Source organism: Flavobacterium panacis (assembly GCF_024649945.1).
GTDB lineage: Bacteria > Bacteroidota > Bacteroidia > Flavobacteriales > Flavobacteriaceae > Flavobacterium > Flavobacterium panacis.
Window position 1 is genome coordinate 346,028 of sequence record NZ_JANKMS010000004.1, and the last position, 57,671, is coordinate 403,698.

The following is a 57,671-nucleotide window of genomic DNA, read 5'->3' on the forward strand; positions in this document are numbered from 1 at the left end:
AAGATGTTCCTGCTCCAGACATGGGAACGGGACCAGACGAAATGGGCTGGCTAATGGATGAATTTTCATTGTTACACGGAAGACCAATTCATGCTGTTGTAACTGGAAAACATCTTCATTCTGGAGGATCTTTAGGTAGAGTAGAAGCAACAGGAAGAGGCGTGAGCATTATCAGTCTTTTAGCACTTCAAAAATTAAAAATCAGACCTGCCAGAGCTACGGCAGCCATTCAAGGATTTGGAAATGTTGGTTTACATTCTGCTTTGTTTTTATATGAAAAAGGCGTGAAAATTGTAGCCGTGAGCGATGTTTCAGAAGCATTTTACAATCCGAACGGAATTAATATTCCAGAGTTGATTTTATATTATAATTTGAATAACAAAACGATTAAAGGTTATCCAAATTCGGTTGCCATTAAACATGAAGATTTACTGCTTTTAGAAGTTGATGTTCTGATTCCGGCTGCGAAAGAAGATGTGATTACACAAAAAAATGCTGCTGATATTCAGGCAAGAATTATTGTGGAAGGCGCCAATGGTCCAGTTTCTTCAGATGCAGATCAGATTTTGCATGATAAAAATATATTAGTTGTTCCTGATATTTTAGCCAATGCTGGCGGTGTTACAGTTTCTTATTTCGAATGGCTTCAGAATTCGCTTTTGGAGTCCTGGAGAATTCACCAGATCAATAAACGTCTGGAAGATATTTTAGAAAAAGGTTTTGATACTGTTTTTAGAGTGGCAGTAAAACATAATGTAACACCTCGTATTGCTGCTTATATTATTGCTTTGAAAAAAGTAGCCGAAACTCAATCGGTAAAAGAAGTGGCTTTGGAAGCTCCTTTGTTTAAGCAGAATTAAATCAGGTTTACTCCGTAAAAGATCATTTTCGTTGATTATATTTTTAGTCTCCCTAAAAGTGTAATTGATGAAAGTGTCTTTTTCGTTTGCTGTTGTATATAATTTTTAAACCGTGAGATAAATTCTAACACATAGAAACATAGCTTTTGCAAGTCTATATAGGCGTTTCACTAATTTCAATGCACATAGCTATGTGTTAAAGCTTGTTTTTTTTGTAGTCTCAAGCAGAAGCAATAAAAATCTATGTTTTTATGTGTTAAAACTAAATTACCCGATAATTTTTAGAATAGAAAAATATCATACCAATGAAAAATATCAATTTTCTGGCTTTTGCCATGCCGGCCTTTTTTCTTTTTTTATTTTTAGAATATAAGCTTGCTCAACGCAGAAAAAGACCTGAAATTTTTAATTATGAAAGTTCTGTTTCCAATATTTCTATTGGAATTGCAGAGCGTTTAATCAATTTGTTTATCGCTGCGAGTTTTTACCAGTTGTATTATTTGATTTATGATGATTATAGGATATTTGATATTCCGAGTAATGCTTTTGTTTGGTTTGCGCTGATTCTCGCTACCGATTTTGTTTGGTATTGGTATCATCGATTAGGACATGAAGTCAATTTTTTCTGGGCGGCACATATTGTGCATCATCACAGTGAAGAATTTAATTTTACGGCTGCAGCCAGAATTACAACTTTTCAGGCGATTATCAGAACAGGATTTTGGTGTGTTTTGCCGTTTATTGGTTTTCATCCTTCAATGGTTATAACGATGCTGATTGTTCACGGCGCTTATTCTTTTTTTACACATACACAATTGATTGGAAAAATAAAATGGTTGGAATATGTTTTTGTAACGCCTTCTGTTCACGGAGTTCATCATGCTTCTGACGAGAAATATCTAGATAAAAATTACGGTGATATGTTTACGTTTTGGGATCGTCTTTTTGGAACTTTTCAAACCGAAGAAGAAAAACCTAAGTACGGTTTGACACATCCCTTAAAAAGCTGCAGTTTCTTGTGGCAACATTTTCATTATTACTTCGAAATCTATGAATTATGGAAACGCTCAAGCGGATTCAAAGCAAGATGGAATGCTGTTTTTGGAAGTCCAGCCGATATGGATCAGGATATTCGTCCTATTTTAGAAAAACGTTTTCTGCAAGATAAAGCCTTGCCAAATCAACGACTTCGATTTAAAAATTATCTTTATATACAATTAGGAATCTGCACTTTGATTTTAACCGTTTTTACTTATTATTTCGATTATTTAGAAAGTTATGATAAGATATTTGTGCTTTCGTTAGTCATTCTAACTTTAATCAATTGTGGTGCTTTACTAGAACAACGCAAATGGATTTATTACCTAGAATATGCTCGTTTAGCTATGATTTCGACTTATTTTTTATACGAAGAAGATTTGCTGGTATTTTTCTTTGTTCCGATTGCGATTATGATTTTTGTGGAGCAGTTGTTTTCATTGAGCAAGATTTATCAGAATACGATTTTGCAGTTGGAAAGTGTTGAATGATATAGCATGATTTATGACGGAAAAAATAGTCCCAGAGGGACGAAATATTTATAGAAAAGATATTTGTGCGAAACAAAAAAAAGCTCCAGCGGAGCGACATATTTATCAATGTTTTAAATATATATGTCGCTCCGCTGGAGCTTTTTTATCGGGTGTTGCTTTGTTTCTATAAATATTACGCTCCGCCGGAGCTTTTGTGGCATTGGTAAAAAAAACTTAGAATCTTAGCATCTCAGAATCTCAGCAACTTAGATAGTCTTAATCTCCATAATCTTCTGCTCGAAAGTATCTTTAAAATCCGATTTGCTTTTGATTCTGGTTTTGTATGTATAAATTGTGGCTACAGAAAGTTCCAGAAATTCTGCCATTTGATTACTGTCTTGAATTCCCAATCGATACAAAGCGAAAATGCGTAATTCAGTATTTAAAAGTTCACCTTTTTTTACAACACATTTATGATCATTTGGAAATAACTTATTGAAATCGGTTACAAAAGTTGGGAACAATTTCAGGAAAATTTCATCAAATTGGTGGAATAGATTTTCTCGTTCTTCTTTTACATTATAGCGTTTTAAACTCGCAATAACTTCATCTGTTTTTTTAGTGATGATTTTATGTAATGTACTTTTTTGAATGTGATCGATTTTATTGATGAAAGCCGAAGTTGCTTTTATAAAATACGTAATGTATTCTTCTTTAATAGCATTTGCTTCGCTTAAACTCACATTCATTTCCTGCAACTTCAGATACGAATCGGCCATTATTTTTCGGGCTTTGTTTTTTTCTTTTAATTGTTTGAAGATAATGCCGAGAAAAACAAAAATGATAACCGTTAAAATGGTCAGTAGAATAATGATTTTTTCTAATTTATCATTTTTGTCTTTTACATTATTCAATTGCGCTTTTTCAATAATAGGCAGAATGGATGAAATCTCAATTTTACGATGTCTTGCATTATAAAAAGTAGCATCATCCATTGCGATATTAATGTATTCGTTGGCTTTATCCAAATAACCCATTTTAAAAAGTTCATTGGCTAGATTTCTAAGTGCAACGGTTTCTTTTGTGGCATTTTTAACATCGGCGATAGCGGCAAGTGCCAGATACTGAATCGCTTTTTTGGTATAACCTCTTTCTGAATAAATATAACCGAGACTTGAAGTCGCAATTCCGTAATAATCAGGAGGTAGTTTATAGTTGTTAATCCAATAACTAAAAGCGAATTCTGCTCCGCGCCAATCTTGTTGTTTTAAACGTTTTAAGCTTTCTGCAGCCCAATATTCGTTGGTATTTGTTCCAATCAATTCTAAGGCTTTTTTCAAGAACTGATTCCCCTGCTGAACATAATGAACATTAAATCGCAGATCACGATTGTAATCGGCTAAATCATAGTAAGCACGAGCTTTTATATTGTAATATTCAAATTTGTTTTTGATGTCCAGCTTAGAATCGTCAATCACATTAAGAGTATCAATAGCTTCTTTAAAAAGTCCTGAAGAAAGCAGTACAAAACCTTCTTTGATTCGGCTTTTAGATAAGAATTTGGGATCTTTTAAAATTTTAGCTTTGATTTTGGACTGCTCCAGATAATAATAAGCAGAATCGTATTTGAAAGATTTGTATTCGTCAAAAAGCGACATATAACAATTATACAATCCCTCATTATCTTGATTAAGTGTAAACTTGGCTATATTTTTCTTTAAAGCTTCAATTTTTCGATATTTCTGTTTTAGATAGACTTCTTTTTTTAAAAGTGCCTGATCTAATTCTTCTAAGTAAGGATTTGTCTCTTTTGCAGTTAGAGAAAATCCTCCAATGAAGAAAAGTAGTATCAATATTCTTCGCATGATTTGGTTTTGGTTTAAGGTAAAGTTGGTTGATAGATAGAATAAGTGAATTCGTTTTTAAAATTATAAATAAGTTTTGAAATTAAGGGAAACCTAATTTTCAAAATCTTGTAAATTGTTTAATAACATCGCTTTAGAAGGTGGTTTTTGAAATAAAAGTAAGCTGTAAATGTTAAAAACGAATAAATTATTTGCAATTATACAATAAAAACAATTTAAATATATGTATAGTGAAAAAAATATACCAAATATTTTACATATTGTCATTTTTACCATTAAAAAACTATCTCTTTTAGTCTATACAACGTCTTGATTTTTCATTTTCACAATAAATCATAAGTTGTTGATTTTTAGTGAGTTATATTTTGAAATATCTGATTTATATCTTGATTTTTTACAGATGTTTTTTTTCGGACTTATTTAACTTCTAGCTTCGCTCTATCCTTTTGAAGGGGGTAACAAACTAACAAAAACCAAAAATTTATGAAATGTAAAAGTATTTATTGGTTAGCTTTTGTAATGTGTTTTTTCGCGCTTAGTTGCGATAACATAGAAGACGGAAGCTACGTAGATCCGATTACCATTTATGAGAAAGTAAATGGCAATTGGCAATTGGCAAATCTGAAAATGGTCGATGAAGTTGCGAAGGCAAATAAGATCGAACCAAATGAAGAAACGCTGAACTCTTATTTCAACTACGAAGATTTTAAAATCAACTTTAGTGTAGATGAAAACAACAAACCAACAACTTATGAAGTAACCGGAAATGTCCCTCCATTATTTGCTCCAAAGGGATATTGGGCTCTTAGTTCAGATTTTCAACAAACGAATGATGTTGCAACAAAAATCTACTTGTACAGCGATGCACAAAAAACGCAAAAAACAGATGAACTTCGAATAGTTTCGGTTCCGGGAAAAAACAAAGAAATGCAGTTTCAGCTGACTCGCTCTTCAGCTGGAGTCGCTTTTGTGTCTTATGTATTTAAATTAAATGCTATTAATTAAAAAGTAATATGAAAAAGTTTATATATACAATTTTACTTGCCTTATTGATGGCTCCTAATTTTATTCAGGCACAAGAAGCCGCTGGAGCTGTAGGCCCAATGTCATCATTCCCTGTAGTGTACAAATACGACGAAAAAGTGACTTGGTATTTCGATATGTCGGCATCTACATTTGCCGAAACAGAAGATCTTTATATGTGGATCTGGTCACCATCTGAACCAGATGCCGGAAATTTTGAAAACTCTTCTGATTTTGCTAAACTGAAATACGAAGGAAATAAAATCTGGAGTTTCACTTTAACTCCAACGGTTTATTTTTCTAAAACTCCTGCAGAAATTGCAGCAAGTGCTGGATTTTGGTTTCGTATAAAAAACAAAAATGGTTCTAAACAAAGTGATGTAGCCAATATGCCCTACACTGATTTTTCATCATTTTACACGGCAAATGAAGTAATTAGATCTTATCCGTCAAAACCTTTAATTGATAAGCCAGTTAGTATTTTATTTAATTCTAATTTAAAAGATGGTTTTGCAGGTGTCGAAAGCGTTCATTTTCATAGTGGATTAAACAATTGGGCTGTTTTACAAGAATATCAAGCTTGGCTTCCAGATGTTTCTGAAAAAACAAAATTGAAAGATCTAGGAAATGGTTTTTACAGAATGGATTTGATTCCACAGCAATATTACAATCCGCCGGCAGGTTTTGTGATGGAAAATATCACTTTCCTAATGGTCGCAAAAGACTGGACAACCAATTCTGGTGATCAAATTATTTATGCAGGAGAATTTATTCCGCCGCCCCCGCCAAGTTTCAGTTTCTTTCCATCACAAATCAGTCAAAAAGATTTTCTTGGAATGTCTAGAAAAAATAATGAAGTAGGTGTAAACAAATTACTTTACACGATTACGGCAGGAACAAAAACATTCTCAGGTGAGTTTACGGGAGGAACTACAGAAATTAAAGGTTTTGTCAACTTAGTTTCAGAACTAAACGGAATTTCAAATTTAAATGAAATTCATGTTTTGGTAAAAGACAACAAAGACAAAACGATTTCGGACACGATGATTCCGCTTAAAACTTTAGATAAATAATTCACTATTAAATTAAAACTAATGAATAGTAAAAATACAAAAAGCGTCCTGCATCAAATGTGGACTGCTAAAGGAGCGGTATTGATGGTATTTATGCTTTTTCTTTCTGCCAGTACATTCGCGCAGACGAAAAAACAAATCTCAGGAACCGTTTATGATAATACAGGAACGGTATTGCCAGGAGCTTCTATCATTGAAGTAGGAACTAAGAACGGAACTACAACAGATTTTGATGGAAAGTTCAGCCTTCAGGTAGCCGTAGGAAGTGCAATCGAAGTTTCGTTTATTGGAGCAACAACTCAGAAAATTCAAATTACTGGAAGTACTTCAAATTACGAAGTTCGTCTGCAAAATGATGGTTATGCATTGGCAGAAGTTCAAGTCGTTTCTGTAGGATATGGAAAAGTAAAAAAATCAGATTTAACTGGTGCAATTTCGACTGTTGGAGCAGATGATTTGGTTAAAGGAACTATTTCTTCGACAGAACAAGTTTTACAAGGAAAAGTAGCGGGATTGAATATTATTCGTCCTTCTGGAGATCCTGCCGCGGGTTCTACAATTCGTTTGCGTGGAGGAACTTCATTAACGGCAAGTAACAGTCCGCTTATTGTGGTTGATGGAATTGCAGGTGTTGATATCAATGTGGTTCAGCCTGCAGATATTAAATCGGTTGACGTTTTGAAAGATGCTTCTGCAACTGCAATCTACGGTTCTCGTGGAGCAAATGGAGTTATTATGATCACAACTAAATCAGGAACAAAAGGTGTTTCTGTGGTTTATAGTGGGCAAACCAGTTTTGGATATGTTAATGACAATTTAGATCTTTTATCTGCCAATCAGTGGAGAGGTTATGTACGCCAGACCGGAAACGCAGATGCTGTTGATTACGGTGGAAATACCAACTGGCAAAAAGCAATTGAGCAGACTGCAATTTCTCAATCTCATACTTTAAGTATCAATTCTGGTAAAGCAGACAGTGGCTTTAGAACTTCTATCGGATATTTAAATAATGAAGGTGTAATTAAAAAATCTGGTTTAGAAAGAATCAGCGGGAATATTAGTGGTTATCAGTTTTTAGGTGACAATAAAGATGTAAAATTTGATATGGGATTATTTGCCAATATTGACAAATGGCATCCAATTGATTACAGAATTTTTGAAAGAGCTTATAATTTAAATCCAACAATTCCGGTTTACAATCCAGATGGATCATTTTCTTCTGTAACAGGAAATATTTATCAAAATCCGGTTGAGATTTTAACCAATAGAACATTTGATAACGAAAGACATAGACTTTTAGGGTATTTCAAAACAGATGTAAAGTTCTTAAATGATTTTACAGCTACAGCTAATATTTCTTTAGAACACAATGCAGTAAAAGGAGGTATATACAAACCATCTTACGCGGTTATGGAAGGACAGACTGAAGGCGGTTTTGCTCAAAGAACTTATCAGGAATTTACCAATGCACAAGGCGAACTTTATGTGAATTATAGTAAGATTATCGACAAACATAATATTGGTGCCTTAGCAGGATATTCTTATCTGGAAAATATTTACCAAGGTTTTGGTGCACAAAGAGGTGGTTTTGTCACAGATGCTTTCAGTTATAACAATTTAGGAGCTGGTTACAATTACCGTTTGGGAGATGTGTACTCTTATAAAGGAAAATCAAATTTGGTTTCTTTCTATGCACGTGCTAATTACAGTTATGATGGTAAGTATTTATTGACTGCAACAGTAAGACGTGACGGTTCAAGTCGTTTTGGAGAAAATAATAAATGGGGAACTTTTCCATCTGCTTCTGCTGCCTGGAGAATTTCTAACGAAGAATTTATGGAATCTTCAAAAGGTTGGTTGGACAACTTAAAAGTAAGAGTAGGTTATGGAGTTACAGGAAATCAAGACGGAATTGGAGAATATAAATCGCTTTCTATTTTAGGAGTTGGAAAAGACAGTTATTACGACCCTGTTACTAAAACGTGGAGTTTGGCGTATTCACCAAAACAAAATCCAAATCCTGATTTGAAATGGGAATCTACAGAACAGCTTAACATTGGTTTTGATTTCGGACTTTTCAATAGAATTACGGGATCTTTTGAATATTATTCTAAAACAACAAAAGATTTATTGTACACGTACGAAGTGCCTCAGCCTCCATATTTAGTGGGAACAATGCTGGCAAATGTTGGAGAAATGTCGAATAAAGGAGTCGAGTTGACTTTAAATGCAGACATCGTTAAAGGAGATAAATTCAATTGGAATGCGAATTTGACATTGGGACATAACGTTCAGAAAATTGAAAAACTTTCAAATCCAACCTACAAAACAGATGTTATTTATAGCGGATCGTTACACGGTTTGGCAGGTATGTCTGGACAATATTCTCAAATTATTGCTGAAGGATATCCAGTGGGAACTTTCTGGGGATTCAAAAATGCAGGTTTAGATGCTGATGGAAAAATTCAGTACTACAACGCTGCAAATGAAGTAGTAGCAGAAAGTGCTTTGGTTGATGCAGACAAGAGAGATTTAGGAAACATTCAGCCAGACTTGACTTTAGGTATCGGAATGAATTTTACTTATGGAAATTTTGATCTTGGAATTTCAGGTTACGGAATGTTTGGACAAAAAGCTTTAAATGCAACGAATATGATGTTGAATGATCCGAACAGATTGCCAGCATTTAATGTTCCGGATGATTTCTTAAACAGCGGAATTACTTCTGCTCCAAAGTATTCAGATTATTGGATTGAAGATGCTTCTTTCTTCAGATTGCAAACTTTGTCATTGGGGTACACTTTGCCTTTGAAATACAAAAAATCTAAAGTGAGATTCTATGTTATGGGAGAAAATCTTTTTGTACTTACAAGTTACAAAGGTGTAGATCCAGAAATTGGTTTAAATGCTCAGGATGGAATTAATCAAACTGGAGTAATGGATTTAACTGGACTGGCTGCGCCTGGAATTGACCGATACAATAATTATCCTCGACCAACTACGATTTCTGTTGGACTAAATTTTACGCTGAATAATTAAGCGAATTGATAACCCTAAAATATTAAAAATGAAAATCAAAATAACAGCAGCAATACTTTTAAGTATGCTTTTTACGGTATCATGTACGGATTTGAACGAACAGTTGTATGATCAAGTAGAAGATGGGGAGTTCGGAAATACAACTAAGGAAATCGATGCGCTGGTGGGTGGAGCTTATTCTTCACTAAGAGGATTCTCGGATGCCATTTCAAATAACTTTCCAACCTGCGAATATGTTTTCTTTTTGAATGAAGTTGTTTCAGACGAAGCAACAATTCCAACAAGAGGAACCAACTGGTACGACGGCGGGCAATATCAAGATGCACAAAAACATACTTGGAAAGCAGATAACAGAATGATTCTTTCGGCTTGGCGTTACAATTATACTGGAATTGCTAAGATCAATGCGATTATTTATCAAATCAATAAATCGTCTTTATCTGAAAAAGCTAAAGAACCAATTTTTGCAGAGTTAAAAGCGCTTAGAGCTTATTACTATTACAATCTTTTAGATTTATTTGGAAATGTGCCAATCGTAACCAATTTCGAAGACACAGATCTTCCAACGAATTCGACTAGAAAAGAAGTTTATGATTTTGTTGAAAAAGAGCTGACAGATGCCATTCCGCATTTAAATTCAAATGTGGTGTATTCTAAATTAACGAAAAATGTTGCCTATTCTATTTTGGCAAGATTATATCTTAATTCAGAAGCCTTTATTGGAGTTGCACGCTGGCAGGATTGTTTAGATATGTGCCAGAAAGTAACGGGATATAGCTTAACACCAGATTTCTTTGCCAATTTCATAACAGAGAATCAAACTTCTCCTGAAATTATTTTTGCTATTCCTTATGATTCAAAAGCAGGAACAGTTGGGAATTATATGAATTCAATGTCAGCGCATTACAATCAAAAGTTAGCTATTTCTGCGATTCCGAACAATTATCCTTGGAGTGCAAACGGAATGTGTGGGCAGCCAGGATTATATTCAACTTTTGCAGATACAGACAAAAGAAAAAAATGTATGCTTCAAGGAGATCAAATCAATCTAGCGACAGGCTCTGTAATTATGATGGATAATGGAGAACCGCTTACATACACAGAGAATTTGACTAGTTTGACAGATGCAAAAGAAAACGAAGGTGTTCGGTTGGCAAAATATGAAATGAAAGCAGGAGAACAATGGGAACGTGATCATGATTTTGTATTGATTCGTTATGCAGAAATCTTAATGATGCAGGCAGAGTGTTACGTTCGTTTAGGTTCACCAGATTTAGCTCGACCATTTTTACAACAAGTAACAGCACGTGCAGGAGAAGAAATGCCGACAACAATTGACCTTGCTTTTATAGACAAAGAATTGTTGAAAGAATTCACCTTTGAAGGAAGAAGAAGAACAGACAACATCCGTTTTGGAACCTTCTTCTTATCATGGTGGGAAAAAGGACCAACTGAAAAATACAGAGCAATTTTCCCAATTCCAAGTACTGTTTTAACAACAAATAAAAACTTGAAACAAAATCCTGGGTATCCAAATTAGGTTACTAAAATGTCAGTCTTCCATGTTGGTTAGTCGTGGAAGGCTGACCTATTTTTTAAGAATTTACTAAAGTTCTTTTAGCTACAGATTAAAACGATTTTGTTTCACGCAGATTCAGCAGATTATTGCAGATTTAAGCAGATTTTATTAAAGAAAATAATATTTAATCTTTATAGATCTGCTCAAATCTTTTTTAAATCTGCGTGAAAAAAAAATTTTTAATTCTTTAATCAGTGAGAAAAAAAATACATCAATATGAAAAGATATATCACATCATTGGTTTTTGGTTTAATGAATATTGTGATGGTTGCCGGATGCAGCAGCGATGACAAAGGTTCAGATAAGCCAACAGAACCAGAAAAAACAGCACCTGTTGCGATTGAGAAAACCAACAGCACCAAAATTTATATGCACTACATGCCGTGGTTTGAAACCAATGAAAGTAGTTCCGATAAAAAATGGGGATATCATTGGACAATGGCAAACAAGAATCCGAACAATGTAGGAGCAAATGGCCGTCGAGAAATTGCATCTTATTATTATCCGCTGATTGGGCCTTATCATTCAGGCGATAAAAATGTGATTGAAAATCATTTATTACTGATGAAATATGCAGGAATCGATGGAATTCTGATTGACTGGTACGGAACTTACGATGTTAACGATTATAGAATGGTCAAAGAAAATACAGACCAGCTAATCGAAATGCTGGAAAAAGTAGGTTTAGAATACGCCATTGTTTACGAAGACCGATTTTTAACCAACGTTGTCAATGCAGGAAAAGCAATTTCGGTAACCAGCGCAGCAAAAACAGATTTAGCTTATGTAGAAAAGAATTATTTTACTGATGCTAATTATATCAAAATTAATGGCAAACCGCTTTTGATGAATTTTGGTCCAATCGTTTTACAGACTCCTGCAGAATGGACGAATGTTTTGGGTTCTTTGACTACAAAACCAACTTTTTTGACACTTTGGGATCATTCTGTAAAAGCGGGAGAAAATGCTTCTGGAGAATATGCTTGGGTGTACAAAGACAATAGCTTTTTAACTAATTTCTATACCAATACCAAACCAAAATTAGGTGTTGCAATGGGAAGTGCTTATCCAGGTTTTAAAGATTTTTATGTCGAAGGTGGTGGCGGTGCAGCAATTGGCTGGACAATCGAACATAATAATGGAGCTACTCTAGATAAAACATTGGCTTTAGCCAAAAATGCCAATGTCAACTATCTCCAGTTAATAACTTGGAATGATTTCGGAGAAGGAACCATGTTTGAACCAACAGTTGAATTTGGCTATTCTTATATCGAAAAAATAAAAGCTTTTTCAGGAGTAAAAAATACCGAAAGTGTATTTCCTGATATCAGCAAATTGTATGATTTACGCGTACAGAAAAAAGGAAATGTCGAAGCCCAGAAAAAACTCGATCAAGCGTTTAATTATTTGGTTTCATTGCAAACAACAAAAGCAAAACAGATAATAAGCGAAATTAAATAGAGCCGTAATTAATACAATTTAAATAATGAAAAACAGAAAATATAGATACTGCCTAATAGCTTTTGCATCAATGCTTGTTATGGCTTGCAGTACTAAAACAACGTATAAAATCAGTTCTCCTGAAAAAATCTCTGAATTAACTTTTGAATTAACTCCTTCAGGACAACCTCAATATAGTTTTTCTTCTAACGGAAAATCGGTTATTGAGCCTTCTCTTATGGGATTTGAATTTCAAGGATTAGCCAAAATGACTGATGGTTTTGAAGTGGTTTCGACAGAAGAAAAATCGGCAGATGAAACTTGGGAACAACCTTGGGGCGAATTCAAAAAAATAAGAGATCATCATAACGAACTGATTGTTCACTTAAAAGAAGCAAAAGGTGAGGAACGTTTAGTCGATATTATCTTCAGAGTTTTTGATGACGGAGTTGGATTTCGTTATGAATTTCCGAAACAGCCTCATTTAGGGAAAGTTAAAATCTCTAATGAAGTAACGCAATTTACTTTTAAAGACAATAACGAAGTTTGGTGGATTCCAGTGCATCGTGAAAATAGTTATTACGAAAGTGAATACCGCAAAACCTTAATGAGTAAAACGGATACCATTAACACGCCTGCGACTTTTGAAACGAAAGACAAATTGTATGTAGCGATTCACGAAGCTAATTTAACCGATTTTGCCTCAATGACGCTTTTAAAAACTACAGACAAACAATATAAAAGTGATTTAGTGCCTTGGGCTGATGGCGTAAAAGTATATGCAGAAACTCCTTTTAAAACACCTTGGAGAACTATTGTAGTGGGTAAAACTCCAGGAGATATAGCAACTTCAACTATTATGCTAAATCTAAACGAGCCATCAAAAATTGAAGATTTATCTTGGATTACACCTTCAAAATACATCGGAATTTGGTGGGGAATGCATTTAGAAAAATATACTTGGGGACAAGGACCAAAACATGGTGCCACAACCAAAAACACTAAAGAATACATTGATTTTGCTGCCAAAAATAATTTTGACGGAGTTTTGGTCGAAGGCTGGAATGAAGGTTGGGATGGCGACTGGACAGCAGATGGTTCTGCCTTTAGTTTCGTAAAAGCGTATCCAGATTTCAATTTGGAAGAAATCACGAAATACGCTGCCGTGAAAAATGTTCGTTTAATTGGACATCATGAAACAGCTGGAGCAACTAAAAACTATGAAGGTCAATTGGAAGATGCCTTTAAACTGTATCAGAAAATGGGTGTGAATTCGGTAAAAACGGGTTATGTCAACAAATATTTAGATAAAAAAGAATGGCACGACAGCCAATACGGAGCGCGTCATTACAGAAAAGTGATCGAAACAGCGGCGAAATATCATATTATGATTGACAATCACGAACCAATGAAAGGAACGGGATTACAAAGAACTTATCCAAATTTCATGTCACAGGAAGGCGGACGCGGACAAGAATACAATGCATGGTCTGTTGATGGAGGAAATACGCCAGAGCATTTAACAACACTTCCTTTTACCAGAATGCTTTCTGGTCCATTTGATTATACGCCAGGTAATTTCAATTTTGATTACAAAACGCCTTCTGGAGCTAAAGTTCAGACGACTTTGGCGAATCAATTGGCGTTGTATGTAATTATTTTCAGTCCGCTGCAAATGGCTTCAGATTTACCTGAAAATTATGAAGGAAAACCAGAATTCCAATTCATAAAAGATGTGCCTTGTACTTGGTCAGACACAAAAGTTTTGGATTCTAAAATTGGAGAATACACTACAATTGCGCGTAAAGATTGGGAGGAGAAAAATTGGTATTTAGGTTCGATCACAAACAGAAATGCAAGAGATTTAAAAGTAGAACTTTCATTCTTAGATAAAAATAAAGAATACGAAGCCGAAATCTATGCAGACGGTCCTGGAGCAAATTATAAAACAAACCCATATCCAGTTACAATCTCTAAACAAAAAGTAAACAGTAAAACGGTTTTAGATATGAAATTGGCAGCTGGTGGAGGAACAGCAATAAAATTTTCTCCAATCGAGAAATGATTTTTTTAAGCTTCTAAGTTTCTAAGGAACTAAGATGCTAAGTTTATTTGAGTTAAATAGTTTAAGTTTGGTAATAAACCCGATGGCGATAAGTTATCGGGTTTATTTTTTTGTTTTTTGTGATGATTTTTTTTTAAACGCAAAGCACGCAAGGTTTTTTACTAAGTTTAACGCTGATAAACGCAAAGTTCGCAAAGCTTTATCTACATTTAGCTTTGCGAACTTTGCGGTCAAATATTTAAGTTCCAATTAAAACCTTTGTTCCTTTGTCCCTTAGAACCTTTGTCTCTTTGGTTAATGCTTATAAAGCTTCACATGATTTCCAAAGCTATACGTTGCAGTTAGCGTTGGACCATTATATCCCCATTTAAAGAAACCATTGAGTCTCTCTTTTTCCATATCCACTCTGATGTTTAAACCTGTATATCCAGCTGTTAAACTGAAATTTTCGTAAACATTATATAAAACAGATAAGTTGTAACTCAACAACCTTCCGTCAAAATCATTTATTTTAATAGCAAAATAGTTGAAGTTAGCATACAAACCAACTTTTCTTCCTAATACAAATTCACCCCAAATTCCAATGTCTGGGAGTGGAGCTGTAAAATCAAAATTATCTCTGTATTCTTCATTAATTGTTGCGCCTTCCAATCTCATTCCCACATCACTAAACAAAACATGCGCTCCGATAAGAGCTCCAATTTCGTATCTCGGTTTAGATACAAAGGCATAACCGTAAGTAATTCTTCCAATATGACTATCCATAAAAGCAGAAACTGTAGCATTTACAGGATAAACATGGTCGCGAAATTCGATTTCTTTCTGTAATGTTTTAGTAGAATTTCTACTTAGATAATAGTATTCTGCTCCAAGTCGCGATCTTCTGGAAATTCTCCATTCGAAAGCGCCAAAAAAGGAAACGGTACTTTTACTAAATCCAAGATCTTTTTCAAAATCAATCAAATTTCCAAAATTACCATTATTACTACCAACTTGGACTTCAGTATTATTAACGGGGAAAAAAGCACCTGCAGTAACTTTAAATCTTCTAGCGTGCCACGGAAGATCATCAGCATAATTATCCTGAAAATTTTCACTTTCAGATTTAACAGTCGTTAAATTTTCAATTGAAGTGTTCTCTGCAAATGACTGTGCATTTACCGAAATCCAAAAGACCGTCATTACCAAAAAAAACAATAATTTTTTCATGTGATTTGATTTTAGATTTTTGTTTGGGTAATATTTTAACAATAAAGTTAGTAAAAATAATCTCTCATTTTTATTTTTAATCTTGAACTTTTTATTTTAAGTGTTTAGTTATCAGTAAAATATGAATTTGTTTTAAAATTAGTTGACATGTCATCCTTTTTTGTAATTTTGCATCATGGAAAAAGTAAATACAGATAAAGAGAATTTTTCAAATTTTTGGAAAGAGGAAATATCAGATAGTTTTTTCTTTCAGATTCATCGCATCAAACGGGCAATTTTTAGAAGAACAAATGCGTTAATGACAGAAGCTGGAATCACATTACAACTGGAGCAGTTACCATTGCTTATGATCTTGAATCAAAAAAGTCTTTCGCAGCGAGAACTGTCAGATAAAACAATGCGTGATAAATCTTCTATTTTAAGGAGTATCAGCGCGCTTGAAAAAAAGAATTTGGTTGAGGTAGTAAAGGATAAAACTGATAAAAGAAAGAATATTGTAAGCCTTACTGATGAAGGAATGAATTTAGCTAAAAATATTCGTTCTCTAATGAAAAGGGCAGAAGAAGAGGTAATGTCTGTTTTTACTCCAAAAGAAAGAATTGAGGCTTTGAATGCTGTGAGATCTTATGCAGATAAACTAGAAACACTTTAATTTTTTTTAAACTTTAAAAGTTGATATGTCAACTTATTTTAAATAATTATTTTAATTAGAAAATGAAAAAAAACGAATTATTAGAAGGGCCAATTCTTTCTTCATTGTTAAAACTGGCAGTTCCTATTATGATTGCCAATCTTTTGCAGGCCGCTTATCAGCTTGTTGATGCCTTTTGGGTAGGACGACTTGGTGGAGATGCCGTTGCTGCAGTTTCGGTGAGTACGCCTGTAATATTCTTAACCATTGCGTTGGGAACTGGATTAGCTATTGCCGGATCTATTTTAATTGCACAATATTTTGGTGCTGGAAACCAGAAAATGGTCAATCATGTGGCGGCGCAAACTCTGTCAATGGTAATTATTGTTTCTGTGGTTTTATCTATTATTGGTTATATTTTAAGTCCGTATTTCTTATATCTTTTAAAAGTTACACCTACAGTTTATGCCGATGCCTTAGGGTTTATGAGAGTGGCATTTATAGGTTTGGTTTTTAGTTTCGGATTTATGATTTTCCAATCTATTATGCGTGGTGTTGGGCGTGTAACTTTACCAGTTTATATTGTTTTAGGGACTGTAATTCTAAACTTTGCCTTAGATCCGTTGTTTATTTATGGATGGAAATTTATTCCGGCAATGGGAGTAAAAGGAGCGGCTTTGGCAACTCTATCTACACAGCTTCTGGCAATTATTATCGGTTTTGCAATTTTGTTTAGAGGAAAACACGGAATCCATCTTCGTATTCAAGATTTTAAACCCGATTATCAGCATATTAAAAGAGCTTTCCAAATCGGATTTCCTTCTTCAATAGAACAATCTATGCGTGCTTTGGGAATGATGGCTATTACATTTCTGATTGTTCGTTTTGGTACTTTGACTGTGGCTTCTTATGGCGCAGGTTCCAATTTGATTCAGCTGATTTTAATTCCGGCTTTAGGACTTTCCATGGCAATTGCTACGCTTGTCGGACAAAATATTGGAGCAGGAAATATTGATCGTGCTGCCGAGATTTCAAAACTAGGGGCTTATCTTGGTTTCGGATTATTAACAGGTTTAGGAATAATCGCTTTTATTTTTGCACCTTATTTAATTGCATTTTTCGTTCCCAGAGATCCAGCGGTTATTGTTGGAGGAACAGAACTTTTAAGAATTACGTGTCTTTCTTGGGGTTTTTTAGGTTTGCAGCTATGTTTAACAGGCGTTTTTAGAGCTGTTGGAAATACTAAACTCCCTATGATTCTGACTTTAGTTTCACAATGGGTAATTCAGTTTCCGCTGGCTTTTATTTTATCGCACAATACATCGCTTGGAAAAATAGGTATATGGTGGGCATTCCCAATCTCTTCGGTTGTAACGGCTTTAATTACTGTGGTTCTTTACGTGAAAGGAGACTGGAAAAAAGAAAGATTAACTGGTAAAACCAATAAACTAATAGACAAAGTAGAAAGTGAAATCGTAAAAGAAGGATTTGATTTGACGAAATAGAGATACTAAGATACTGAGGTTCTAAGATGCTGAGGTTCTAAGATACTAAGGTTTTTATAGACGCACTAGGTGCGTCTTTTTTTGCAAAAAACTAAAAAAAATGTAGCTAAAAACTTAGAACCTTAGTATCTTAGAACCTTAGCAACTTTAAAAACAAATCTATGACCCAGAATCTGAAACGTTACTTCATAAAATCATTTATTGTCTTAGTTCTAATACATTTAGCTTATTTTTTATACGGATATTTTACTTTTGAAGGAATAGGCAAAATTGATATATACACAGAGTTTTACCGTTTTAAATTCTATGATGACGTTTCGATTTCTCACTTTTTTGTCAGCGGATTCTTTTTGTTGTTCTTTCTGATTTTTTTGATTAAAAATCATTCTAAAGAAAATTATAAGACTGGAAATTTACTAAAAATAGCTGGATGTCTTTTAATTGTTTCCTTTTTGACTTTTTCGTTTTTCATTAGCTACAGCTTTGGAATGAATGCAAAACTGAAAACTGAACTTTCTGAAAACGATCTTAATAAAGATAAAAAACTGCTAAATGTTCTCAATCCGTTTTTGTATGGATTCACTTCTTACAGTTCTGAGAAATTGTTCAATTATGAGAATATTTTATATCCAAAACCGTATCCAGTAATCAAGCAGGAAGATACTATTTCGGGTGGCGAATATCCGATTACAGAAACCAGTTACTACAGCATTGATACCATTAAAACCTTGACCAATACATTTGAGAAAACGACAAATAAAGCCGATAGCATTTTAAATCTTCTTGGTTTTGATAAAGAAGAATTGTACAAAAGAATTATTTCTAAAAAAGTAGTAAATGACAGTACAGAAATTATTTTTAAAAGCATTCCTGTACATCCAGAACATGATCAGGACATTTGTATCTTTTTGCAAAACAAATCTTTGTTTAAACCAATCAAGGGAGATTCTGTTTACAAACAACAATATCAGTCAGCTGTAGATCGCTATAAATTATTATATCAATCCAAAAAAGATTCTTTGACTTATGAATTTTTGAAGCTGGATACTCTTTTTCGAAAATACAAGATTGAAACGAGTTTAATTCCAAAAGAGCTAACACAAGATATTTATCGTTTTAGAGATAATCAAGACGAACCTTTGAGTGGAATCCGAAATACTTTTGATAGAAAAGCTTTGGCAGAAAAGTTTTCGATTTTAGAGCGACTTTTTTACGAACCTAATTATCTTCATCCCAATATCATTGCAATATATTTTGCTGTAATTATTTCAATTTGGATTGTATTATTTCTTTTCTACTTGATTTTTAACAAAAGGAAATAACAATCACCACTAACAAATTTTACAATTGCATTGATTCTGTATTGTATCCATTGCAATTACAATTGATTTTGCCATTGCCATTATCATTGATTTTTGAAATTGATTTTTGAAATTGATTTTTGCCATTGCCATTGTTATAGCCATTGATTTTTGCTAAACGCGGTGATAATCCGCTTTCCAGTGTACAATGGCTTTTTTGATTGCATCTCCGCTTAAGCTGTTTTTCAAAGCATCTTCGACAAGGGGAATCAACTCGTTGTCAGGAGCAAATCGCAAAGCAAATATTTGATCGTCTGTGAGTTTGTATTCAAAATCTTCAAATCTTTTGCCTGTCAGCGTAAAATAACGATAACGCATTTCTAAACGTACAATTCTGTTCTGCAACGTTAAAGCATAATGCTGGCGAAGCATAAAAGCTAAGGCAAACAGAAAAACAAAGACGACACCTATAAATGTCCAAATCAAATGATCTTCTGTTGTAATGGCAAAATAGATACTGCCAATTAAAAATAAAATTAAAACAGGATAATATATAAAATGGTGCGGTTTATAAAACCGTATATGATTGTAATAGGTCTGAATCTTCATGTTTTTTCTTTTAAAGATAGTCTAAAAAACAAAGCTGCTCTATAAAATTATAGAGCAGCTTTTTCCCAAAAATAAACTAACATAACCAATGTTCTCTTTATAAACTAAACTTTTTACAGTTTGCTAAGTAATTTTAATAAGAAGAAAGCCTTTCCATCTCGTCAATCAAATCTTCAATATGGCTTATTTTTCTTTGATGTAAAATTAGCTCAAGAGTGGTTGCGTTTTGTTATACTTTAAACGGAAAAAGTTACATGATTCCAATATTTGCAAATTAATTCTATAAAAAGAGACCTTTTATAATAGTGTTTCAATAACCTTCCATTCTTGTAATTTATCCTGAAAAGTCTTGCCAGCATTGGCGGGACTGGTTGATGGAAGTGTGAATTTTTGGTATTCTTTGTTTAAGTGAACATATTTCTTAAAAAAGGCGGCAGCTTTTTGTCCATTAAAAATAATGGTATTTATCTCTGGATGATTTTTGAGGAAATTTTCAAAATCATTTGCAATTTCGTTTTTAATAGCACTGTCTAAACTTCCAATTCGATCGCAAAATTGTAAGACATCCCAAAGTGCTATATTGTTTTGAAGTAATAAATTTTTACGGGTTTCGTAATCGTATGAAAATTCTTCGTTTAGAATTAAAAACATAAACTTCCAGAAGTTGTTCTGAGCATGACCATAATATTGATTGAGTTCTAAAGATTTTATTCCTGGCATTGTTCCTAAGATTAGAACTTTGGATTTTTTTGAACTAATTGGAGCAAACGAAAAACTTTTCATATCTAATGACCGAATTTTTTAATCTATGTTAAAATAAGCATTAATAAGGAATTATAAAACAAAACAGTAAAATTATATAACATTTTTGGACTGTGATTGGACGAACTTTGACTTTCAGATTTTTAGAAATAAATCGCTTAAAATCTGTTTCAAAAAAAGTAGAATTTAAATCCAGTTGCTATGAAAATTGTTACTATAAATACAGAGAAAACTCAAAATATATTTGAAGAACTTCATACTAATTTTGGCGGAAAAGTGACTTTTGACTTAGACGAATATACGCTGGAAGTAGAAAATAGTTTTGCGGAAGGTTCGATTATCGGAGCTTCTTTTAATGATAATATTTCTTATGTGCAGTTTGATATGACATTTTCTGCAGATGTACGTTTAGATATTTTAAATGTAAAATCGTCACCTATTTATTTTGCTTATTGCTCAAAAGGTAATTTGTCGCATAGTTTCGGATTAGATGGAGAAGAGCGAAAATTAAAAACTTTTCAAACAGCAATTGTAACTTCTAAAGAGAATCAAGATAATGTTTTGTTTTTTGAAAAAGGAAAGAAAACCAAACTGACTTTAATTATCGTTGGGACACAAGTTGAAACAGACACACATTCTTTGAATCAAAAAGTAAAGGATACTTTCTTTGAAAATAATCTGGTTCAGGATTTCTTTTATATAGGTTCTTATAATTTGCAAATTGCCGAAAAAATAGAACAACTAAATTCGATTACACAAACCGGAATTGTTCGAAATTTACTGAAAGAAGGCATCATGAGAATTATTCTTGCCATGGAAATTCAACAACATTCAGATGATTTACACGCTTTTGCAAACGAATCAACTGGATTGACTTTAAGAGAAATGGAAGAAATTAAAGAACTTTCAGAATTTATCAAAAGCAGCCCAGAAGAAGCTTTTTCTATAAAATCATTAAGTAAAAAATCAGGTTTATCGCCTAACAAACTTCAGGAAGGATTTAAAATGATTCACAATCGTACTGTCAACGATTATATTACTCATATGAGAGTACTGAAAGCAGAAATCTTAATTAGAACTTCTGATTTAAATATTTCTGAAATAGTGTATTGCATTGGTTTTACCAGTAGAAGTTATTTCTCTAAAATCTTCAAACAAAAATTCAACTGCAGTCCAAAAGAATATAAGTTTAATTTGAATGCGTTGGCGATTACGGCGTAAATGCCTCAAGATGCTAAGGTTCTAAGTTGCTAAGTTTTTTTGAGCAAATATAGCTTTATGACTATGAATCTTACGATCTAAATAGCTTAGAAAATAAAAAAATAAAGTCGTTAGCTCTAAAGCATAATATATAAAATAGGTTCTAAGATTCTAGGTTTTCCCTTAGAATCTTAGAACCTTAGTTTCTTAGTAGCTTAAAGTTATCTTCCAAATCGGTAATATTCTAAATCTATATTCTTTTTATTGTGAAGAGAATCCAATATTGAATTCATTCCGAGGACACTGAAGGTGATTCCGTTGCCACCAAATCCCAGTATATAATGTTCATTTTTTCTTGAGTTTGGTTTTCCGAAATAGGGAAGACCGTCTTTAGTTTCTCCGAAAGTTCCGGCCCAGGAATAATCAATTTTAAAATCTAAATCGGGGAATCGTTTAAAAAACTGTTTTAAGAGATATTGTTCTTTTTTAGGAAGTAATTTATCTCGTTTTGCAGTGTCTTTAAAATTTTCATCTCCGCCACCCATAATGATTCGATTGTCTCCAGTAGTTCTGATATAATGATAAGGCGAAGCGGTATCCCAAAATATTGTATGCTTGAAATTTTCAGGAAGATCCGTCTGACTTTCAGAAGCAATAACATAAGTACTTTTTAAATCAACTACCTTTTCATTTAGTGTTTCGGTACTTTCATAACCTGTACAATGTATGATGTGGCTGGAGGTGATAGTATGTTTAGAATCGGTAGTAGCAATAATTTTTCCTTTTTGATGTTTGATGGAAGAAATATTGGTACGGTCATAAATCTGCATTCCTTTTTGATGGCAATAATACAAAAGATCACTTGCCAGTTTAAACGGATCCATAACAGCAGCTGTTTTAGATTCTATGCCTGCAATTGCGTTTAAACCCATTTTCTGAAGCTCAAAGCGACTCAGCCAGCTAATTTCAAATCCATGTTGTTTACGTGCTTTGTATTCGTTTTTTAAAAAGGGAACATCTTTTTTCAAGGTTGTAAAATAGACGCTTTTTTTAAATTCAAATTCGCAGTCACAGCCAATTTCATCAATAATAGTACGTAAGTCAAAAATGGCTTTTTTGCCGTTTTGATAACTGTCGACAGCACATTTGGCACCCCGAAGTTTGATGAGCTGATGTAACGGAACATCAATTTCATATTGTAATAATGCAGTACTTCCGGAAGTACTTCCTCCACAGACATCGCGCCGGTCTACCAGAACAATTCTTTTTCCTTCATTGACCAATTTATAAGCTGTTAACGCCCCAGTTATTCCTCCGCCGATAATTAGAATATCAGTATTGATATCCGTATCGATGGAGGGATAACTTTGCTTGATAGCATTTTTTAATGGCCAATAAGTTTCGGTTGAACTTAGTTTCATTTTTTGGTATTGTTTTTAGATGTGATTTTGGTGCTAGTTTTGGTGTTTTTTTTAGGTGTTGATTTTTTGTTTTTTTCTTGTTTTCGATTATGCAATTCATGTGCTTCGGCAATCGAATGTGAAGTTCTGATACTCTGATCTTTTTTTGCCAATTCGCTTAATCGATGATAGTATTTTTGAATGATCACCATTTCTTCTTCGGTCATGCTTTCTATATCAACCAGACTATTGCTTGATGATTCGTTTGATGCAACGAGTTCGTTTAATTTCAACTGAATAGCAAGCGAATCTTTATTTTGCGCTTTCTGAATTAAAAAAACCATTAAAAAAGTAATGATTGTAGTTCCAGTATTGATAACTAGTTGCCAAGTTTCGGAATAATCGAAAATAGGTCCAGAAACTGCCCAAGCCACAACAATAATAAAGGCACCGATAAAAGCAGTTGTGCTTCCAGCAGCTTTAGAAACTTTGGTAGCGAATTTTTCGAATGCACTGCTATTATTTTGTGACTTTGCTTTCATTACGATTTTGCTTTAGTTTTACTCACTTTTTCTTTTCGAATCACTTTATTGTTTTTTTCATCGTAAACAGCTGGATCAATTTCTTGTCCAGTTTTGCTGAAAATTTTGATTTTTGGAGCTTCATGAGTTCCCGTAATAACAATTGGAAATCCTATAATTCCGAATAGGGGAAGACCTAGACGCATTCTAAGATCCAAAAGTCCGTCAAAGCTTGTAGTTCCTTTAATTGTAGGTTTAAAACCTGCTACAGAAAAGGTAAATGGCTCAATATTGATAAGATTATTATTTATTGTCGATTTGACTTCAATCCCTTTCATATCAGGATTATTCAAACCATTTTGTCCTGTTTTAGAACTTATTCCGTCAAATAATTTTAGGCCTTTAATTTTTACATCGCGTAGATTAAGTGTCCCGCCGCCATTTAAAGATGCATAAATCGGACTCATATTTCCGTCTAAATCACCTTTGATTTTATAATCGACAGAAATTATTCCGTGTGCTTTTTCGGCTGCAGTAACCATATCATGAAACATCGGAATTTCTTTGTAAGCCCTTTGTACATCAAAATCTTTTGCCGTAAAATGTGCGTCAAAATGTGCACTTGTTGGCGATTCATCTTTATAAGAAGCATTAATTCCTAAAATACAATCAATAATATTAAAGGTAGTGTTTTCTAAATAAAATCCACCTTTTGTTATACCAGTTTTTCCATTCAGTTTATTGAAAACCAATCCGTTGTATTCTATTTTATCTGCATTTGCATTTAAACTGACATTCAAATTCTTAGGAATCATAACCACACCGCTCATTTTCGGGTGATCTTCTTTGGCATATTCTACTTCTATTTTTCGATCTTTATTTTCGCCTTTTTCAAGGGCCATAAATTCGTCAACATTAATGAGTTTTGATTTTAAGTTGAAATTACCGCTTAAGGTTCCATTCGATTCTAAGAAATAATTGATGGTATTTAAAAGATAACCGTTAATGTCAAAATCAGATTTTCCGTAAGAAGCATTAAATTTCTCAAACCACATTTTCTCATTCTGAAAACGGAAATTTCCTTGTTTGATGAAAAAAGCTTTCGGAAACAATTCAGAAGTTGCTTTAATATTTTTAAGAAGTAAAGTTCCTTTATTGTCCAATTTATCATATTGTCCAGTTGTGGCATAACTTTGTTTTCCTTTTAAAGAAAGATCCGCTTTTGCATAACCTGTTAAATCCAATCCTTTTTGAGAGAAAACCTGATAGATTCTGCCCACATTCAATTCCCCTTTAATTTTAGCATTATAAGCCAAATCACTAAAGTCAGAAAGTGCTGCATTTACATAAACTGGATTTCCTTCAAACGTAAAAGAAGCAGGAGCAACAGCAACAATCAAATCCTGATACGTTCCCGCTTTATTTAACATATTGGCAACAAAAGTGATGTTGGTAATTGGGTTAGGATAATATTTTGTTTTCAACCATCCATTTCGCAATGAAATACCGCCAATTGTTTTTGGAAACAATTTTTTTGAAGTACTAAATTTTCCTCTTGCTTGAATATCCGTTTTTAAAATCCCTTTTACATCAAAATCGGTCAATCCCAAAGCGGCATCGACAACAGCCAAATCTAATGCGCCTTTTACACTTGCATTAATATCCATTTCGCTTAAACCTTTACTATGAAGGTAAGCGGTGAAATAATCTTTTTCGCCTACTTTAAATTTTAAAGTTTTCAGATTTACCAATAATTGTTCGGTATCTAAAGACGGAAGAATAGCATTCAAATCCATCTGAAAATCTTTTAAAGGAACTGGAGCATCTTTATAATTTACAGAACCTTCATTGATTTTTAGATTGAAAGCTAAATTTGGTTTTTGTTTTTTCGGAACATTATAATCGCCTTTAAAAGTCAATAATAAATCGCTTCTTCCAGAAATTTCTGTTTTTTCCAGCCAAGTCAAATATTCGGGTGGCATTACAGACAATAAATCTTTTACCGTTGTATTTTCTGAAGCGGCTTTAATATCAATTTTATATCCATCGCGCAAAATTGTAAATAAACCAGTAAATTTTAATGGCAATTTATTGATACGCAATTCATTTTTTTGAAGAATAAAAGAAAGAGAATTCGTATTGATTCTGGTAATTAAATCAGCACGTACTTCTTTTTTTCGCACATAACCGGTGCGATCGTAAAAGAAATCAAGTTCATTGATTCTAGCATCGGTGGCAAGGTCAAAAATATCTTCGCTTAAATCGCCTTTTCCAACATAATTAAAACCTTTTGCATCTACCAAAATTTTAGCAGAACGATCGTTATATTTTACATGGCAGTTTTTTAAATCAATTCTTTCCAATTTAATTGCCGTTCCTTCTTCGGGCGCATTTGGATCTTTTTTTTCGTCTTTTCTGTCTTCTGGCGCAACATAAATATTATAATTGGCTTGACCTTTTTCGTTAACCATTACATTAATTAAAGCATCAGAGACATAGAGTTTGTTGATTTTTACTTCATTATCAAAAATCAGACGTTTTAAATTGATTCCAAAGGCAACTTCATCGGCTTTTAATAAAGTATCATTGCTAAAAGATTTTGAACCCGTTAACGACAAATTATCTAGGGAAACTGTTAGAGAAGGGAAATGTGTAAAAAAAGAAAGATTAGATTTCGTAAAATCTAATTTGGTATCGAGACGTTCGTTTGCAATTTTTTTTACTTCCGAGGCAATTTTACCAGGAAACAACAGCGGAATAATAAATAGCAAAAACAAGATTACCGCAATCGTAATTCCGGTAATTTTTAAGACTTTTAAGGCGGTATGTTTGAATGTAGTCGGCATATATATAAGTTTTTGCTTTTCAGCGAATGTTAAAAATAGGAGTTAAAACTTACAATTTTAATTTTAAAAGTTGTAATGTAGAACTATCAGTTATGACTGATAAAAAATTACTTTTTCTTCTCAGCTTCAGCTTTTTTAGCCTCTTCCTGTTTCTGTTTTTCTTCTTTCTCTTTCTGTTCTTTTTCAGCTTTTTCGGCTTTTTCCTTTTCTTTAGCCGCTTTTTCTTCTTCTTGCTTCTCCTTTTTCTCTTCCTGTTTTTCTTTTCTTTCCTCTACTTTTTTAGCTTTTTCTTTCTCTTTTTTCTTGAAATAACCTCGGAAAAGGAAATTACTTTTTGCAGCTTCCATGTTATCGCTAAAACCTTTTGTACCCGTTTCTAAGTTAGAAAGGGTGTTTGAAACGCTGTTGGCCATTTTATCATCTTTAACTAATCGAGCTAATGCACCATTTCCGTTATTCATGCTATGACTAAAAATGGCGATTTCATCAGAGATAACACCGATATTGTCTACGCTCTTTTTAACGCTTTTCATAATGTCATGCATTTCAATTCCGTCAACAGAAGCGATTGTTCCATTATCTTCAATGATTTTTGTTGATTTCTGACCTGGAGAAATAGTCAATACTTTGTCGCCCATTAAACCATCTGAACCGATACTGGCTGTTGCGTCAGTTTTAATGAATTTTCGAACGTCTTCTTTCATTACTAAAATTACTCGTACAGTCGAATCATTTTTTAGTTGAATTTGTTCTACGGTTCCAACATTAATTCCAGAGAAACGAACATTGTTCCCAACTTCCAAACCGCTTACTGTTTTAAATTGAGAAGTAATATGAAAGGTTGAACCGAAAAGGTTTTTTTGTTTTCCAATAAAATATACGGCCATAACAAAAAGGACTAAGCCAATTGTTACAAACATTCCTAATTTCCAAGTATATCCTGATTGCTTTTCCATGATTTCTAATATTTATTTTGCTTTTGGTTTATTCAAAAAATGAGCGCACCCATTCGTCTTCGTCTTTTTCTAATTCTTCGTAAGTTCCTTCGGCATGAATGACTCCGTCTTTTAAAACAATAATTCGATCTGCAGTTAGTTTGGCACATGCCATATCGTGCGTGATAATGATCGAAGATGTTTTTTGTTTTTCTTTAATGTCTAGAATTAATTCACTTATTTCTCTTGACGTTATCGTATCTAAACCTGTTGTAGGTTCGTCGTATAAAATAATTTCAGGTTTTAAGATTAAAGTTCTAGCTAAACCAATTCTCTTTCTCATTCCGCCCGAAAGTTCTGATGGCATTTTGTCGATAGCATCGGCTAAACCAACATTTTCAAGTGCTTCCATGACCTCATTTTCAACTTCATCTGCACTTAAATCACGTTTGTGTTTGCTTAACGTAAAAGCGAGATTTTCTCTAACCGACATCGAATCGTACAATGCACCACTTTGGAATAAAAATCCGATTCGGACTCTAATGGCATTCAACTCGCTTTTGGAGATATTCAGTACATTTTCATCAAAAACTTTAATTTCTCCTTTGTCAGGTTCAATCAATCCCACAATACATTTAATTGTAACCGATTTTCCTGATCCTGAACGTCCCAAAACCACGAGATTTTCATCTTTATGTAAAATCAGATTTACGCCTTTCAGGATTTTATTGTCTTTTCCAAAAGTTTTATGCAGATCTTTAATCTCAATAATTGGATTTTGATCTTTTTCTTTTGTTTTAGGTTCTATATGTAATTTTTCTTTGGCCATTTTTAAAAGAATAAATCGGTTATTTGAACAGCTACCATATCAATAATAAAAATGCTTAATGACGCCGTTACAACAGCAGAATTTGCTGCTTGCCCAACACTTTCTGTTCCGTTTGAGGCATTAAAGCCTTTAAAGCATCCAATCATTCCAATAAAAAATCCGAAGAAAAATGTTTTAATAGTGGCTGGAAACAGATCTAGAAATTCTAATGATTGGATAATCTGAGTTAGATATCTGTAGAAATTAACATCACCATGAATATTAATTCCGACATAACCGCCGACTATTCCAATTGCATCGGCAAAAAATACTAAAATTGGAACCATTAGTGTACAAGCCAAAACTCTAGTCACCACCAAATAATTATAGGGATTAACAGCCGAAACTTCCATGGCATCAATTTGTTCGGTTACTTTCATTGATCCTAATTCGGCACCAATTCCAGATGAAATTTTTCCGGCGCAAATTAGCGCTGTAATTACGGGAGCAATTTCTCTTATCAGCGAAAGCGCCACCATTCCAGGAAGCCAGCTTTCGGCTCCAAATTTTACCAAAGTTGGTCTTGACTGAAGTGTCAGTACCAAACCCATAATAAATCCTGTAATGGCTACCAACGGAAGAGATTTATATCCGATAACATAACATTGTTTCAAAAATTCCTTGGTCTCATAAGGCGGTACAAAAACCTCCTTAAAAAACCTTTTGGCGAACAATGTAGTTTCTCCAATTTCGGTAAATGTATTTTTTAGGTTGAGAATCAAAATATTTATGTTTTAGTGTGTTGCAAAATTGAAAATCAATTCTTTAACAGTTTTTTAGACTTGGTGAATTATAGATTAAATTTAGTGTAATACTTGTTAAAATATTTTACACAAATTTTTTAGAGCTTTATATAATTTTCATCAAAACATAATAAGTGGAGTAATTTGACGTTGCGGATTATGTGAAACAAAAAATCCCTTTCATTAAGAAAGGGATTTTCCAGGTTTTAAAAGTGAAGTATTTGGCTAGCTAAGCCCGTTATATTATGAGTTGATCGCTATTCCTGATCGGCTTTTCATTAAGGGAATCACTTTAGATTGAGAAATGGCTAATTTTTCCATTAATAATCTTGCCGTTAAATAACAAACTGTAGATTCTGCCCCTTGATTTAAATTTACGTTGTATTTTTCTAATCCATCATAACCGCCGCCGCTTACTGGATTGTACATAATCTGATTTAAATGATTTTTTCCTAAAAACCAGTTAAAAGCAGCTTTCATTTTCTTTTTGTAATGCGGTGTTTTAAATTCATTATAAAATGCATTTAAAGTCATTATCGTGTACGTAACATCTATTGGTTGTTCGCCATATTCATGTGGTTCCGAACCTTTGTAGTGCCAGCTTTGATTAGAGATTGCTTTGAAATTTCCATTTACAAATGTTTTAGAAATCAAGAAATCTAATGAGTCTAACGCTACTTTTTGGTAAACCGGTTTGTTGGTTATAAGATAGGCGTACAACATCGATTCTGGAAGAATTCCATTTCCGTATGTTAGATAATTTTCAAACCATTGCCAGTCTTCTGTTGCTGTATCTTCATAATTCGCCAATAGTTTGGCATTTAGTTTATTGATAATGGCCGCAACATATAAATTCGGAATGGTAGAATGATACAGATATAAACCTTTAGTTGCAAATCCAATCGAACGTGGTGACTGAATGGTTTCGGTCCATTTTAACGAATGCAACAAACATTTAGCTGCTTTTTTATAAATAGCTTCAGGAAGAATATCTGAAATCGAAACCACTGTTCCTAATGCCCAAATGGCTCTTGCATTTGAATCTTCTAAATTCACTTCGGCATTTTGTTCTACATGCTCGCGATTTTCCTGATCTACATAATTGATAAAATTTCCTTTTGGTTGTTGACAACGCTGGATAAAATCTAAATAGATTAAAATATAGCCTAAATCTTCTTTGTCCTGAGTCAGTTTATAATGCATACAAAAAGCAATTAAGGCTCTAGCGTTATCATCTAATGTATATCCTGACTCTAAATCTGGAATAGAAATTTTACTAAACTGAATAATACCAAGATCTGTCGTTAGTTTTTTGATATGTTTTAACTGAATATCAGGATAACTAAATTTGATCTCCGACGGATTATCAATTAGTTTTTTATAGGTGTTCATTTGTGTAATTCCAACATTTTCCCATGAAGAGGCTCTCATTTTAGTAAATGAACTAATACCCATTTCATGTCTTAAGTTTTCATCTTCGATTAACTTAATAGCTGCTTCTGCAAATTGATCTGGTTCGCCAATATCACACAAAATCCCAGCATCTTTAGTTAGTACTTCTTTAGTATGTGGAATTTTAGAAGCCACAATCGGACAAGCACAGCTCATTGCATAAGAAAAAGTGCCGCTTACAGCCTGATTCGGATCTTTGGACGTAAACATATAAATATCTGTTGCTTTTAAATATTCTAAAAGCTCATCTGTATCTAAATATTGATTTACGAATCGAACATTATTTTGAAGGTTTAATTCTTCAACAATTCCTTCCAGTTTGTCACGGTAAGGATCTTTTCCATCTTTAATTAAATTTGGATGTGTTTTACCAATAATTAAATACAAAGCATTCGGAGCTTTTTCTACAATTTTTGGAAGTGCTTGTAATCCTGTTTCTATATTTTTTCCTTCGCCTAAAAGTCCGAAAGTAGATAATACCAATCTGTCCTGAATATTTAATTTTTCCTTTGCAGTTTCAGGGGTTTCATAAACAACAATATGGGTTCCGTGAGGTACACAAGTAATTATTTCTTCATTGATCTCGTAATCATTTATTAATATTTCCTTGGATTTATTAGTCATTACAAAAACCGAATTGCTGTAACTCAACAAGAGTTTTACAAATGTCCTCAATTCATCATTCGGATTCGGAATTACACTATGAAAAGTAAAAGTTACAGGTTTCTGAATCACGTTTAAGAAGTCTAAAAGATGATCTCCGTAATTTCCTGAAAACAAACCAAATTCATGTTGAATATGCACTAGTTTTACTGTCTCATCGGCATTAATTTCTTCAGCTACTTTAGCATACTCTTCTCTATTTTTAGTGTTTAGGGTAAACGTCTGTGTTGGTTCTTCTTTAGGTTCATTAACCAATTCACATATTTCACACTGGATAGATTTACCATAAACATCCATTATTCCTTTAATGGTGTCTTGTGTATAAGTTGCTATCCCACATTGTGTTGGTGGAAAAGTAGAAAGAAAAACTATTTTTGATTTATTTGATATTGTTTTCATGAGGATTCATTTTTAATTCGGTTAATAACTCGTTAAGGTTCAAAGAAGCCACCGCAATCTTATCATCGGCAGCACCGTAATAAATATATAATTGGTCTTCAAAAATGGCAGTTCCTGTTGGAAAAACTACATAATTTACATAACCATGACGTTCATAATGTTCTGAAGGTGTGATTATAGGTTTAGGCAATCTTGCAATTACTTTTGACGGATTTTCTAAATCCAATAAAACTGCGGCAGCATGATAAACCAACCCTTTTTCTCTTCTTTCAGCAGCATGATAAATTAAAAGCCAACCGTCTGCTGTTTCAATTGGCGGTGCTCCAGGACCAATATGACTTGTTTCGTGTTCATATTTGGGTTCAAGCACAATATAATCAGGAAGATTTTTTAAATAATTCTTCCAAAATTCTTCAGTTAGTTCTGATTTCTTCTCAAACGAAAAAATCTGAATGGATGGAAAAAGACGATGCAGAGCAACAAATTTCCCATTTATTTTCTTTGGAAAAAGAACTACGTTTTTGTCCCAAACAAATAAGTTTTCTTTTATGGTTTCGGTCAGCGGATAATTTCTTTCTGTATTAAAAGCCAAAATCTTTGCAACACTTGGATTCTGTAAATGGTTTTTAATTACATTTTTGAAATCATGAAGAATAAACTTCGGCGTAATAATTCCTTTTTTCTTAAAACTCATCAGATCTTTAGAAACAGCCAATGCACCACAAGCGTTGATTCCGTCATAAGTTACATAAGTCATGTAATATCGATCCTCGATTTTAGTAATTCTTGGATCTTCAACTCCGTGAATTTCATAGATATATTCGGGAGTAAAAATCGGCTGTGTATTTCTCTCTACTAAAGTGGTCGGTCCTTCAAAACGACAATAGCCAATAGTAGAAAAATTTCCTTTTTTAGCCGCTCGATAAAACATATGAACTTTATTTCCTTCCTGATATATTGCTGGATTCAAAACGCCTAATTCTTCAAAAGCTCTGTCGGTTTTTTCTAAAATTACACCGTGCTTTTTTGCCTCTTTCATTTTCTTTCTAAGTTTTACTCAAAATTACCCTGAGATAGAAGCGACGATTAATCCAATCCATTAAAAAATTAACTCAAAAGCCTAAACATGGTAATTCTGTAAGACAAAAAAATAATAGTGAAAACGCTAGATATGATGCTGTTTTTTAATGTATTGAGTTAATTTAAAAAACGTTTTGAGTTAATGAGATTTGTAAGAATAAAAGAACTTTGAGTAACAAACAAAAAAGGGCTTATAATAAGTCGTATTTACGAACTTAAAAATTAAATATTATGTTACGCTGGACAGTTATTTTTATAATCCTGGCTATTGTTGCCGGAATTTTTGGTTTTGGAGGTATTGCCGCCGGAGCTGCAAGCATTGCTAAAATCTTATTCTTTATCTTTTTAGTGTTATTTATTATTTCACTGATTTCAGGAAGAAGAAAAGTTTAGATGGAGGGACAAAGGGGCAAAGTGACAGAGTGACAAAGTTTTCTCTCTGGACGTTTGTTTTTGTAGCTCCCTTAAAGGAATATGGAGAGGTTCGAAGTAAAAAAGTTTATAAGCATTTAGACTTTGTTACTTTGAACCTTTGTTACTTCTAGAAATTATAAAATTCAAAGTTTTAAGCCTTTGTCACTCTGTCCCTTTGTTACTTTGAACCTTTTTTCAAAACCACTTCGCATAATATTTCCTAGTTATAAAAGCAATTGGAATTCCAACGCAGCAAATCACAATTAGGATAGAAAGTAAAAGCGGAAAATCAAGATTTTTTTCTGGTAAAACAGGAAAAACAATAGGAAGTACAATAAGATTCATTACAACCCAAATGAAAAATCCATAAGTGATTCCCGATAAAAAGGTATTTATTTTAAAGAACGGAAAATAAGGAAAGATTTTAAAGTAAAACCAAGCGAAAATAAAGGCGATTAAAAAATGTAAACCTAGTCCCAGAAACGTCATTTCCAGTCCGTTGGTGTAAGCTTCTTTTTTGAAAATTCCGCTTGCTATAGAGCGTAAAATGTTTTCGGCAGTAGTTTTATGAAGAATCACAGAATAAATTAAAATTGCAGCCGTAATGTCTAATGTTCCTGCGACTAAACCAGACGAAACAATGGTTTTAACTTTTGATCTCATAAAAAAGATTTTGCATTAATTGATTTTATTTTTTCCTGATATTTTCAAAAATCGATTTTAACTGTTGAGTATGTCTTTGTGTATGCACAATTGCAAAATGAAGCCATTCATAAATAGTAAGGTTTTCTAAACCAGGTATTTTGGCATCAAGACAAGTCGGTGTTAAATCGTAGGTTTCGGCGGCTTCAAATAAATCATTTTGTATTTTCTTTACAGAAGCAGTCAAAGTACTTTTTTCATAATCAATTGCAGCAGGTTTTATATTTTCTGGAGATTGGTATTTGGTAGTATAATCTAAAAATATTGCGTCGAGTTGTTTAACGTATTCGTCGGGTTTGCGTGTAGTTTTTTCTGTATTTCCTGCAAAAAGCATTGGAATTCCAGAACAGGCGAGTATGATATGCTGCACAGTTTGTCCTCCTGTCCAGCTTCCTTCAAATGGAATTATATTGATTTCTTCTTTAGAAAAATCAGAAATAATATCATTCAGTTTACCATAAGTTTCTAAAATAGTATTTTGTACAGCACTTTTCATCTTTTTTTATTTTAGAGATTAGATACAACAATAGAGGTAAAGCGGAGATTTTTGGCAAAAAATCCACAGTACATTTTTGTGAAATTAAATTTATAGAATTAGGGGAATGATAGTATTTCAAATATACGATAAAAAATAATAAAATGCTAAATATCAGTAATTTGAAAGTTGTTAATTTTTAAGGTAGTACTTCGCAGGAATAACCATGAAAATTTAAAACATCAATAATTTTTGTATTCGAAATGGATGGTGCATGAATACGAAGAATTTTATCGCAATCTTCTAAATCGAAGTTGATCGAGCTGTTTGGAAAATGTTCAAGAAGGGTTTCAATGATCATTTTACATTGCCATTCTTCCTGAACATTTGTTTTAAAAACTTCAATCATAAAGTTTTGTTTTTAGAGCGCTATATTTTTATAACGCTGTATTTTGTGATAGGTTACATACGAAATAATTAAAACTGCAAGAACAATCAAAGGAAAGAAACCTTGAAAATCCATTCCGTCTACTGCAAAATGACTTATCGAAGCAAAGATAAAATCGAAAGCAAATCCAGCATAAGCCCATTCTTTAATGCGTCCAGGCACTTGTGGAATAATTAAAGCTAAAACTCCAAGGATTTTAAAGACAACCAAAGCGTTTCCAAAATACTCAGGATAGCCAAGATGTCTGATTCCTTCTTTAGCCAATTCAGACTGAGAAGTTAAAGCTGGCATAACGCCTTCAAATAAAAAAATAAGGATTGTAGTAGTCCAGAAAAGGATTTTTGTTGTTTTCATTGGGTATTTGTTTTAAAAGGTTATTAGTTAATGTATTACAAATCTAATAATGTTTTCCTTTTAATGAAATACGCATTTACGACTATTTTAGGGGCATTTTGGACAATTGTTAGTTGTTAGTTGTTAGTTGTTAGTTGTTAGTTGTTAGTTGTGATGGACTTACCTTCCTGTTTGTCATCCCGAGGGACGAGGGATCTTCGCAAGTGACTCTACAAAGATTGACAGTAACAGTTTGTCATTTCGACTGAAAGGAGAAATCACACTAGAAATTCCACACAGTATTTCGTCAATCTTTGTCGAATCCCGCGTGCGATTTCTCCTTTCAGTCGAAATGACAAAAATGCTGAAAAATTGGAATTTATGAAATAAAGTAATTCGTAATCAAAAACAAATCCTCAAAACCCAATCTACTATAAATACCTTTCCCTAAAGGAGAAGCTTGTAAATGCGCATAATCACAATCGGCATCAATGGCTTCGTTAATGGCGAATTTCATGATTTCTTCAGCAAAACCTTTTTTACGCATTTCGGGAATTACGCCAACGCCATGAATTCCCATAATATTTTCGGTTTGAAAAAGAGTAAGTGTTCCTATTGGTTTATCCTCTAAATGAACCAGATAAAATTTGACATTTTCATAATTATGAACCAATGTTTCTTTACTAATTACATAACTAAATGACAACGGATAAATATCGGACCAAGTTTTAGCATCTTCTTCATTTAAAACTCTTCTAAAAGTAAGATTGCTTTCAGTTGGAAATTTTTCGCCTAGTTTTAAAGCCATGGCTGCGAGTTGAACTCGGATTTGAAATCCGTTTTTCTCGAAAATTTCTTTTGAATTACTTCCGAAAATATCCCAATACGGAATAATTAGACCTGGATTTTGGTCTATGATTTCAAGAATCTGAGGCAGATTTTCTTCTGAAATATCTTCACGAAACCATAATCGGTTTGGCCAACCTGAGTTTTTTATTTGGCTGAATTGAAAAGGATCATTTTTATGGTAAGAAAGGAGAGGAGTAGCAACCGTTTTCCAAAGCGCTGTAAGGTTATCGATATTGTCTTTGATGAGGTTTATATTTTTCATTTTCTGAAACTCAAATTAAAATGTGCAACAAAGATAAAACTAGCTTTCCTGAAAAACCTTTACATATGTTGATTTACAAATCTTTTTCGAGACTTTTTCTGATTCGGCTTAACTGTGTTGGCGTAATACCTAAATGCGATGCAATGTGTAATAACGGAACACGATCCGCAATATCTGGATGTTTCTCCAAAAGGGTGACATATCTTTCAGTTGCATTTTGCATCACAAGTGCGACTTCTCTTTGTTCTTTTTCTATAATCCAATGTCTTTCTAGATGAGCAATATAAAAGTTTTTAAGATCGTCATTTTCGTTAATCGCCTCAATATATTTTTTATAATTGATGTTGATTACAATGGAATCTTCCAAAGCTTCAATAGTAAAATTGGAAGGCGTTTGAAGCATCAATGAAACTTTAGAACCTGCAAGATAATTGTCAAGAAAAAGGTTTTTATTGTAGAAATTTCCTTGTTCGTCTGTTATATAAGCTCGTAAAACTCCTTTTGCTATAAAGTGAAGGTTTTTTGCAATTTCTCCGTTTTGTAAAAGTGTTTCTCCTTTTTTAATTGATTGAAAACTGGTAATGTTTTCAATCAGTTTCCATGAATTTTCAGAGATAGGATAATAACTTTCAATGGTTTGTTTTAAGTTGTTGAGATATGTTTCTTTATTGAAAGTCATTTGTTTTGAAGTTTTGCCATGAAGGCGCTAAGGCTCTAAGTTTTTATAGCCACGAATTTCACTAATTTTCACGAATTATTTTATAGTTGTTGAGAATAAAAAAAATTAGCGAAAATTAGTGAAATTCGTGGCAACTATAAAAAAATAAATATTGCGTCTTAGCGCCTTTGCAGCAAACAACAATTACGCATTAATCAGCATAATGATAAATGCTTCTTTTAACTGTATTATTTATTTTTTCAAGAGTCACTTCGGTTACACCACCTTCATAGTTCATTGAAATAGCAACTTTGTTTTTAGTGATTTCATAATCAATAGAGATTAATCCATTTTTATTTACTTGAACAGATTTTTTTTCTGTTGGAAGAGCAGTTAAAAAATACTCTGATTCTTCTACTTGTTTGTTTTTAATAATGTTGAGATAAGCTCGATTAAGATCTATATTAGTCAAAATACATTCTCTACCATCTCCCATTTCTACTACGATATCTTTGCAATCTTCTGTTGTTTCTGGATTCTCTTTTTTTGTTTCTTCTTTGATTGCGGCAACAGTATCAGTAACAGCTGGAGTTTTTATGGATTCTAATTCTTTCTCTGAATTGTTTTGTTTGCAATTTGTAAATAGTAAAGCCAAAAGCGCGAAACATGCTATTTTCTTCATTAGTTTAAATTTGTTTGATTAATTAAGTTTTGCCATGACAGCACTAAATTTTTCTTTGCCACGAATTTCACGAATTTTCGCGAATTATTTTTATTGTTGGTGCGAATAAAAAGAAATTTGTGAAAATTCGTGAAATTCGTGGCAAAAAAATAATCTTAGTTGTCTTAGCGCCTTCGTGGCAGATTAAAAAAAACGCCATGAAACCTAAGTCTCACAGCGTTTTCATCTCAAAAAATAAATAATTAACGGGTACGGGTATTATTTCCAGCCGCCACCAAGCGCACGATACAAATCGGTGTTGGCTGTAAGTTGTTGTCTTTTAAGATCTGCTAATTCTAATTCGCTTTGTAAAAGATTTGCCTGCGCAGTTAAAACTTCAAGATATTCTGCTAATCCGTTTTGGAATAACAAATTTGAATTTTTAATTGCCTGTTGTAATGTCTTTACTTTTTCTTTTAAGAAAGTTTCTTGCTGTTGTAGTTTCTCCACTTTTACTAAAGCATCTGAAACTTCGCTTACGGCAACCAAAACAGATTGTCTAAAAGCTAAAACCGCTTTTTCTCTTTCTGCAACAGCGATATTATATTGTGTTCTTACTCTTTTGTTGTTCAGAATAGGTTGAGTTAAACCACCTGCAACAGTTCCGAATAGAGAAGCTGGAATATTGAACCAGCTGCTCGTTTCGAAAGAGTTCAAACCGCCTTGAGCCGTAATTCTAAGAGCTGGGTATAAATCCGCTTTTGTGATACCGACATTGGCGTTTGCTGCTTTAAGCGCTAATTCAGCACTTTTTACATCTGGTCTTCTGCTTACTAATGAAGACGGAATTCCAATTGCATTATTGTTTTTTACTTCTAAAGCACTTAAACGAATTGATCTTTCTTTCGCACCAGGAAAAGATCCCGTTAAAACACTCAATGCATTTTCTTGAATCGCAATATTTTGTTCTAATAACGGAATCAATTGTGCCGAGTTTAATTTCTGTGCTTCAGATTGTTGTATTGCTAAATTAGTTACCTGACCAGCATCGTATTTTAATTTGATGATATTCGTTGTACTATCATTTAAACGTAGATTTTGTCTGGCAATATCCAATTGAGCGTCAAGCATCAAAAGATTGTAATAGCCTCTAGAAACATTGGCTACAATTGTAGTTTGCAATGCTTTTTTCACTTCTTCAGATTGAAGATATCCTGCGTAAGCCCCTTTCTTTTGGTTTCTAATCTTTCCCCAAATATCAGCTTCCCAAGAAAGTGAAGCTCCGGCAGAATAATCGTCAATATGTTTTTGTCCTAATGCTTGACCCAAGTTCATTCCAGTAAAACTATTGTCTGAAGGATTGCTGGTGCTTGCATTTACAACTAAGTTCACTTGAGGAACATTTCCCCATTTGGACTGCGTAAATCTGTATTGTGCGATTTCGATGTTTTTCTCTGCAATAAGCAAATCATTGTTTCTCGCTACAGCGCTGTCTATTAGTTTGATAATATCTTTTTCAGTATAGAAGTTTTTCCACTCCACATCGGCAATACTTGTTGTATCACTCGAAACCGATGCATTCCTGAAATTCTCAGGAAATGCATCTTTTGGAGTTTCAATATCCTTAGAGACTGAACAGGATATTAGAGTCGTGATCAGAATGGCGAAGGTCACGATTTTGGTTATATAATTTTTCATTGTCTTTTTATTAGATTTCTGTACCCTTTGGTTTTGGGTAGAATTTTTTTAAACACATAGAAACATAGTTTTTGTAAACTTTAAAAGAGGCGTTTCACTAATTTAAATGCACATAGTTTAGCTATGCGTGGAAACTAGTTTCTTTTATTCTCTTTTTTATGAGATAAAAATCTATGTCTCTATGTGTTTAAATTTATTTTTTATATCTCTGTACAAATATCTTTTTTGGTTTCAAGATCTTTCGAGATTCTGTATGATATATATCCGATGCCAACTATTATGGCAACAAGGATTGTAGTTATATAGTTTTCCATTTTTATTTTTCTTCGTTGTGAATAACAGCGATTGGTTTGCCGCTGAATTTTTCTTGTAAATATTGGAACACGATGAACAATACAGGAATAATAAATAATCCTAAAATTACTCCTGAGATCATTCCTCCCGCAGCTCCAATACTGATGGAGTGATTTCCTTGAGCCGATGGTCCTTTGGCGCTCATCATTGGCACTAAACCAACAATAAAGGCTAGTGAGGTCATGATAATTGGTCTTAGACGAAGTTTCGCAGCATCTATAGAAGCTTTTACTAACGCCATACCTGATTTTCGTTTTTGTACCGCAAACTCCACAATCAAAATGGCATTTTTAGCGAGTAGTCCAATCAGCATGACAAGGGCAACTTGTACATAAATGTTGTTTTCGATTCCTGTTAAACCAATTGCCACAAATACTCCAAAAATACCTGCAGGGATTGATAAAATAACCGCTAGAGGAAGGATATAACTCTCATACTGTGCAGCAAGTAGGAAATAAATGAATATCAAACACAGTAAGAAAATTGTAGCCGACTGCCCTCCAGAAGAAATCTCTTCACGCGTTTGGCCCGAGAATTCAAACCCGTAACCTGCAGGCAATTGTTGTTTGGCAACTTCTTCAATCGCTTTAATGGCATCTCCAGAACTAAATCCAGGTTTCGGAATGGCATTAATAGAAATTGAGTTAAACAAATTATATCGAGAAGCGGTTTCAGAACCATAAATACGAGTTAGTTTTACTAAAGTATTTATCGGCACCATTTCGCCTGTTTTATTTTTTACGAATACACGGTCAATTGCTGTTGGATCTGCTCTGTCGGCAATATCAGCCTGAACAACCACACGGTAATATTTACCAAATCGGTTGAAGTCTGAAGCCTGTGCACTACCAAAGTAAGCCTGCATAGTTTGTAAAATGTCTTTTACATTAACACCTAACTGATTCGCTTTTTCATCGTTAATGTCCAATTGTAATTGAGGATAATCAGCTTTGAAAGAGGTAAAGGCAACCGCAATTTCAGGACGTTTCATTAATTCGCCAATGAAATTTTGAGAAATACCACTGAATTTATCCAGTTTTCCTCCCGTTTTATCCTGAAGAACTAAATCCAAAGCTTCAACGTTACTAAATCCAGGAACAGTTGGGAAACTGAAGACGAAGAAACTTCCGCCTGAAATAGAGCCTAGTTTACCACGAACCTGATTCATGATTTCGTCGATGTTTTTAACTTCTCCACGTTCTTCGTTTGGTTTAAGCAATACGAAAACAACTGCAGAAGATGGACTCGTAGAATTCGTCAATAAGTTGAATCCTGAAATTGCTGTTACAAATCGTGAAGCATCTAAACCTCTTAATGTATTTTCAGCCTCAGTCATTACTTTTTGAGTTCCGTCAAGCGAAGTTCCCGATGGTGTGTTAACCGCAATCGCAATAAATCCTTGATCTTCTGTTGGGATAAATCCTGCTGGAGTTGTTTTTACTAATAAAACAGTTGCCAAAGTAATTAATGCCAATCCGCCTAAACTGAACCATTTTTTTCTGATTAAGAATTTCAATCCGCCAACATAACGGTTTGTCAGCGATTCAAAACTGCTGTTAAAAGCAGAGAAGAATTTTTCTTTAAATCCTTTTTTCTCATAAGGTGCATTTGCATCATGAGCACCATGATTGTCTTTCAAAAATAAGGCAGCAAGCGCAGGACTTAAAGTCAAGGCATTAACAGCCGAAATTACAATTGCAATTGCCATCGTAAAGGCAAACTGACGATAGAAAACTCCCGTAGAACCTTCCATAAAACCAACCGGCAGGAATACAGCAGCCATTACCAGCGTAATCGAGATAATAGCACCCGTTATTTCGTGCATTGCTTCATGCGTGGCGATTTTTGGAGACAGATGTTTGTGCTCCATTTTCGCATGCACGGCCTCGACGACTACAATCGCGTCATCTACCACAATACCAATCGCCAGAATTAATGCGAAAAGCGTTAGAAGGTTGATCGAGAATCCGAATAACTGCATGAAGAAGAACGTTCCTAAAATTGCTACAGGTACAGCAATAGCCGGAATTAAAGTTGATCTAAAATCTTGCAGGAAGATAAATACCACAACGAAAACCAAAATAAAAGCTTCCAATAAGGTATGTTCAACCTGTTCGATTGATTGGTCTAAAGATACTTTCGTACTATAGAATATATTGTGTTTAATGCCTGTTGGAAAATCTTTAGAAGCTTTTTCCATCATTTTATTGATCGCAATCTGAATATCATTTGAGTTCGATCCAGCTAACTGAATAACCCCAATTACAATTCCTTTTTTACCATTTAAACGAGTTAAACTGTTGTAAGAGTAAGCACCTAATTCAACTCTCGCAACATCTTTTAAGCGAAGAACAGAACCATCTGCATTAGAGCGAATTGCAATGTTTTGATAATCTTCTGGTTTAGTAAGTTTTCCTTTGTATTTGATTACGTATTCGAAAACCTCTTTACTTCTTTCCCCAAATTTACCTGGCGCAGCTTCCAAACTTTTGTCTTGAATTGCTGCCATTACTTCATTTGGCGTTACTTTGTAAGTTGACATTTGTGTTGGATTCAACCAAACACGCATAGAGTAATCTTTTACACCACCAAAAATACTGGCAGAACCAACTCCGGGAATACGTTTTAATTCCGGAATAATATTAATCTGAGCATAGTTGGCCACAAAAGTCTGATCGTATTTAGCTTCATCCTCCGTGTACATACCAATCGCCATGATGAAACTGTTTTGCTGTTTCGCCGTGATAATACCTTGTTGTACAACCTCGGCAGGCAATTGACTTGTCGCTTGAGCCACTCTGTTTTGTACGTTTACCGCAGCTTGATCGGCATCTGTTCCTAGTTTAAAGAACACCGTAATCGCCAAACTACCATCGTTACTCGCAGTAGAACTCATGTAAGTCATGTTTTCTACACCATTTATTGACTCTTCCAGAGAAGGTGCCACAGAACGTAAAACCGTTTCTGCATTCGCTCCAGGATATACCGCTGTTACCAAAACCGATGGAGGCGCAATATCAGGAAACTGTTGTAAAGGCAGTTTAGTTAAACCAAGCACACCTAGAATCACCAATAAAATGGAGATAACAGTTGCCAGTACTGGTCTTTGTATAAATATCTTGAACATTATTTCTTTTGATTATTTTTTGTTAGTTACTTCGGCAACTTTAGTTGATTTTTCAGGCTGAATCGCTTGTCCGTCCTGCAATTTGTCAATACCGCTTAACACGATTTGATCACCAGATTTTACACCGTCTTTAATTAAATAATTCGTACCGCTTTTCCCTACAACGGTAATTGGCATTTTAGTTACTTTGTTGTCTTTTCCAACTGTGAAAACAAATACTTTGTCCTGCATTTCAACTGTAGCAGCCTGCGGAACCAAAATTGCGTCATCGTGATTTAATCCTAAACGAATTCTTCCAGTGTTTCCAGAACGTAAAATTCCGTTTGCATTTGGGAAAGTTGCTCTAATCGTGATCGCTCCGGTTGTTTTATCAAACTGACCGTCAACCATATCGATTTTTCCTGTTTTTGGGTAAGCATTGTTATCAGCCAAAATCAAAGTCACAGGAGGTAATTTTTTGATTTTATCGCCTAATGAACTTCCAGCATATTGCTCTTTAAAGTTGATGAAATCAGTTTCACCTAAAGAGAAATATGCAAATACTTCGTGAACATCAGACAGCGTAGTAAGAGCTTCAACATCAGTTGCAGAAACTAAACTTCCTTGTTTTTTAGGTAATCTTCCAATGTAACCGCTTACTGGAGCCGTAACATTGGTATATCCTAAATTAATTTTAGCAGAACCCACCATTGCTTTTGCTTGTTCAATATTTGCAGCAGCAATTTTTTGTGAAGCTTTAGCTGTTTTCAACTGATAATCAGAAACTACTTTGTTTTGAACAAGCGGAGTCAATTTATCAACTTCTAAGTTAGCGTTGATCAAAGCCGCTTCAGCTGCATGAAGACTTGCCAAAGCATTGTTTAACTGCTCACGGAACGGACGCTCATTGATTTTAAATAACGTTTGTCCTTTATTTACATAAGCACCTTCGTCAACAAAAATTCGGTCTAAATTTCCACTTACTTGTGGACGAATTTCAACGTCTACAGTTCCTTGTATAGAAGCAGGATATTCAGAGTCAGTGATTGTGTTTGCACTTGTGATAGCCAACACTGGTAAAACCGGTGGAGGTGGAGCAGTAGGAGCCTGATTTTTATCTCCACAACTGCTTAAAACTAATGCTAGAATAAAACTGGATATAATTACATTTTTCATTTTCATTTTGGTTTTAATTGGTTGAACATTTTCTCGGGTAAAAATTGTTGGAATTCTAGAATTCTCGGGATTCATATTTAATTGAATTAAATTATCTAACATTGTTAAGTAAATGAGCACAAACTTCTCTACTTTAATCATTTTCAACTGTGTTCTTAAATCGGTATTAAATTATCTAACGTCGTTAAGTAAAAGTCTAAAAAAAGAGTTTTATTACCTCGATTAAATTTTCTAACAGTGTTAAGTGAAGGTTATAAAAAAAAGGATTTTATATTATCCGATTAAATCATTTTACACCGTTAAGTAAAAATTGAAAAAAATATTATTGTATTGATTTGATGATACCGCCAATGGCATCCTTCAAAATTTGAGCATTAATTGTTTCTAAAATGTCACTTTTATTAATGATGTTGATGGCGATTAAACCATGAATAACAGAAAAGAAAGTGAAGTACTTTTGTTTTATAATATCTTGACTCGGATTGCTGTCTTTCATTACTTCAGCAATCACCTGAGTAAATAATTTGTAAGGTCCCTCTTGAGCCGAACATCGTTGTGCACAGCACGTCATTTGAACACCAAACATCAGCTGATACATTTCAGTATTAGTAAAAGCGAAGTCCCAGTAAGTCATCCACATGGCTTCCAATTGATCTTCGGGTTTTTCAAACTTATCTATTGCAGTTTGCAATTCTTTAGTCAGTTTGATGAAACCTTTGCCAGTCAGTTCTTCTAATATCGCTTCTTTATTCGAGAAATATTCATAAATAATAGGAGCAGTATATTCAATTCTGTCGGCAATTTTACGCATACTCAAACCATTCCAGCCTTCTTCTTTTACGATATCATAAGCAGCGCCAAGAATATTATTTCTTGTCTCTTCTTTTTGTCTTAAAATTCGATCTTTGCTAGCCATTGTATTCGAGTATTAAATCGTTTAACACTGTTAGGCAAATGTATGGCGGATTTTCGAATTTCAAAATGTTTTTATCATAATATTTTCTTATCGTACAATAAGAAATTTTAAAAATGCTCGTAAAGTATTGATTTTACTGGATTTTAAATTTTTAAAATATTTTTTTGAAGCAGAACATTTTTCGTTTTCAAGACGTTTTGTCCCGCTCTGCACTATATCTTTTGTGTTGAACCCCAACACAAAAGGATGCCGTTTCGATCGGGGCTAGGCGAGAAAGTATCTTTTTCATAATTTTTGAAAGACTATGATTATACTTTTTTTGTACGAAGTTTGTCATCCTGACGAAGGAAGGATCACACTTGTAAATCGACAAAGATTAGAAAACAAGCCGTGTTTGTCATTCCGACGAAGGAGGAATCTTCGCAAGTAATTCCACAAAGATTGGCAATCCTGATTGCGGAACTACTAATGTGATCCTTCCTTCGTAAGGATGACAAAAAAACATCTATAGATCTATCTGTATTCGAATTTTTCGTAACATTACAATAAAAAAAATGAACACACTGACTACCATCAAAACCACATTTGCTTTTTTACTTTTCCAACAAGTAACTTTTGCTCAGGAAACCAAAAAAGAAACTGCACCGCCACAATACACAATCGAAAACTGTGTCAATCATTTTGAATTAGACAAAGCCACGAAAACCAAAGTAGGTTATCAATATTGGTTTGGCGATAAAAACTTCACTCATGAAAATACTTTAAAAATGAGTATTGTCGAACCTGGAAAATCAACACACGCGCCACATCATCATCCTGAAGAAGAATTCTTTTATATTCTAGAAGGTTCCGCTTCTTTTTTCTTAGACGGAAAAACCGTTGTGGTTGGACCAAATACTAGTTTATACTGCCCGCCAAATGCCGAACACGGGATAAGCAATGCCGGAAATACCAATTTAAAATACTTGGTGATCAAAAAAGATTTACGATAAATGAAATCTAAATTCTTACTAATTAATATTTATCGCATAAATCACATAACTTCCATCTCCTTTTGAAAATTTAAGAGTATAATTACCGGCTGTTCTAGCAGTAAAATTATAGGTAGTTTCTATTATTGGAATATTCATGGTACAAAAACATCCTTCGTATTTTGCTTTTATGGTAATCGTCTTGGTGTTTCCTAAATTTGTTTCAGAGATAGAACTAAAACTACCACAGCCATTATCAACGTTAAATTTGATTTTAATTGGAATGGTTTGATTTACCTGACCACTTGCAGGAACTTGTGCCGAAATCACAGAAGCATTTCGATAAGATAGACAAACCTGATCAAAGGTTTCGGTGAATGTAACAAAAGAATACTTTTTCATTTCAGTTTTCCAGTACGTGTGACTTCCTATAGGCACACCTAAATAAATATTTTTAGTTCCAATTGATCCGTCTTCCCATTTTAGTGACGAAATTAATTCAAGAAAGTCATTTTGATTGTTAACGTCCATGTTGAACAAAACATTTCCGATGTGCGTTTTGTTTATTGACTCCATATAAAAAACGGAGTGGGGCGTAGCAGCCCAAGCACCGGTTTTGATATAAGGTTTTTCATTTAAGGTATTGATCAAATTTTCAATACCGCTTTTAGGAGTATTGGAGTGAAAGAAAAAGCCATTCATTTGTAGAATGTCAAATTTTAGTTCATTTAGCGTATTAAATACTTCACGTAAATCTGCATCTTTCTTGATTCCTATAGCCAAATTAACTTTGGTTGAATTTTCTGTAGAAAAAACTACTTGAGTTTCCGTTTCAGCATTTTCGCTAGAACAGCTAAAAAATAAGAATGTAATAATACTTAAGGTTAAAATTTTGCTCATTTTCTATTGGTTTTATTAAATAGATGAACTAATTATCAAATGGTTGCGTGTAAAATTAATTTTTTTAATGCTTAACCTATTTTATTTCCGTTATTGTTTTTTTTTGTGAAAATGGTAACAATACCAATTTTAAAGATTTTGTTAGAAGAAGTATTTGCAGATAGAAGTAATTACTAATCTCGATTTTTATTTTTTTTTTGTAACGGAATGACGTAATTTTTTAAAGTAACCACTGCTTAGTAAGAATTACGTTTTTATTTTTTGAAACATAAGGAAAAATTAATTCAGAACTTTCGACAGGTCATTCATATTCGGTACTTGCGATTTTTCAAATAAACGATGAGTAGATAACCCATTATTGCAATTATGATATAAAAAGAAATTTTAAAATAAATATTGACATAAAAGGATCTCATTTCAGCATTATAGTATCCTTGCGGAGCATTTTTCAAAAAGTAATCCCCTGTAAGTTTGCTTTTGTAAAGCGGTTGTTTCTCATGATTATTGCTGAGATATTCTAGTTTGCTTACTTCTAATCGTACAAATGAGTTGTTGTTTGTTGTTGTCCCTTCGACTGTATAGGAAAGACTTTCACCCTCGCCAGTTCCTGTATCTTTGTAAATTCTTTTTATTACTAAAAAATCATCAATCATGTATGATTCTTTATTCTTCAAACTTCTTAAATTATCATATTCTCTAAAATAAGTATTAGAGTTAATGCCAATAATAGTTAGAAGAGTTGCTATAATTGCATTACAAATAACAGTAAAGATTAATACTGTTTGGATTATTTTACGCATAAAGATTAGGAAATTCTATTATTTGCTATTCCTTGCCCCAAATTCTGGTATTCAAATCCAGTTCTTGAACAATATTATGCATAAACTGCACTATAGAAAGGTCATCAGTAAGTAAATTGGGATCTAAAAGTGAAGAATGAATAGGTGGTTCAAAATAATTATGAGATAATGGAAAAGCAATATACATTTTAGAATTTATGAAGGAGAGTGAAATCGTTTCATCAGATTTTTTGTTTAAATCCAGAATTCTTTCCATCATAGCTGGCGTCAAAATATATCTGGCCTCGATTTGGTTTTTAGAATAGGTAACAAAAACACTGTCAAATGCAGTGTTTTCTAATTGTATCAATTCGGTGTTTCCAAAACTAAAAATATTTTTAGAAAACCAAGAACCAATTGCATCTCCAATACCTTTAGGGCGTACAACTGTCGAAACATTAAAATTTTTATTGAAATCGGCTACAAAAATAATTCCCTTAAAAATGGTGTGCCATTCGGTACGGGTTCCATTTTTTGTCTGTGTTTCGGTTTTGTATTCGGCATGAACTTCGGCAAACCAGAAAGCTGTTTTGTCGGCTATTCCGCTTATTAAATCCTGAGTTTTATAACGATCTGGTCGTGTTGTAAAAAGTTCAGAGTTCACAAATTCAGAATGGGACAATCCGCTTTGTGGTGTAATCGTTAAAGTTTCATTGATTTTTTTTAAAGCCGATGCTACTACGCTTGTTTTATAGGTCGTCTTGTATTTTTTGGCTTCTTCATCTATTTTGTAATACATTACAATTCCAATAATAGCTGGAACCAAAGCACCAAAAACAGACAACGTTGGAAACTTAATAAGAAAACCGATTACCAAAATGACTACTGCAAGCCCAAATAATATATAGCAGGTTTGATAGGTTTCTGCTATTTTTTTTCGATCAATTTCCAGTGTATTCAAAACCTCTTGCAAGACTTGATTACTATTAATTTCTGAATCCATTAATTATTAAAAAGCTCTTTTGCACTTATATTTTTACGCTCTTCTGCTGGTGTTTCCAAAACATCAATTTTAGTGTAATTAAGCATTCCAGCAAACATATTTCCTGGAAACATCATGATTGCGTTATTATAATCAGTAACAGCTGAATTGTAAGTTCTTCTGGCTGCAGCGATTTGTTCTTCACTTTCTGTCCAAGTAGATTGTAAATTCAGGAAATTGGTATTGGCCTTTAAATCAGGATAATTTTCAACAGTTACCATTAGACCTTTTACTGTTTTGCTTAGTTCGGTATCTAAACTCGCTTTTTCGGCATCGGTCAAAGAACCTGAAGTGGCTCTTGCACGAAGTTCTACAATTTTAGTTAAGGTACTTTGTTCATAATTCGTGTATTGTTTTACGACTTCTACCAAATTCGGAATCAAATCGAAACGTTTTTTCAACATGACATCAATTGCAGAAAAAGCATTGGTTACCTGATTTCTCTTTCCGATAAGTGAATTGTAAATCAAAACACCAAATAATATAAAAACAACAAGTATAATAACAATAATCATAGGTTAAAAATTTAATAGGTTTGCCGACAAATATATAGAAAAGGAAATAAGTATCATTCTTTTTTTTGTAAGAAATAATACTGTCGTAGAAAAAAAATCGACACCTTTTGAGTGTCGTTTTAATAACTATATTAAACCTTTTAAAAGATTAAATGTTTTTATGAGTTTGCATGCTTTTCAAAATATTCAACTGCCATATCCAAAATAGCTTCTTTGGTGGTAAAACTGTATTCTGCTCCATGACTCATTTTATACGATTCTCCCATTTCAGGAAAATGTTGTTTTCCGTTTTCGTAAAATGGATCTGTTACATTCAGCCAGAGATTACGATGTTGATCTTTGAAAGAGAATTGATCCGTATCTGAAACAACTAAGATTGTTCCGTTGTCATTGTCAAGAATAGAAGTATAGTTACTACTCTCATAATTGCCCATTACAGTAATATTTGTTTTGTATTTTTTGGACATTAATTCGACTATTTTATGTTGTATCGGCATAAGAAGTGGTATTTAATTTGTCTTTGAAATAGTAAAATTAAAAATACGCATTTTATTGATTTAGCCACTAAAAGTTTTATTTATATTAAAATAAGTTTTTTTGGAAAGAAAAGGTAGAACGTTTTTGATTGTTAATCTAAAAAGAATGATTGCTAAATAGTTAAAATAAAAAAGACAGCAATTATTTGATTGCTGTCCTTTTTTAGTAAATTGTAATTTTTGCATTTTAAAACCAAATCAAAAATTCTAAAATGCCACATTTTAAAAATGCGTACAGTTGGGTAATCATTAAAAAGCAAAACGTTGGTTAATAGTTTTAATCACTTTTTAATTTCTTTTTCTGGTAAAGTACTATCAGTAAATTTTAATTAAAAGAAATGCATGCATCAATTTTGTCATACATTCTGGCTTTAAATTGCTGTAATGTCAAATTGAATTTGTCTGTTGTATTGGCTCCTTCGTAAAAAAAGAGTTTTTCATTGATGACTTTAATCCCATAATGTTGATCCATGAATTTTTCAAAATAGGCAGCAGCTTTTTCCAAAACGGCTTCTTTAGTCGTAAAAGAGTATTTTATGCCGTCTTTCCTCGTATATTCTTCTCCAACTTTTGGATAATATCTTTGTTCGTTGTAAATAAAAGACTTTGGTGTAGTGGACCAGAAGTTATCATGTGGATCCTTGAATACATAGAAATAATTATTGGATACAGAAAACATAGCACCAGTTTTGGTATCTAAAATAGAATTAAATCTGCCATCAGGACTATTTCCAAGTATAGAAATTCGAGAACTGTATTGTTTGGATAGTAATTCAATAACTTTTTGTAGTGTCTCCATAATAATTATTTTAAGTACTATTTATTTTACGATCGAAGTAAAATTATTTTTAAATGCTTGATTGAATGTCCTTTAAAAGTTATAAAAACAATATAAAAAGTTTAATTGCGTGGTTTTTAAGGGATTCGATTCACAACGTCAGATTTTATAATATTCTCATTGAATCCTGTAAACGCTTCTGTTTTCTAAATCTTAATTTTAAAGTTTTACTTTTTACGCCGATTATTATGGAAAGTTTTTTGCAAGACGTTTTTAAACATTTAGAAGGTTATTACAACAGTATAGTCGATCTTACGCCCAAATTTATTCTAGCCGTTTTGGTTGTTCTCGTTTCTTGGTTCATAGCCTCTCGTGTGGGGATTTTTGCAGGCAACCGACTTAAAGTGAGAATGCACGATCGTCTTTTGGCGACTTTTATTGCCCGTTTAATCAAATCGGTTTTAATAATTATTGGAATTCTATTCATGTTCCGAATTATTGGACTTGACGGAATTGCCCAAAGTATGCTTGCTGGTGCTGGAATTTCTGCTTTTGTAATTGGTTTTGCGCTTAAAGATATTGGTGAAAATTTTCTGGCTGGAATTCTATTAGCATTTAAACGTCCTTTTAGTATTGGAGATATTATTGAAAGTAATGGCGTAAAAGGTGAAGTCATTAATTTGAATCTTCGTGATACAGAGGTAAAAAGCGATTCTAAAATTATTTATATTCCGAATGCACTTCTTATAAAAAACACTTTAATAAACTATAATAGCGAGGGATTTCTGCTTCAGACTTTCACAGTCGGATTAGAGTATGGTTCTGATTACACACGCGCCATTGAACTTGTAAAAGAGGTTCTAGGAAGTAACGAAGAGGTAACCGAAAAAGATCACGAAAACGCTGCTGTTATTACTGATGTTGCGGCTGCGGGAGTTATTCAACTCAATATTCGTTATTGGGTTAAAACAGCTTCTACGATTAAAAATTCTGAATGCCGTTCTAAAATTATCGCAGCAGTTTTGAAAAAACTTAAAGAGAATGAGTTTGTTTTGAAATAGGTTTTTTAAAAAGGGACAGAGGGACAGAGTTGCAAAGTTACAGAGGTTTTTTCGCTTCGCGGATTTTATTCTATTTCATTCATTTATCAGATTTTTTTCGATTGATATGAATTATAATGGGGTTTGTGCCGTCTAAATCTCTTTTACTTCTTCCATACAGACCAATTGCAGTACTATTTAGAGTTGAAAAATCTATTTCGTTTGGACTGACATAGGTGTACATTCCGTATGCGTGACCCGAGACAATCCAGCCTTCTGTTTTGTTTAAATCGGTAACATCGAAATCTGCGGAAGATGTTTCAGTGTAAACTGGGCCAAATTTTTTCATTACTTCAATAGCTTCAATTTCTATATTGGAAATGGCATCTGCATCTTCAAAAATAATGTAAGTGCCATTTTTAAATAAAACCCAATCCTGAAATCTCGGATTTACACTCAACCTAACATGATGAATTAACTCAGATTCTGATATTTCATTTGCTTTTTGATGGTCTGCTTTCTGTTTCATAAAAAATAAGATTAGTAGAATTCTATTGTTTAAAAATGCATCACTTGATATATTTTGCCTCTAAAAGTTTTATTTGTGTTACTATAAGACATTTTAGATTTGTCCTTATCGAATAAAAGCACCTTTAAACGAAATGTCTAAAGGTGCTTTTTCAAAAATTATAAATAGTAAGATTAAGATTCTGTGTTTGTATCTTTTTTACGGTAAACCAAATAAAATACCTGTGGTAAAACCGTTAAGGAAAGAATCATACAAGTTATCAAACCTCCAACAATCATAATGGCTAGGGGTTTTTGAACTTCAGAACCCATTCCTGTTGATAAAGCAGCAGGTAATAATCCTAAAGATCCCATTAAGGCAATCATAACAATTGGGCGAATACGGCTGTAGATTCCGTGCGAAATGGCATCTTTTAAATGCATTCCCGCGCGCATATTTTCTCGAATCATTCCGATGAGGACAATACTATCAATCGCACTCACTCCAAATAGAATGATAAATCCAATTCCTGCCGAGATTCCGAAAACGGTTCCTGTTGCCCAAAGCGATAAGAATCCACCAATAAAAGCATACGGCATCGCACTGATGGCTACCAAAGTATCTTTGAAATTACCAAAGTTGAAATACAAAAGACATAAAATCAAGATCAAAACAACAGGAACAATCATCGCTAATTGTTTGGATGCTCTTTCTTTACTTTCAAATTCTCCTGCCCATTTCATGACGTTTTCTTTTGGAAGTTTAACTTCGGCAGCTACTTTTTTCTGTGCTTCTTCGATCGTACTTCCTAAATCGCGTCCTTCAATACTAAATCCTACGGCAATGTAACGGCTGTTTCCTTCGCGGTAAATAAAAGTTGGACCTGTTTTGTATTCTACGGTTGCAATTTCTTTTAAAGGCACTTTTTTACCATTCATAGTCGGAATCAAAATACTTTCTATTTTTTCTTTAGAATCACGGTATTCTTTTTCAAAACGCAGGGTAATGTCAAATATCTTTTCGTCGTCATAGAATTTTGTTGCGGCTTGGCCACCAATTGTCATTCTAATAACCGCCTGCGCATCGGCAGTGGTTACGGCATAACGCGCCATTTTTTCATCTTCAAGCTGAATTCTTAATTCTGGTAATCCAATGTTTTTATAAACGTTGATATCTTCAATTCCTTTTACATTTTTAATGGAATTAGCGACTTTTGCAGCCATTTCTTCCATCTGGAAAAGATCACTTCCGAAAATCTTAATCGCCAACGGACTTTTAACTCCCGCTACATATTCTTCCACATTATCCTGAATTGGCTGACTGAAACCAAACGCAACTCCAGGATATACATCGAGTATTTTTTTGATTTCGGCAATCAGTTCTTCTTTGCTGATGTCGTGTTTCCATTCATCTTTATGTTTTAATTCGATGTGGAATTCGATATTAAAAAATCCAGTTGGGTCGGTTCCGTCGTTTGGTCTTCCCGTTTGCGAAAGCACAAATTTCACTTCTTCAAACTTCCTGATTTTGGCTTTCATTTCTTTAGTCAATCGAACCGATTCATCCAAATTAATACTATTAGGAAGCGTTGCTCTCACATAAATGGCACCTTCATTCAGCTTCGGAATAAATTCTGATCCGTAAAATGCAAATCGCACGCAACAAACGGCCAATAAAGCTAAGAAAGCATAAATTGTAGTTTTTCTATGTTTTGTACTCCATTGAAAAAGTTTGTACAAATTGGTTCTAAAAAAACGCGAAATCATGTTTTCTTTTTCCACAATGTTTTTCGTCAACATCACTTTACACATGGCAGGCACGTAAGTAAGCGATAAAATCAGCGAACCTAATAAGGCGTAACCCAGAGTAAAGGCTAGGGGAGAGAACATTTTTCCTTCTACTTTCGTGAAAGAGAAAATTGGCATTAACGCCACAATCAAAATAATCAGGGCAAAGAAAATATAGGTTGCCACGCTTCCCACGCTTTTCTTGATTAAGCCCATTTTACTCATGCTGTTAAAACGTTCCATTCCCACTTTATGGGCTTTCTTTTCGAGAGAAACAAATACGTTTTCTACGATAACCAATGTTCCTTCGAGCAGTAATCCGAAATCGAGCGCTCCCATAGAAATCAAGTTCGCAGGAAGTCCCTGAATTCGTAACATTACAATGGCAAACAAAAATGAAAGCGGAATCACAGTCGCCACAATCAACGAAGTACGCCAATTGTAAAGGAAAATGAACACGATTAATGAAACCAATAAAACGCCTTCAATTAAGTTTTTGGTAACCGTTTTTACAGTTGTATTAACCAATTCGGTACGATCAATAAATGGAACGATTTTGACATTATCAGGCAAAACTCTTTCATTTAATTCAGCCAAACGTTCTTTTAATCTTCCAATAACTTCGCCCGGATTTTCACCACGAAGCATAATTACGATTCCTTCTACAACATCATCATCGCCATCTAAACCAACTTGTCCTAATCTCGGTTTTGCCGAAATCGAAACTTCGGCTACGTGTTTTACTAAAACTGGCGCTCCGCCTTTGGTTTCAATTAAAATATTACCAATATCTTCGACTTTATTTACCAATCCAACTCCACGAACCACGTAAGCCTGATCACCACGCTGAATAACGTCTCCACCCACATTGATATTACTTTTTGAAACGGCTTCGTAAACATCCAATGCCGATAAATTATAATTTTCAAGTTCAGTAGGATTGATTTTGATTTCGAACATTTTTTCTTCTCCACCAAAACTTACCACATCGGCAACTCCGGGAACGGCAACCAATTCTCTTTCGATAACCCAATCCTGAATCGCCTGAACTTCTTTAATAGGCAAATCACTCTTAATTACATATCTAAAGATTTCGCCCGTTGCTCCAGACGGCGGATCGATTTCAACATCGGCACCTTCCGGAAGATCCAGTCCGTTTAATCGGTTTGAGGCGTATTGCTGAGCGTAAAAATCTTCAACTCCGTCATCAAATAAAACGGTTACAACCGATAGTCCGAAAAGGGAAATAGAACGAACTTCTGCCTTTTTCGGGATCGTGTTCATTTCTTTCGAAATAGGAAGCGTGATGAATTTCTCTACTTCTTCGGCACTTCGTCCAGGCCATTGTGTAATAATTCTGGCTCTTGTATTGGTTACGTCGGGAAATGCTTCTATGGGTGTATGAATGTAACTCACGATTCCCGCCACCAATAAAACGGCAGTCAGGAAAAACACGATGAGTGAGTTTTTCAAGGAGAAAGCCACCAGACCTTGTACAAATTTTTTCATGTCTTGTATTTTTTATCCGTTTTTAAGGATCTTAGTTTTTTAATCTTTCGTGAATCAACAATTGGTTTTTGGTAATTACCTTTTCGCCTTCGTTAACGCCTTTGTCAAAATAAAGCCAGCTGTTGTTTTTCAGTTTCGGATTTATTTCTCTGGTTTCAATTGTACAATCGTCTTTGTAGATTAAGATATAATCACGATTGTTGTCAAAAATGGCTGCTTTTGCAGGAACTGAAACCAATTCTTCACCACCCACACTTTTATCAATTGTAATATCAGCGGTCATTCCTGGTTTTAATTTCAGGTTTCGGTTGTCCATTACAATTCGCGCTTTTAAAACGTGTTCTTCGGCATCAAAAATCTTAGCCATCATATTGATTTTTCCTTTAAAGATTTCTCCCGGATAAGCTGGTGTTGTAACATCAACAGCCATATTTTCCTTGATGCTGTTTAGGTTACTGGTATACACATTGACCAAAACCCAGATTTCTTTTAAATCAGAAATGGTGAATAGAGAACCCGTTTCATCTGTAATCTGCGTTCCTGTGCTGATGTTTTTATCTACAATATAACCTTCAGTTGGCGCTTTAATTTGAAAAACAGATCGGTCACTGCTTGCGCTAAACATCTCTAAATTGGCTCTCACATTTTCTAAAGAAGATTTTAAAACGTCCAATTCGCTTTGCGCTTGAAGTAAATCTTTTTGAGAAGAAATCCCGTCTTCAAACATTGATTTTGTTGCTTGTAATTGACGTTGTGCCACGGTAATCTGCGACTGCAATGATCTGCTTTCTGACTGCATGCTGTTTAGTTCTGTACTTTTAATTTCTGCCAGAACTTGTCCTTTTTTAACATAATCGCCCAAAGAGAAAGTAGTTTTAGTAATAATACCTTCCACAAGACTGTTAAACTGAACTACGTGATCACCGTTATAAGTAATGTTTCCCGTAAGATTAATCGATTCGCTTACAGCACGTTTTTGTGCTGGTTCAATCGTAATTTTTTCTTTTAAATCTTTATCGATACAGAATTTTTCGTCCTGTACTTTTTTAACTTCTTCTTTCTTGCCACATCCGTAAACGAGCATTAACCCAAGCATTGGGATTACAATAAGTTTCTTCATTTCTGTTTTATATTTTGAGTAGGTGATGTGTTAATTGATTTCCTGCCCTGTGATGTAGCGCAGTTCTTCCAGATTTTTATTCAGGTCTTTTTTAGAATTCAGCAGTATCGATTTGTTGTCTAAATAGGCATTAACAAAATCAAGATATTCTAACATGCTGGTGTTTCTTTGCATAAAATTTCTACGATAGCTTTCTAAAAGTTTATCTAAATCGCCTTCAAAACTAGCATCGGCACTTTCGTATAATTTTTTGGTGGTGATGAAATCCTGATACGCGTTTAAAACCTCAGATTGGACACTTAAAGTTTTTTCTTCCGTAAGCAGTTTTCCTTGATCAATAGCGATTTTAGCGGCTTTAATATTTCCCTGATTTCGATTAAAAAACGGAAGATCAAGCGAGAATCCAATTCCAACAAAATCGTTCATTAAACTCGCTCCACGGTCGTAACTTACACCAAGTGTCACGTCTGGTGTACGCATGGCTCTTTCGTATTTGTATTTGTTGTCGTTGTATTCGTTTCCAAGTTTTAGGACTTTCATATCAGGACGATTCTCAATTGCCGATTCCATAAGATTCGCCAGATTGATTTCTTCGATATTTTTATTCACAGGAACAAAACCTTCATCAGTCAATTTGATAAAACTTGTAGCAGGAAGATTCATTAAAACTTTCAATTCTTTTTGCAAAGAATTGTTCTCTTTTTGTAAATCATTAATTTCTTTTAAAAACTGAAGTTCCGTAGCTTTTAAACGAACATATTCGCCTTTACCAACATTTCCTTGCGCAACCTGATTTTTATACGCTTTCAATAAAGTCTGCATCGAAGAAAGCTGGTTTTGATACACTTCTTCTTGTGCTTGATTGTATTGTAAATCGGTTAGATTTTCTCTGAATTCGATTTTTAAATTGCGTAAAAAAGTCTTGAAATATTCCTTAGCGATTTCAGCACTTACTTTTTCCATCGCAATCATTTTTTTACGTTTTCCTGCCGTCTGAATCAATTGCTCTAATTCGGCATTGACTTGTTGCGTTCTTCCGTAATTTCCCCATAAAACGGGCAATTGTTGGGCCGTAGCATTGCTCCAAAGATTGATTTCTCCAACAGTAAAGGTTGGATTTGGCCATAATTTTGCTTGAATAACCTGTGCATCAGCAATGTCGATATTCAGTTTTTCGGAAATAAGAGAAATGTTCTTTTCCAGAAATATAGCCTCGGCCTGATTTCGAGAAAGAACAATTGTATCGCTGATGGCGCCAATTTGTGCCATACTTTTGAGCGATACAATTAAAAACAAGGTTAAAAATAGACGTTTCAAATTGAGTAGATTTAATAAGATGCAAAACTATTTGCTGTATATTAAGCCCTAATTTGATGTCTGTTAGAAACCAGTAAGAGTTGGATTAGAAAACGATTAGAGTTTCGGGAAAACCAGTGTTACCGTGGTTCCAACCGCTTTTTTAGAAGTTATGGTAAACGCAATATTATTTTGTTTGAAGATTACATTGGCTAAAGTTAAACCAATGCCGCTTCCTTTTATATCGTTTACATTTTTA

At 33.7% G+C, this 57,671-nt stretch carries 49 protein-coding genes (2 of these 49 running past the window's edge); 15 read left to right on the forward strand and 34 right to left on the reverse strand.

Annotated features, from left to right (window positions below):
• Together NQQ59_RS11505 and NQQ59_RS11510 are read left to right on the forward strand one after the other, a co-directional pair.
• Positions 1–860: the 3' portion of a Glu/Leu/Phe/Val family dehydrogenase gene (locus NQQ59_RS11505; RefSeq protein ID WP_186296651.1), read on the forward strand. Its footprint begins 427 nt before the window's first position; only the last 860 of its 1,287 coding nucleotides appear in the window; its start codon lies beyond the left edge, outside the window; it ends in the stop codon at positions 858–860.
• 305 nt (positions 861–1,165) lie between these two features.
• Positions 1,166–2,389 (forward strand): sterol desaturase family protein, encoded by a 1,224-nt coding sequence (locus tag NQQ59_RS11510; RefSeq protein WP_144219363.1) that lies wholly within the window; start codon positions 1,166–1,168, stop codon positions 2,387–2,389.
• Positions 2,390–2,637: 248 nt separating this feature from the next.
• On the opposite strand, the gene NQQ59_RS11515 is transcribed toward NQQ59_RS11510, so the two are convergent.
• Complete coding sequence (locus tag NQQ59_RS11515; protein WP_144219364.1) at positions 2,638–4,236, reverse strand: DUF6377 domain-containing protein; 1,599 nt, start codon at positions 4,234–4,236, stop codon at positions 2,638–2,640.
• Between the two features lie 483 nt (positions 4,237–4,719).
• Here NQQ59_RS11515 and NQQ59_RS11520 point away from each other — a divergent pair, with 483 nt between their 5' ends.
• The 6 genes from NQQ59_RS11520 (at position 4,720) to NQQ59_RS11545 (ending at position 14,455) form a co-directional block, all read left to right on the forward strand.
• Positions 4,720–5,241, forward strand: a complete 522-nt coding sequence (locus tag NQQ59_RS11520) for a DUF5004 domain-containing protein (RefSeq protein ID WP_144219365.1) — start codon at positions 4,720–4,722, stop codon at positions 5,239–5,241.
• An 8-nt stretch (positions 5,242–5,249) separates the two neighbouring features.
• Entirely contained in the window at positions 5,250–6,332 is a 1,083-nt protein-coding gene (locus NQQ59_RS11525) for a hypothetical protein (protein ID WP_144219366.1), read from the forward strand.
• A 21-nt stretch (positions 6,333–6,353) separates the two neighbouring features.
• On the forward strand, positions 6,354–9,371 hold the full coding sequence (locus NQQ59_RS11530; RefSeq protein ID WP_257698241.1) for a SusC/RagA family TonB-linked outer membrane protein: 3,018 nt from the start codon (positions 6,354–6,356) through the stop codon (positions 9,369–9,371).
• Between the two features lie 28 nt (positions 9,372–9,399).
• Positions 9,400–10,911, forward strand: coding sequence for a RagB/SusD family nutrient uptake outer membrane protein (locus tag NQQ59_RS11535; protein WP_144219367.1), 1,512 nt, complete (start codon positions 9,400–9,402; stop codon positions 10,909–10,911).
• A 255-nt stretch (positions 10,912–11,166) separates the two neighbouring features.
• The gene (locus NQQ59_RS11540) at positions 11,167–12,411 is read left to right on the forward strand and encodes a glycoside hydrolase family 71/99-like protein (protein ID WP_144219368.1); all 1,245 of its coding nucleotides are present in this window, start codon (positions 11,167–11,169) and stop codon (positions 12,409–12,411) included.
• Positions 12,412–12,436: 25 nt separating this feature from the next.
• Positions 12,437–14,455: a glycoside hydrolase family 97 protein gene (locus tag NQQ59_RS11545; RefSeq protein WP_144219369.1), complete on the forward strand. Its 2,019-nt coding sequence runs from the start codon at positions 12,437–12,439 to the stop codon at positions 14,453–14,455.
• 294 nt (positions 14,456–14,749) lie between these two features.
• Here the strand turns inward: NQQ59_RS11545 and NQQ59_RS11550 are convergent, their stop codons facing one another.
• Positions 14,750–15,664 (reverse strand): hypothetical protein, encoded by a 915-nt coding sequence (locus NQQ59_RS11550; protein WP_144219370.1) that lies wholly within the window; start codon positions 15,662–15,664, stop codon positions 14,750–14,752.
• A 175-nt stretch (positions 15,665–15,839) separates the two neighbouring features.
• On the opposite strand from NQQ59_RS11550, the gene NQQ59_RS11555 reads away from it, so the two are divergent.
• From NQQ59_RS11555 to NQQ59_RS11565, 3 genes are all read left to right on the forward strand, one after another.
• Complete coding sequence (locus NQQ59_RS11555; RefSeq protein ID WP_144219371.1) at positions 15,840–16,316, forward strand: MarR family winged helix-turn-helix transcriptional regulator; 477 nt, start codon at positions 15,840–15,842, stop codon at positions 16,314–16,316.
• Between the two features lie 62 nt (positions 16,317–16,378).
• Entirely contained in the window at positions 16,379–17,800 is a 1,422-nt protein-coding gene (locus NQQ59_RS11560; RefSeq protein ID WP_144219372.1) for an MATE family efflux transporter, read from the forward strand.
• Positions 17,801–17,961: 161 nt separating this feature from the next.
• Entirely contained in the window at positions 17,962–19,122 is a 1,161-nt protein-coding gene (locus NQQ59_RS11565) for a hypothetical protein (RefSeq protein WP_144219373.1), read from the forward strand.
• A gap of 153 nt (positions 19,123–19,275) precedes the next feature.
• Here NQQ59_RS11565 and NQQ59_RS11570 read toward each other — a convergent pair whose 3' ends face one another.
• Together NQQ59_RS11570 and NQQ59_RS11575 are read right to left on the reverse strand one after the other, a co-directional pair.
• Positions 19,276–19,710: a DUF6526 family protein gene (locus NQQ59_RS11570; protein ID WP_144219374.1), complete on the reverse strand. Its 435-nt coding sequence runs from the start codon at positions 19,708–19,710 to the stop codon at positions 19,276–19,278.
• Between the two features lie 297 nt (positions 19,711–20,007).
• Positions 20,008–20,493, reverse strand: a complete 486-nt coding sequence (locus tag NQQ59_RS11575) for a DNA-deoxyinosine glycosylase (protein WP_144219375.1) — start codon at positions 20,491–20,493, stop codon at positions 20,008–20,010.
• Between the two features lie 180 nt (positions 20,494–20,673).
• On the opposite strand from NQQ59_RS11575, the gene NQQ59_RS11580 reads away from it, so the two are divergent.
• A complete protein-coding gene (locus NQQ59_RS11580) occupies positions 20,674–21,693 on the forward strand; it encodes a helix-turn-helix domain-containing protein (protein ID WP_144219376.1) in 1,020 nt (339 codons plus the stop codon).
• A gap of 200 nt (positions 21,694–21,893) precedes the next feature.
• Here NQQ59_RS11580 and NQQ59_RS11585 read toward each other — a convergent pair whose 3' ends face one another.
• The 8 genes from NQQ59_RS11585 to NQQ59_RS11620 form a co-directional block, all read right to left on the reverse strand.
• A complete protein-coding gene (locus NQQ59_RS11585) occupies positions 21,894–23,093 on the reverse strand; it encodes an NAD(P)/FAD-dependent oxidoreductase (RefSeq protein WP_144219377.1) in 1,200 nt (399 codons plus the stop codon).
• Entirely contained in the window at positions 23,090–23,614 is a 525-nt protein-coding gene (locus NQQ59_RS11590; RefSeq protein ID WP_144219378.1) for a low affinity iron permease family protein, read from the reverse strand. Before NQQ59_RS11590 ends, NQQ59_RS11585 begins: the two co-directional genes overlap by 4 nt.
• The gene (locus NQQ59_RS11595; RefSeq protein WP_144219379.1) at positions 23,614–26,439 is read right to left on the reverse strand and encodes an AsmA family protein; all 2,826 of its coding nucleotides are present in this window, start codon (positions 26,437–26,439) and stop codon (positions 23,614–23,616) included. Before NQQ59_RS11595 ends, NQQ59_RS11590 begins: the two co-directional genes overlap by 1 nt.
• A gap of 107 nt (positions 26,440–26,546) precedes the next feature.
• Positions 26,547–27,395, reverse strand: a complete 849-nt coding sequence (locus NQQ59_RS11600; protein ID WP_144219380.1) for an MlaD family protein — start codon at positions 27,393–27,395, stop codon at positions 26,547–26,549.
• A 28-nt stretch (positions 27,396–27,423) separates the two neighbouring features.
• A complete protein-coding gene (locus NQQ59_RS11605) occupies positions 27,424–28,203 on the reverse strand; it encodes an ABC transporter ATP-binding protein (RefSeq protein ID WP_144219381.1) in 780 nt (259 codons plus the stop codon).
• A gap of 2 nt (positions 28,204–28,205) precedes the next feature.
• Positions 28,206–28,964, reverse strand: coding sequence for an MlaE family ABC transporter permease (locus NQQ59_RS11610; RefSeq protein WP_144219382.1), 759 nt, complete (start codon positions 28,962–28,964; stop codon positions 28,206–28,208).
• A gap of 264 nt (positions 28,965–29,228) precedes the next feature.
• Positions 29,229–31,499 carry a glycosyltransferase gene (locus NQQ59_RS11615; RefSeq protein ID WP_144219383.1) on the reverse strand — a complete coding sequence of 757 codons (2,271 nt, stop codon included), beginning with the start codon at positions 31,497–31,499 and terminating at the stop codon, positions 29,229–29,231.
• On the reverse strand, positions 31,480–32,538 hold the full coding sequence (locus tag NQQ59_RS11620; RefSeq protein ID WP_144219384.1) for a glycoside hydrolase family 130 protein: 1,059 nt from the start codon (positions 32,536–32,538) through the stop codon (positions 31,480–31,482). The genes NQQ59_RS11615 and NQQ59_RS11620 overlap by 20 nt, the downstream gene beginning before the upstream one ends.
• Before the next feature lie 272 nt (positions 32,539–32,810).
• Here NQQ59_RS11620 and NQQ59_RS11625 point away from each other — a divergent pair, with 272 nt between their 5' ends.
• A complete protein-coding gene (locus NQQ59_RS11625) occupies positions 32,811–32,972 on the forward strand; it encodes a DUF1328 domain-containing protein (protein WP_144219385.1) in 162 nt (53 codons plus the stop codon).
• A 216-nt stretch (positions 32,973–33,188) separates the two neighbouring features.
• Here the strand turns inward: NQQ59_RS11625 and NQQ59_RS11630 are convergent, their stop codons facing one another.
• The 11 genes from NQQ59_RS11630 to NQQ59_RS11680 all read right to left on the reverse strand — a co-directional run bounded on the left by NQQ59_RS11630 (position 33,189) and on the right by NQQ59_RS11680 (position 44,631).
• Positions 33,189–33,656: a DUF1440 domain-containing protein gene (locus NQQ59_RS11630; RefSeq protein WP_144219386.1), complete on the reverse strand. Its 468-nt coding sequence runs from the start codon at positions 33,654–33,656 to the stop codon at positions 33,189–33,191.
• Positions 33,657–33,681: 25 nt separating this feature from the next.
• Complete coding sequence (locus tag NQQ59_RS11635) at positions 33,682–34,191, reverse strand: DinB family protein (RefSeq protein ID WP_144219387.1); 510 nt, start codon at positions 34,189–34,191, stop codon at positions 33,682–33,684.
• 178 nt (positions 34,192–34,369) lie between these two features.
• A complete protein-coding gene (locus NQQ59_RS11640) occupies positions 34,370–34,579 on the reverse strand; it encodes a hypothetical protein (protein ID WP_144219388.1) in 210 nt (69 codons plus the stop codon).
• A 12-nt stretch (positions 34,580–34,591) separates the two neighbouring features.
• The gene (locus NQQ59_RS11645; RefSeq protein WP_144219389.1) at positions 34,592–34,972 is read right to left on the reverse strand and encodes a DoxX family protein; all 381 of its coding nucleotides are present in this window, start codon (positions 34,970–34,972) and stop codon (positions 34,592–34,594) included.
• Between the two features lie 358 nt (positions 34,973–35,330).
• Positions 35,331–36,062 (reverse strand): GNAT family N-acetyltransferase, encoded by a 732-nt coding sequence (locus NQQ59_RS11650; protein WP_144221592.1) that lies wholly within the window; start codon positions 36,060–36,062, stop codon positions 35,331–35,333.
• Between the two features lie 73 nt (positions 36,063–36,135).
• On the reverse strand, positions 36,136–36,741 hold the full coding sequence (locus tag NQQ59_RS11655; RefSeq protein WP_144219390.1) for a Crp/Fnr family transcriptional regulator: 606 nt from the start codon (positions 36,739–36,741) through the stop codon (positions 36,136–36,138).
• Between the two features lie 190 nt (positions 36,742–36,931).
• A complete protein-coding gene (locus tag NQQ59_RS11660; protein ID WP_144219391.1) occupies positions 36,932–37,402 on the reverse strand; it encodes a hypothetical protein in 471 nt (156 codons plus the stop codon).
• Positions 37,403–37,660: 258 nt separating this feature from the next.
• Entirely contained in the window at positions 37,661–39,079 is a 1,419-nt protein-coding gene (locus NQQ59_RS11665; protein WP_144219392.1) for a TolC family protein, read from the reverse strand.
• Positions 39,080–39,395: 316 nt separating this feature from the next.
• Complete coding sequence (locus NQQ59_RS11670; protein WP_144219393.1) at positions 39,396–42,560, reverse strand: efflux RND transporter permease subunit; 3,165 nt, start codon at positions 42,558–42,560, stop codon at positions 39,396–39,398.
• A gap of 12 nt (positions 42,561–42,572) precedes the next feature.
• On the reverse strand, positions 42,573–43,790 hold the full coding sequence (locus NQQ59_RS11675) for an efflux RND transporter periplasmic adaptor subunit (RefSeq protein ID WP_144219394.1): 1,218 nt from the start codon (positions 43,788–43,790) through the stop codon (positions 42,573–42,575).
• A gap of 247 nt (positions 43,791–44,037) precedes the next feature.
• Positions 44,038–44,631, reverse strand: coding sequence for a TetR/AcrR family transcriptional regulator (locus NQQ59_RS11680; protein WP_144219395.1), 594 nt, complete (start codon positions 44,629–44,631; stop codon positions 44,038–44,040).
• A 554-nt stretch (positions 44,632–45,185) separates the two neighbouring features.
• Between NQQ59_RS11680 and NQQ59_RS11685 the strand changes: the two genes are divergently transcribed.
• A complete protein-coding gene (locus NQQ59_RS11685) occupies positions 45,186–45,623 on the forward strand; it encodes a cupin domain-containing protein (RefSeq protein ID WP_144219396.1) in 438 nt (145 codons plus the stop codon).
• 18 nt (positions 45,624–45,641) lie between these two features.
• Here NQQ59_RS11685 and NQQ59_RS11690 read toward each other — a convergent pair whose 3' ends face one another.
• The 6 genes from NQQ59_RS11690 to NQQ59_RS11715 all read right to left on the reverse strand — a co-directional run bounded on the left by NQQ59_RS11690 (position 45,642) and on the right by NQQ59_RS11715 (position 50,173).
• Positions 45,642–46,502, reverse strand: coding sequence for a hypothetical protein (locus tag NQQ59_RS11690; protein ID WP_144219397.1), 861 nt, complete (start codon positions 46,500–46,502; stop codon positions 45,642–45,644).
• 305 nt (positions 46,503–46,807) lie between these two features.
• Positions 46,808–47,302 (reverse strand): hypothetical protein, encoded by a 495-nt coding sequence (locus NQQ59_RS11695; protein ID WP_144219398.1) that lies wholly within the window; start codon positions 47,300–47,302, stop codon positions 46,808–46,810.
• Positions 47,303–47,327: 25 nt separating this feature from the next.
• Positions 47,328–48,284, reverse strand: coding sequence for a DUF3137 domain-containing protein (locus tag NQQ59_RS11700; protein ID WP_144219399.1), 957 nt, complete (start codon positions 48,282–48,284; stop codon positions 47,328–47,330).
• Positions 48,284–48,838: a LemA family protein gene (locus NQQ59_RS11705; protein WP_144219400.1), complete on the reverse strand. Its 555-nt coding sequence runs from the start codon at positions 48,836–48,838 to the stop codon at positions 48,284–48,286. The genes NQQ59_RS11700 and NQQ59_RS11705 overlap by 1 nt, the downstream gene beginning before the upstream one ends.
• Before the next feature lie 158 nt (positions 48,839–48,996).
• Positions 48,997–49,335 carry a hypothetical protein gene (locus NQQ59_RS11710; protein WP_144219401.1) on the reverse strand — a complete coding sequence of 113 codons (339 nt, stop codon included), beginning with the start codon at positions 49,333–49,335 and terminating at the stop codon, positions 48,997–48,999.
• A 364-nt stretch (positions 49,336–49,699) separates the two neighbouring features.
• The gene (locus tag NQQ59_RS11715) at positions 49,700–50,173 is read right to left on the reverse strand and encodes a hypothetical protein (RefSeq protein ID WP_144219402.1); all 474 of its coding nucleotides are present in this window, start codon (positions 50,171–50,173) and stop codon (positions 49,700–49,702) included.
• A gap of 227 nt (positions 50,174–50,400) precedes the next feature.
• Here NQQ59_RS11715 and NQQ59_RS11720 point away from each other — a divergent pair, with 227 nt between their 5' ends.
• A complete protein-coding gene (locus tag NQQ59_RS11720; protein WP_144219403.1) occupies positions 50,401–51,213 on the forward strand; it encodes a mechanosensitive ion channel family protein in 813 nt (270 codons plus the stop codon).
• A gap of 79 nt (positions 51,214–51,292) precedes the next feature.
• Here NQQ59_RS11720 and NQQ59_RS11725 read toward each other — a convergent pair whose 3' ends face one another.
• The 5 genes from NQQ59_RS11725 to NQQ59_RS11745 all read right to left on the reverse strand — a co-directional run.
• The gene (locus tag NQQ59_RS11725; protein WP_144219404.1) at positions 51,293–51,721 is read right to left on the reverse strand and encodes a hypothetical protein; all 429 of its coding nucleotides are present in this window, start codon (positions 51,719–51,721) and stop codon (positions 51,293–51,295) included.
• A 173-nt stretch (positions 51,722–51,894) separates the two neighbouring features.
• Entirely contained in the window at positions 51,895–54,996 is a 3,102-nt protein-coding gene (locus tag NQQ59_RS11730) for an efflux RND transporter permease subunit (RefSeq protein ID WP_257698242.1), read from the reverse strand.
• Between the two features lie 31 nt (positions 54,997–55,027).
• Complete coding sequence (locus NQQ59_RS11735) at positions 55,028–56,116, reverse strand: efflux RND transporter periplasmic adaptor subunit (protein ID WP_144219406.1); 1,089 nt, start codon at positions 56,114–56,116, stop codon at positions 55,028–55,030.
• A gap of 30 nt (positions 56,117–56,146) precedes the next feature.
• Positions 56,147–57,385: a TolC family protein gene (locus NQQ59_RS11740; RefSeq protein ID WP_144219407.1), complete on the reverse strand. Its 1,239-nt coding sequence runs from the start codon at positions 57,383–57,385 to the stop codon at positions 56,147–56,149.
• A 144-nt stretch (positions 57,386–57,529) separates the two neighbouring features.
• Positions 57,530–57,671, reverse strand: partial view of a sensor histidine kinase gene (locus NQQ59_RS11745; protein WP_144219408.1) — the final stretch only. Its footprint extends 1,214 nt past the window's final position; 142 of the gene's 1,356 nt are visible here — the last part of the coding sequence; the start codon falls outside the window, past its right edge; it ends in the stop codon at positions 57,530–57,532.

Bases quoted from the DNA above. Each gene is read 5' to 3' on its own strand.
- NQQ59_RS11510 (WP_144219363.1), top strand. From the start codon at position 1,166: ATGAAAAATATCAATTTTCTGGCTTTTGCCATGCCGGCCTTTTTTCTT.
- NQQ59_RS11515 (WP_144219364.1), bottom strand. From the start codon at position 4,236: ATGCGAAGAATATTGATACTACTTTTCTTCATTGGAGGATTTTCTCTA.
- NQQ59_RS11520 (WP_144219365.1), top strand. From the start codon at position 4,720: ATGAAATGTAAAAGTATTTATTGGTTAGCTTTTGTAATGTGTTTTTTC.
- NQQ59_RS11525 (WP_144219366.1), top strand. From the start codon at position 5,250: ATGAAAAAGTTTATATATACAATTTTACTTGCCTTATTGATGGCTCCT.
- NQQ59_RS11530 (WP_257698241.1), top strand. From the start codon at position 6,354: ATGAATAGTAAAAATACAAAAAGCGTCCTGCATCAAATGTGGACTGCT.
- NQQ59_RS11535 (WP_144219367.1), top strand. From the start codon at position 9,400: ATGAAAATCAAAATAACAGCAGCAATACTTTTAAGTATGCTTTTTACG.
- NQQ59_RS11540 (WP_144219368.1), top strand. From the start codon at position 11,167: ATGAAAAGATATATCACATCATTGGTTTTTGGTTTAATGAATATTGTG.
- NQQ59_RS11545 (WP_144219369.1), top strand. From the start codon at position 12,437: ATGAAAAACAGAAAATATAGATACTGCCTAATAGCTTTTGCATCAATG.
- NQQ59_RS11550 (WP_144219370.1), bottom strand. From the start codon at position 15,664: ATGAAAAAATTATTGTTTTTTTTGGTAATGACGGTCTTTTGGATTTCG.
- NQQ59_RS11555 (WP_144219371.1), top strand. From the start codon at position 15,840: ATGGAAAAAGTAAATACAGATAAAGAGAATTTTTCAAATTTTTGGAAA.
- NQQ59_RS11560 (WP_144219372.1), top strand. From the start codon at position 16,379: ATGAAAAAAAACGAATTATTAGAAGGGCCAATTCTTTCTTCATTGTTA.
- NQQ59_RS11565 (WP_144219373.1), top strand. From the start codon at position 17,962: ATGACCCAGAATCTGAAACGTTACTTCATAAAATCATTTATTGTCTTA.
- NQQ59_RS11570 (WP_144219374.1), bottom strand. From the start codon at position 19,710: ATGAAGATTCAGACCTATTACAATCATATACGGTTTTATAAACCGCAC.
- NQQ59_RS11575 (WP_144219375.1), bottom strand. From the start codon at position 20,493: ATGAAAAGTTTTTCGTTTGCTCCAATTAGTTCAAAAAAATCCAAAGTT.
- NQQ59_RS11580 (WP_144219376.1), top strand. From the start codon at position 20,674: ATGAAAATTGTTACTATAAATACAGAGAAAACTCAAAATATATTTGAA.
- NQQ59_RS11585 (WP_144219377.1), bottom strand. From the start codon at position 23,093: ATGAAACTAAGTTCAACCGAAACTTATTGGCCATTAAAAAATGCTATC.
- NQQ59_RS11590 (WP_144219378.1), bottom strand. From the start codon at position 23,614: ATGAAAGCAAAGTCACAAAATAATAGCAGTGCATTCGAAAAATTCGCT.
- NQQ59_RS11595 (WP_144219379.1), bottom strand. From the start codon at position 26,439: ATGCCGACTACATTCAAACATACCGCCTTAAAAGTCTTAAAAATTACC.
- NQQ59_RS11600 (WP_144219380.1), bottom strand. From the start codon at position 27,395: ATGGAAAAGCAATCAGGATATACTTGGAAATTAGGAATGTTTGTAACA.
- NQQ59_RS11605 (WP_144219381.1), bottom strand. From the start codon at position 28,203: ATGGCCAAAGAAAAATTACATATAGAACCTAAAACAAAAGAAAAAGAT.
- NQQ59_RS11615 (WP_144219383.1), bottom strand. From the start codon at position 31,499: ATGAAAACAATATCAAATAAATCAAAAATAGTTTTTCTTTCTACTTTT.
- NQQ59_RS11620 (WP_144219384.1), bottom strand. From the start codon at position 32,538: ATGAAAGAGGCAAAAAAGCACGGTGTAATTTTAGAAAAAACCGACAGA.
- NQQ59_RS11625 (WP_144219385.1), top strand. From the start codon at position 32,811: ATGTTACGCTGGACAGTTATTTTTATAATCCTGGCTATTGTTGCCGGA.
- NQQ59_RS11630 (WP_144219386.1), bottom strand. From the start codon at position 33,656: ATGAGATCAAAAGTTAAAACCATTGTTTCGTCTGGTTTAGTCGCAGGA.
- NQQ59_RS11635 (WP_144219387.1), bottom strand. From the start codon at position 34,191: ATGAAAAGTGCTGTACAAAATACTATTTTAGAAACTTATGGTAAACTG.
- NQQ59_RS11640 (WP_144219388.1), bottom strand. From the start codon at position 34,579: ATGATTGAAGTTTTTAAAACAAATGTTCAGGAAGAATGGCAATGTAAA.
- NQQ59_RS11645 (WP_144219389.1), bottom strand. From the start codon at position 34,972: ATGAAAACAACAAAAATCCTTTTCTGGACTACTACAATCCTTATTTTT.
- NQQ59_RS11650 (WP_144221592.1), bottom strand. From the start codon at position 36,062: ATGAAAAATATAAACCTCATCAAAGACAATATCGATAACCTTACAGCG.
- NQQ59_RS11655 (WP_144219390.1), bottom strand. From the start codon at position 36,741: ATGACTTTCAATAAAGAAACATATCTCAACAACTTAAAACAAACCATT.
- NQQ59_RS11660 (WP_144219391.1), bottom strand. From the start codon at position 37,402: ATGAAGAAAATAGCATGTTTCGCGCTTTTGGCTTTACTATTTACAAAT.
- NQQ59_RS11665 (WP_144219392.1), bottom strand. From the start codon at position 39,079: ATGAAAAATTATATAACCAAAATCGTGACCTTCGCCATTCTGATCACG.
- NQQ59_RS11670 (WP_144219393.1), bottom strand. From the start codon at position 42,560: ATGTTCAAGATATTTATACAAAGACCAGTACTGGCAACTGTTATCTCC.
- NQQ59_RS11675 (WP_144219394.1), bottom strand. From the start codon at position 43,790: ATGAATCCCGAGAATTCTAGAATTCCAACAATTTTTACCCGAGAAAAT.
- NQQ59_RS11680 (WP_144219395.1), bottom strand. From the start codon at position 44,631: ATGGCTAGCAAAGATCGAATTTTAAGACAAAAAGAAGAGACAAGAAAT.
- NQQ59_RS11685 (WP_144219396.1), top strand. From the start codon at position 45,186: ATGAACACACTGACTACCATCAAAACCACATTTGCTTTTTTACTTTTC.
- NQQ59_RS11690 (WP_144219397.1), bottom strand. From the start codon at position 46,502: ATGAGCAAAATTTTAACCTTAAGTATTATTACATTCTTATTTTTTAGC.
- NQQ59_RS11695 (WP_144219398.1), bottom strand. From the start codon at position 47,302: ATGCGTAAAATAATCCAAACAGTATTAATCTTTACTGTTATTTGTAAT.
- NQQ59_RS11700 (WP_144219399.1), bottom strand. From the start codon at position 48,284: ATGGATTCAGAAATTAATAGTAATCAAGTCTTGCAAGAGGTTTTGAAT.
- NQQ59_RS11705 (WP_144219400.1), bottom strand. From the start codon at position 48,838: ATGATTATTGTTATTATACTTGTTGTTTTTATATTATTTGGTGTTTTG.
- NQQ59_RS11710 (WP_144219401.1), bottom strand. From the start codon at position 49,335: ATGCCGATACAACATAAAATAGTCGAATTAATGTCCAAAAAATACAAA.
- NQQ59_RS11715 (WP_144219402.1), bottom strand. From the start codon at position 50,173: ATGGAGACACTACAAAAAGTTATTGAATTACTATCCAAACAATACAGT.
- NQQ59_RS11720 (WP_144219403.1), top strand. From the start codon at position 50,401: ATGGAAAGTTTTTTGCAAGACGTTTTTAAACATTTAGAAGGTTATTAC.
- NQQ59_RS11725 (WP_144219404.1), bottom strand. From the start codon at position 51,721: ATGAAACAGAAAGCAGACCATCAAAAAGCAAATGAAATATCAGAATCT.
- NQQ59_RS11730 (WP_257698242.1), bottom strand. From the start codon at position 54,996: ATGAAAAAATTTGTACAAGGTCTGGTGGCTTTCTCCTTGAAAAACTCA.
- NQQ59_RS11735 (WP_144219406.1), bottom strand. From the start codon at position 56,116: ATGAAGAAACTTATTGTAATCCCAATGCTTGGGTTAATGCTCGTTTAC.
- NQQ59_RS11740 (WP_144219407.1), bottom strand. From the start codon at position 57,385: ATGGCACAAATTGGCGCCATCAGCGATACAATTGTTCTTTCTCGAAAT.